This window comes from Bacillus cereus group sp. RP29, from assembly GCF_040459765.1.
Lineage (GTDB): Bacteria > Bacillota > Bacilli > Bacillales > Bacillaceae_G > Bacillus_A > Bacillus_A paranthracis.
In genome coordinates, this window is the sequence record NZ_JARVHN010000001.1 from 580,001 (window position 1) to 637,671 (window position 57,671).

Genomic DNA, 57,671 nt, shown 5'->3' on the forward strand with positions numbered 1-57,671 from the left:
CACCTCGATGTCGGCTCATCGCATCCTGGGGCTGTAGTCGGTCCCAAGGGTTGGGCTGTTCGCCCATTAAAGCGGTACGCGAGCTGGGTTCAGAACGTCGTGAGACAGTTCGGTCCCTATCCGTCGTGGGCGTAGGAAATTTGAGAGGAGCTGTCCTTAGTACGAGAGGACCGGGATGGACGCACCGCTGGTGTACCAGTTGTTCTGCCAAGGGCATAGCTGGGTAGCTATGTGCGGAAGGGATAAGTGCTGAAAGCATCTAAGCATGAAGCCCCCCTCAAGATGAGATTTCCCATAGCGTAAGCTAGTAAGATCCCTGAAAGATGATCAGGTTGATAGGTTCGAGGTGGAAGCATGGTGACATGTGGAGCTGACGAATACTAATAGATCGAGGACTTAACCATATAATATGAAGCAATGTTATCTAGTTTTGAAAGAATATAAAAAAACTTGTTGACTTTCAAAGTTAAATGAGTTACAATAATTCTTGTCTTAAATGAATACAGTCTGGTAATGATGGCAGAGAGGTCACACCCGTTCCCATACCGAACACGGAAGTTAAGCTCTCTAGCGCCGATGGTAGTTGGGGCCTTGTCCCTGTGAGAGTAGGACGTTGCCAGGCAAATGGAGGATTAGCTCAGCTGGGAGAGCACCTGCCTTACAAGCAGGGGGTCGGCGGTTCGATCCCGTCATCCTCCACCATTTAGCCGACTTAGCTCAATTGGTAGAGCAACTGACTTGTAATCAGTAGGTTGGGGGTTCAAGTCCTCTAGTCGGCACCAGAAATCATGGCGGTTGTGGCGAAGTGGTTAACGCACCGGATTGTGGCTCCGGCATTCGTGGGTTCGATTCCCATCAGTCGCCCCATTTTTATTAAATAAATTAATATGCGGGTGTGGCGGAATTGGCAGACGCACCAGACTTAGGATCTGGCGCCTTTGGCGTGGGGGTTCGACTCCCTTCACCCGCACTTTTAATTAAATAACTCATACATGTCTTGCGGAAGTAGTTCAGTGGTAGAATACAACCTTGCCAAGGTTGGGGTCGCGGGTTCGAATCCCGTCTTCCGCTCCAATTTTCAATATGACATGCCGGGGTGGCGGAACAGGCAGACGCACAGGACTTAAAATCCTGCGGTGGGTGACCACCGTGCGGGTTCGACCCCCGCCCTCGGCACCATATGCGCCCGTAGCTCAATTGGATAGAGCGTTTGACTACGGATCAAGAGGTTAGGGGTTCGACTCCTCTCGGGCGCGCTTTTATTAACGGGAAGTGGCTCAGCTTGGTAGAGCACCTGGTTTGGGACCAGGGGGTCGCAGGTTCAAATCCTGTCTTCCCGATATTCCCAAAAAACATGGGGCCTTAGCTCAGCTGGGAGAGCGCCTGCCTTGCACGCAGGAGGTCAGCGGTTCGATCCCGCTAGGCTCCACTTATTTTAATATCATTTATGGCGGTGTAGCTCAGCTGGCTAGAGCGTACGGTTCATACCCGTGAGGTCAGCGGTTCGATCCCGCTAGGCTCCACTTATTTTAATATCATTTATGGCGGTGTAGCTCAGCTGGCTAGAGCGTACGGTTCATACCCGTGAGGTCGGGGGTTCGATCCCCTCCGCCGCTACCATAAAGGACCTTTAGCTCAGCTGGTTAGAGCAGACGGCTCATAACCGTCCGGTCGTAGGTTCGAGTCCTACAAGGTCCACCATTAGAAGTTTATATCTCGGAGGTATACCCAAGTTCGGCTGAAGGGATCGGTCTTGAAAACCGACAGGCGGCGAGAGTCGCGCGGGGGTTCGAATCCCTCTACCTCCTCCATTTTTTCTTAATTAAATATTTTATCGTCGCGGGGTGGAGCAGTCTGGTAGCTCGTCGGGCTCATAACCCGAAGGTCGCAGGTTCAAATCCTGTCCCCGCAACCAAGGTCCCGTGGTGTAGTGGTTAACATGCCTGCCTGTCACGCAGGAGATCGCCGGTTCGACCCCGGTCGGGACCGCCATTTTTACATAAAGGCTCGGTAGCTCAGTCGGTAGAGCAGAGGACTGAAAATCCTCGTGTCGGCGGTTCGATTCCGTCCCGAGCCACCATTTTGAAGTCGCAAGCCGGCTTAGCTCAATTGGTAGAGCAACTGACTTGTAATCAGTAGGTTGGGGGTTCAAGTCCTCTAGCCGGCACCACTTTCAAAATGAGCCATTAGCTCAGTTGGTAGAGCATCTGACTTTTAATCAGAGGGTCGAAGGTTCGAGTCCTTCATGGCTCACCATTTACAATTTAATGCGGGTGTAGTTTAGTGGTAAAACAAGAGCCTTCCAAGCTCTGGTCGAGAGTTCGATTCTCTTCACCCGCTTTTCAATTATGGGCCTATAGCTCAGCTGGTTAGAGCGCACGCCTGATAAGCGTGAGGTCGATGGTTCGAGTCCATTTAGGCCCACCATAATTGTTCCGCAGTAGCTCAGTGGTAGAGCTATCGGCTGTTAACCGATCGGTCGTAGGTTCGAGTCCTACCTGCGGAGCCATATTTATAGAGAAGTACCCAAGTGGCTCAAGGGGCTCCCCTGCTAAGGGAGTAGATCGCGAACGCGGTGCGAGGGTTCGAATCCCTTCTTCTCTGCCAGTAATTGGCCCGTTGGTCAAGTGGTTAAGACACCGCCCTTTCACGGCGGTAACACGGGTTCGAATCCCGTACGGGTCATATTAAAAGAGATAGCATAATCTGCTATCTCTTTTTTGTTGTGTAAAAGTGATACTCAAGGTCATTAACGAAATGGCACTTAGAAATATATCATAGCTGGGAAGATCCTAAGGAATTAGTTGTAGAGTTATTAGATACAGTTGAATAATAAAAATTGAAATATGGGTCGCTCAACTAAAGGATACTTTAATTGAGCTTTTTAATATTGAAATTTCTGTATTAGGCGCTACCACAGAAAACAAATAGTATAAATAGAAGAAGCTGTCTTTCAATAGGTGATCTACTGGAGACAGCTTTTTTATGATGCTAACGTTGTCGAGTTTTGTCGGTAAGTCGATATATTGCAAAAATCGCCGATATAATTTGAGTTACGGTCGATAAATTTCAATAATCGCTGATATATTTGGAGTTACAGTCGATATATTCTAAAAATCGCCGATATAATTTCACTTACCGACAAAAACATAAGAAAATCCCTTTCACAATCTAAAGAAAACGCCTCCATTGAAATGGATTCCACACCTATTCCAATAACTTTACACTCTATGTGAAAAAGTTCACAAATAGGTCATAATTTGTGAAGTAATTCACAATAATACGTGCTACAATATGAGTGTAAAGAAGTTAAACAACATTAAATTAGTATTTTAATTAATTACTTAAACAATCATAAAAAATATATGTGAACAATAGAGAGGGGAAATTACCATGAAAAAAGGTATCAATCGTGTAGTATTAGTAGGAACAGGAGCTGTAGGGTGTAGTTACGCTTACTCAATGATTAACCAAGGTGTAGCTGAAGAATTCGTATTAGTAGATGTTAATGAAGCAAAAGCAGAAGGGGAAGCAATGGACTTAAGCCATGCGGTACCATTCTCTCCATCACCAACAAAAGTTTGGAGCGGTAGCTATGCAGATTGTAAAGATGCAGATTTAGTAGTTATCACTGCTGGATTACCACAAAAGCCAGGTGAAACTCGTTTAGACTTAGTTGAGAAAAATACAAAGATCTTTAAACAAATCGTTCGCGGTATTATGGATAGCGGATTCGATGGAATCTTCTTAATCGCAACTAACCCAGTTGATATTTTAACTTACGTAACTTGGAAAGAATCTGGTCTACCAAAAGAGCGTGTAATTGGTTCTGGTACTACTTTAGACTCTGCTCGTTTCCGTTACATGTTAGGTGACTACTTAGATGTAGATCCACGTAACGTTCATGCTTACATCGTTGGTGAACACGGTGACACTGAACTTCCAGTATGGAGTCACGCTACTATCGGTGTACAAAAACTAGAAACAATCTTAGCTAACAACGAACAGTACAAACAAGAAGACTTAGACAAAATCTTCGAAAACGTACGTGATGCAGCTTACCATATCATCGAGCGTAAAGGTGCAACTTATTACGGAATCGGTATGTCACTACTTCGTGTAACTAAAGCAATCTTAAACAACGAGAACAGCGTATTAACTGTATCTGCATACCTTGAAGGTCAATACGGTGAGAAAGATGCTTACGTAGGTGTTCCAGCTGTAATTAACCGTGAAGGTGTACGTGAAATCGTAGAGCTTGAGTTAAATGAGGATGAAAAAGCGAAATTTGCTCATTCTGTAAAAGTATTAAAAGAAACAATGGCACCAGTACTATAATAATAATTGCTAAATAATCCAGAAGTGGGGAACTACTTCTTACTTCTGGATTTATATATAATTTAATATAAATTCCTTTTCCGGTTTCCCTTGTATATCCCCAATATACCCCTTTTGCTGGATCAGGGTCGTTTATAGAAAAGAGCACTCTACTTTGGGTAGAGTGCTCTTTATTATTATCATTTTTTAGGCGTTAATCCTAATTTCTTTAAAATATCTGCCAGTGTACCGCTTTTTGATTTTTCAACAGGTGTTTGTGATTTAGATGCATCGGGACCTTTTTTCAAGAAGTTCTTTTCAACGAAGCGAATATCTTTTTCGTCAACAATACCATCTTTATTTAGGTCACCGTCTTTCACAGATACTCCTTTTTTACCATAGTTGCTAGCGATAATTTCAGCATCTTTTATATCAATTACTTTATCGCCATTTACATCACCTGCAAGGTTTTCATCAAGGCGTGCATAATAATATTGGCCAATTAGCTTACCGTCTTTTTCAGTACCAAGTTTCGTTGTTAGTCGGCTTGTTAAATGCCCTGGTACTTCTACATATAAGTTATAGTCGCGTTTATTAACAGGAAGTCCATTTAGTTTGAAGTATCCGTATTTGTCTAGTGAGCCTTCAAACTTATGACGGTAAGAATCAGTTGCATATACTTTTACGCCAAGCTTTGTATAATCGAATTTCTCATCTAAATAGCCACGTTCATTTAAGAATGCACCAGGTTTAATATTTCCTTCTACTAGTGAGTTTAAAGACATAACTGAGAATGTTTGATCTTGAAGGACACGCATTCTATTTGGCTCTGATTCACCTTGTTTCCAGTAAGCGAACACTGATAAATCTAATTGAGCATTTGCTTCATAAAATTCATCATTTTCTACCTTAAAAGTTATATCAATGAACGGGAAGTCACCATCTAATCCAGCGAAGTTTTTATCATCAATAGCCCCGCCTACTGTAACAGAACCTTCTTCTAGTTTTGATTCATTTATTTTTGCGGTTACCCCTTTTTCAGAAAGGAGTTTTTCAAAAGCAGGATTCAATTTCGCATTTGCAAATTTGAAGTTCTTCTCTAGGAATTTTACGTTAAATTCTCCAGCAACGAATTGTTTTACGTGTTTCGCGTTTAGGGTTACTGTGAACTCGTCCCCTTTATATACTTCTTTTTTATCGTAACTAGCTTTTGCATATTGAGCTCCTTGCGGGATAAACCAGTAATTATTTACACCGCTTGGATAGTCAGGACCTGCAGTTGCATAATCGAAAATATATACGCCTGTGTTCATTGGACCTTCCACTTTAAAGGATTCAGGAGTAATGCCAACTTTAAAGTCTCCATTTGCATTAATAGGTAAAAACTTATGCAAGTATGGAGAATAGTCATAATACATAACGCCATTCGCTTCTTGCGTAATGTTTAATCCTTTTCCTTTTAAGTAGTCAACGTTTGAATCATACACATTTCCTTTAATCCATAACGCTTTTTTACCATCTTCTACTGTGTAATTTTCTTCATTTAATTCATAAATACCAGGTTTTAATCCAGTTAATTTTACTTCTGGCGGTGTATTATCAATTACGACATAATCACCTTTCACACGTGCTTTCCCAGCTTTATCATAGCCAACAAACTCTATTGTGTAGTCTCCTTCTGGTAAGTTGATTTTCTCATCACCAATTGGTTTGGCAGGGTCATTTGTGAAAGGATACACTTTTCCGTTAAAGAATGAATCTAAGTAGTAATACACATCCGTTTTTAGTCCAGTCGTGTTTAATGTCCCAATGAAGCCGAGTGCTTTATTTGTTTTCGAATCTTTCACGATAAGGTCTAACGTTTCAAGTTCGCTATTTAATTGGAATGCCCCGTGAACATATGATTCACCATATGGATTAAACTTTGATGTATCAGTGGAAATTGCTTTTCTTGATAATATTGCATTTTCAATACCAGGTTCTGATACACGAATAGAGAACGGAATTTGGTACGTTTCTTCTTTATTTTTCGTATTTGTAATATGAATATATCCTTCATATCGGCCTTGTTTTACACCGGCTGGAACATTAATTTTTGCTTCAATTTCACCTGATTTGCCAGCATCAAGTGTAATTGTTTCTGGAACAGAAACTTTTACACCGTTTCCGGTAGCGTCGTTAATAGAAGAAGATGCTGGTGTATAAGAAATTTCTGTTTTAAATTCTTTTTTCTCTTGTTTATTATGGTTTTCCACTTTTATATTTCGTTTTTGTTCAAGAGCTTCACCGTCTTTTTGATAGAACTTCCCGAATGCAATGGATCCAGTTTCTTCAGGGACTTCAATTACTTCATCATTTACAACTGTTTTTGTTGTATCTAGCACTTTAAAACTAGTTTCCGTATGAACGGCGTTGTACGCATCTACTCGTCCAGCTCCAACTTCATATACGGAATACTTTTCTTTTAAATCATCAGCTGTGTTCATAAGAGACGCCTTTACATCGAATGGAGAGTATTCTGGGTGTTCTTGTAAAATAAGAGCAGCAACGCCCGCGATATGAGGAGAAGCCATAGATGTTCCTTGCATACGCTCGTAGGAAACGTCATAGTTTTCGCCCTCTTGTGGGTCGTTAATATATTCAGGTACTGTTGAAAGTACAGCAACACCAGGCGCTGTAATATCTGGTTTAATATCATCATTTGATGTAACAGGGCCGCGTGAGCTAAAGTCTGCAAGATGATCGCCTTCTGTTTGAATATAACTAAGTTCGTCAAAGGTAAAGGATGTATTACCTTGTTCGATCTGAGCTTTTAGTTTTTCACCGTCTTCTTTCGTTAGGCGGAATGCGGGAATGTATTTTGTACTTTCGCCAACATAGAAAGGAATTTCTCCGTCCACATTGTTATAAATAATAACGGCTTTTGCACCAGCTTGTTTTGCATTCGCAATTTTTTCATCAAATGAGAGTGTACCGCGTGCAACGAGAGCGATTTTTCCTTTTACATCTTTTTTACTAAATTCATCAGGCGTACCGATTCCTACCGATTCGATAGATAACGTTTGTCCCTTGAAATCTTCTATTTTATCAGTGAAGTTTTTGCCAAATAAAATTAAGTTAGGGAATTGCACTTGTCCAGCATGACTTGATAGTTTCGGTAAGGAAATAGAGCTATCACTTGCTTCAACCGTAATTGCAAAGGGAGAAGCACCTGGTGATCCGAGTGTTGCTGGATTTGGACCAGAGTTTCCAGCGGCAACGACTGTAACAACACCGGAAAGCATTGCGTTGTTAACAGCGATAGACGTTGGATCAAGCGGATTGTTGCTCTCATCACCTAACGATAAGTTAATGACGTTCATACCGTCAGAAATTGATTTATCGATTGCAGCAATAATACCTGAACTAGCTCCACTTCCGTATGGACCGAGTACACGATAGTTATACAGTTCAATGTCAGGTGCAACACCTTTTACTGCGGAATCTGATTTGTTTTTCTTTTGCGCAGAAACGATACCTGCTACGTGAGTACCGTGGGCTGTGTAGAAGGAAGAGCCACGATCATCAAATTCAGGAGCGCCAGATTGTTGCCACTCTGTATAAGTTGTTTCCATCGGATCTGCATCGTTATTAATAAAGTCCCAACCTTTTACTGAGTTTGGATCTACCTTGCTAGAGTCTTCGCCAGGTTTTGCGCGATAGCCCTTATACACGTCTTTTAGGTCAGGATGATTGTAATCAATACCTGTATCTAATACACCAACTTTAATTCCTTTTCCGGTAATGCCTTCGCTATGTAACTTATCGACCCCAATTTGCGGAATACTATCTGTTAGTTTTTGAGGTGCTTTCTGCTCTGCTTGTTTTGGTAAATTTAGTTTCACTTCATAATCTTTCCAAATACGCTTTACAACGCCAATTCGTAACAATTCTTCTACTGTATTTGCAGGTAACGTCAGCGCAACCCCATTTATCGCATGTTTATAAGAACGTTTAATTTGTACAGACTGGAAATTCCCTGACTTTACTGATGGGCTAAATTGATAAAGGCGTTTTAGTCCTTTTTGAAATTCCTCATGCTCTTGATCAATACGCGCTTTTATATTTTCAGGAGCAGCTTGTAATCCTTTTTCTTTTTGTTTTAATTCATTAATCTTTACTGGAGCTGTTTGAAATTCTACAATGATATTTACTGGTTCCGAACTACTTGTATTAATATCTGGCGAGATAGTAAAACCAGGGTTGGCATCTAACGTTTGTAATGCCTGGCGCTGTTCTTTAGAAAGTTTTGATAGTAAAGACTGGGCGTTTGAAGAGTCAATTTGGTTAATAGGATTTTCAGCAAGTACATTGAACGGAAGGGCAGTTGAAAATAGAACGCCAGCCGTTACAATTCCGGTAACAAAACGATTTTTCTTTTTCATGTATAAGCCTCCGATAATTTATATTTTAAAATTTATTTCTCCGTGCCTGGTGTTTGCTCTGCATGGAATGTCCAGTTTAGCTGTAAGGAATCACCCTGGAATTTATTTTGATCTTGTTCGTTGTCTTCAAAGGAGAAGAGCACGTGTAAATAATCTGTTTCACCAGATTTAATACCGTCTATTAAGTTATGACGTTCTAGAGAAGTAGCCACATCTTCAGGTTTCATAGTTTTTAATTCTGATAGTTTTGTTTCCCACAAAATTTCATGATCATCGTTTGGATTAGATGGCTTTCCATCATTCACTAAAAATTTAACGATGATGTGATCGCCTAAATCTTCACCATCATTATTTTTCTTTGCATCTGTAACTTCATAGGATGTTTCAAGTGCTACTTTTGCAATATCCAATGATCCTTTATTTTTAAGTGTGAAATTTTTTTCAATAAAGTCACCTGGTTTTAAATCTTTCACATTAACAATTACACTTGGATTAATAGAAAGGTCTAGTGTGCCAGCTTGAAATGAGTTACTAGATGTTTCTGAATCACTGAAGTAGGCGAATACACCGCCGAATGTAAGGGATAAGCCAAGCGTTGCTGTGACAACTCCCATTCCAACCTTTTGTTTTAATGACATAAGAAAGCCCCCTAATTAAATTTTTATAGCGACTGTTCGTAACAAGGATAAATAAGTAAACATAGTAGTCCGCTATGAATTATAGTTACGAAAAGTCGGTGTTCTTTATTGAGAACAAGTATATGCTTATAAATTTTCCATTTCAATACAATTGTGACGAAAAATGTTGAGAAACATTTTTTTATGACAGATTATTTTGTTGCGATTTTAAGTGGAAAATAGGATGAAAAAGAGGATGAAGCTAATAAAATAGAGGTTGAGAAATAAATAGTAAGATGAAAGACTAGTGAAAAATGACGCGTTTTCAATGAATATTCGTCAAAATTCGATATTTTATATAGAAATGTGAAAAAAATTCAACATTTTTAAGAAAAAAACGTATATTTTTTATAAATTAACAAGGATATTTCAGTTTTTCGCAGAATTGGTAAAGTATAAAAAATTCTGTCATCTTAGTGAGGTGAGCATATTGAGTGTAATAAATTGTGAAGAAGTGAAACGAGATGAGTTTCATACAGAAAAGTACTATGACAGTTATAACATCTTTGGCGCACATATTGTGACGGAAGATGAGATGCGAGGTGTACGATTTACAGTATGGGCTCCTCATGCGAAAGCAATGAGTGTTGTTGGAGATTTTAATGAATGGGATTATGAGCAACATAAGATGCTGCAAGTGACAGAAGAGGGAATTTGGTCCCTATTTATACCGCATATAGAAGAAAGAGAAATATATAAATATGCGATTGAAACGATGGCTGGTGATGTCATTCTTAAGGCAGATCCGTATGCTGTGTATGCAGAAGTAAGACCGAATACGGCATCTGTAGTTTTTGATATAAAGGGATACGAATGGAATGATAAAAACTGGAGTCGTAAGAAAAAGAAAAAATCGGTTTATAAAGAAGCGATGACAGTTTATGAATTACATTTCGGTTCTTGGAAAAAGAAAGAAGATGGAACACTGTACTCTTACAGGGAAATGGCAGAAGAACTCATTCCTTATGTGGTGGAACATCAATTTACACATATTGAAATTATGCCGCTTGTTGAGCATCCATATGATCGTTCTTGGGGATATCAAGGAACGGGATATTATGCAGCAACGAGTAGATTCGGCACACCACATGATTTGATGCATTTTGTCGATGAATGTCATAAATATGGAATCGGTGTCATTTTAGATTGGGTGCCGGGGCATTTTTGTAAAGATGCTCACGGTTTATATTTGTTTGATGGGACACCGACTTATGAATATAAAGATAAAGATGTGCAAGAAAATCCAGTATGGGGAACTGTCAACTTTGATTTAGGAAAGAGGGAAGTACGTAATTTCTTAATTTCAAATGCGTTATTTTGGATGAGATATTTCCATATTGATGGTTTCAGGGTAGATGCAGTTGCGAACATGCTGTACTGGAATAAAGAAGGACAAGAGCAAAGTAATGAGCACGCTGTTTCATTTTTACGAGAGTTAAATGAAGCTGTGTTTGCAGAGGATGAAGATTTTCTTATGACAGCAGAGGATTCAACAGCTTGGCCACTTGTAACAGCTCCAACGTATGAAGGTGGGCTTGGATTCAATTACAAATGGAATATGGGCTGGATGAATGACGTGCTGAAATATATGGAATGTGCGCCAGAGTATAGAAAATATATTCATGATAAAATGACGTTCTCTTTACTATATGCTTACTCTGAAAATTTCATATTACCGCTTTCTCATGATGAAGTCGTTCATGGGAAAAAGTCGTTATTAAATAAAATGCCAGGAGACTACTGGGATAAGTTTGCTCAACTTCGTTTATTATATGGATATTTCTTTACTCACCCAGGAAAGAAATTACTTTTCATGGGAGGAGAATTCGGGCAGTTTGATGAGTGGAAAGACCTTGAAGATTTAGATTGGAATTTACATGATTTTGAAATGCATCGTTATATGCATGATTACTTTAAAGAGCTCATAGCATTGTATAAGCGCTCCAAACCACTTTGGCAGCTTGATCATTCGCCTGAAGGTTTTCAGTGGATTGATGCTAATAATAATGAGCAAAGTATTTTCTCTTTTATCCGCCAAGGGGATAAACAAGAAGATGCGTTAGTTGTCGTATGTAATTTTACGAAAGCTACATATGAAAACTATAAAGTAGGTGTACCAGATTTTGAGTATTATAACGAGATTTTAAACAGTGATGCTGAGCAATATGGCGGATCAGGGCAAGTAAATAAGAAACGTCTGAAGGCGATTCAAGAACCGTTTCATAATCAAGCAGCACATGTAGAAATTACAATTCCACCATTTGGCGTATCCATATTACGACCAGTGAAGACGAGAAAGGGGAGCAAAAAACAAGATGGCTCAAAAACAAAAGTGCGTAGCAATGTTACTAGCAGGGGGAAAAGGTAGTCGATTAAGTGCATTAACAAAAAATTTAGCCAAGCCAGCTGTTCCATTTGGTGGTAAATATCGCATTATTGATTTTACGCTAAGTAACTGCGCGAATTCTGGTATTGAAACGGTTGGGATTTTAACGCAATATCAACCGCTAGAACTTCATAATTATATCGGAATTGGCAATGCATGGGATTTAGACCGAGTAAGCGGTGGAGTCACAGTATTACCTCCTTATGCGGAGTCTTCGGGTGTGAAGTGGTACACAGGTACGGCAAGTGCCATTTATCAAAACTTAAACTATTTAAGTCAATATGAACCAGAGTATGTTCTCATTTTATCAGGTGACCATATTTATAAAATGGATTACAGTAAAATGCTAGATTACCATATTGAGAAAGAAGCGGACGTTTCCATTTCTGTTATTGAAGTGCCTTGGGATGAAGCGAGTCGCTTTGGCATTATGAATACGAACCAAGAGATGGAGATTGTTGAATTTGAGGAGAAACCGCAATTTCCAAGAAGTAATCTTGCATCAATGGGAATTTATATTTTTAACTGGGCGATTTTGAAAGAGTATTTAGAAATGGATGCAAGAAACCCTGAATCTAGTGATGATTTCGGAAAAGATGTGCTTCCGCTTTTATTAGATGAAGGGAAGAAGCTAATGGCGTATCCGTTTGAAGGATATTGGAAAGATGTTGGTACAGTGAAGAGCTTATGGGAAGCGAATATGGATTTACTGCGCGATGAAACATCACTGAATTTAAACGACCGTGACTGGCGTATTTATTCTGTTAATCCAAACGAACCGCCTCAATATATTGCTGAAAAGGCAAGAGTAGAAGAATCACTTATTAACGAAGGATGCGTCATCGAAGGGGACGTGAAGCATTCTGTATTATTCCAAGGGGTGACGGTGGAAGAAGGTAGTATGGTTATTGATTCTGTCGTTATGCCAGGAGCGAAGATTGGCAAAAATGTTGTGATTGAAAGGGCAATTGTTGGATCGGAAATGGTTATTGAAGATGGAACAATTATTCGTCCGGAAAAAAATGTTGACGATGTAGTACTCATTGCTGAAGGGAAATAGAAAAGGGGGATGAAATGAATGGGAGAAAAAATGTTAGGAATTATTAATGCAACGGGAAGTTTTCCTTCCTTAAAGAAAGTAACAGGGCATCGTTCACTAGCGGCGTTACCGTTTGGGGGCCGTTATCGACTCATTGATTTCATGCTTTCAAATATGGTGAATTCTAATATTCATAGTGTGGCAGTTTTTACAAGCCATAAAAACCGTTCACTAATGGATCACGTTGGTTCAGGCAAACAGTGGGATTTAGATAGAAAACGAGACGGACTGTTTTTATTCCCGCCAAATTGCCAATGTGATCAAGATGAATTTGGATCTTTTGCACATTTTAGAAGACATATTGATTATTTTCTAAGAAGCAGAGAAGAGTACGTCGTGATTACGAATAGCCATCTCGTAACAGCATTAAATTTTCAAGCAGTGTTAGAGCGACATATACATACGGCAGCTGATATTACGGAAGTTTGCCATGAAGGGGTTTCGCTTCAAACATACGTGTTAAAGAAACAATTATTGTTAGATTTATTTGAGTCATATAAAGATGTGGAGCAATATAGCTTATTCGATGTAGTGAGAGAAAAGCGCGGAAAATCACTACATATTGCTACATATGAGCATGCAGGATATGTAGCTATTATTGATTCGATTGAAAGTTACTATAAACATAGCTTAGAAATTTTGCAACCTGCTATTTGGAAGCAACTATTTAAGAAAGAAGCACCGATCTTTACGAAAGTAAAAGATGAACCACCAACTCGTTATGTAAAGGGTGCAGCTGTGAAAAACACAATGATTGCAAACGGCAGTATTATTGAAGGTGAAGTAGAAAATAGCGTTGTCTCCCGTTCTGTTAAAATTGGAAAAGGTTCAATTGTTCGTAATAGCATTATTATGCAAAAGAGCCAAATTGGAGATAATTGTATAATAGACGGTGTTATTATTGATAAAGATGTGAAAATTGGTGACGGTGTTGTCTTAAAAGGAAACGCCGATGAGCCATACGTTGTAGAAAAAGGAAGCGTTCAAAACAGTACGATTAATAGTTATTCTTAAGAAATCAGTGGGGGTTTTTCCTCCACTGATTCAAGTTTTAATTTAAATGAAAACTCGAAGGGAGGAAGCTGCAAGGGAAGTAGTATAAGCTTTTCGTGCAGTGGGACAACAAGTGAATATTTTATTTGCAGTATCAGAATGTGTACCATTTGTTAAATCGGGAGGATTAGCTGATGTAGCAGGTGCGCTCCCAAAAGAGCTAAAAAAATTAGGTGTGGAAGTTCGCATTATACTCCCGAATTATAGTCTTATTCCGCAAAAATTAAGGGACGGATGTACGCTACATAAAGTAATTAACGTCCCGCTTGGCTGGAGAAATCAATATTGCGGAATTTTAAAAGGTGAGCAAGACGGGATTACGTATTACTTAATAGATAATGAATATTATTTTAAGAGGGATTCTCTGTATGGTCATTATGATGACGGAGAGCGTTTTTCTTATTTCTCGAAAGCAGTTTTAGAGTGTATTCCTCATCTTGATTTTGAAGTGGATGTTCTTCATAGCCACGATTGGCATACAGCTATGGTAAATTTCTTACTACGTGAAAAGTATCAAGATAACCCATTATATGAGCATATTAAAACAGTATATACGATTCATAACTTGCAGTTCCAAGGTGTATTTCCTCCTGAAGTGATGTACGACTTGCTAGAACTTGGTGATGAATATTTTCATAGTGAGCAGTTAGAGTTTTATGGAAATGTGAACTTTATGAAGGGCGGTATTATCGCTTCAGATCAAATTACAGCAGTTAGCCCGACATATAAAGAAGAAATTCAATATGAATTTTTCGGTGAGAAGTTAGATGGATTGTTGCGAAAATATAATGATAAGCTTAGCGGCATTGTAAATGGAATTGATACGAGCGTGTACAATCCAGAAACGGATTCGTATATTACTGCGCAGTACGATGCGGATTCATTATATGAAAAGAATGAAAATAAACGCGCGTTACAGCGTTATTTTGGTTTGCCAGAAAAAGAAGATACACCAATTATTTCAATGGTAACGAGATTAACGAAGCAAAAAGGTCTTGATTTAGTACGTACTGTATTCCGAGAAATAATGGAAGAAGATGTACAATGTATTATTTTAGGATCAGGTGATTCGGAATATGAACAATTCTTCGAGTGGATGGCATATGAGTATCCTGAGAAGGTAAAAGTGTACATCGGTTTTAATGAAGAATTAGCTCACCAAGTATATGCGGGAAGTGATTTATTCCTAATGCCATCATTGTTTGAACCGTGTGGACTTGGACAACTTATCGCATTAGCGTACGGTACGATTCCAATTGTAAGAGAGACAGGCGGATTAAATGATACGGTACAATCTTATGACGAAGAAACTGGAGAAGGAAATGGTTTCAGTTTCACGAACTTTAATGCACATGACATGTTACACACTGTTCGTCGTGCAATTGAATTTTATCATGATAAACCGGTATGGGAGCAGCTTGTAAAACAAGCAATGAATGAAGATTATGGCTGGGGAAAATCAGCCCTTGCTTATAAAAAATTGTATAAAAGTCTCATGGAATAACATGTAGGTGGTGAAGAGATGTTTACTCATGTTGAAAGTTTCAAATCAGCTTTTCTAGAAAAGTTAGAGACGATGTATGGTAAAAGTTTCAAAGAATCTACAACTCGTGATCAATACAATACGCTTGGGTACATGGTACGTGAGTATATGAATAGTCAATGGATTGCAACGAATGAAAGTTATCGGTCTGGAGAGCGAAAGCAAATGTATTACTTATCCATTGAGTTTTTACTTGGGCGTTTGCTTGGAAGTAACATATTAAATTTAGGCATCAAGGATGTATGTGAGCAAGGGCTTTCTGAGCTTGGAATTTCGTTGCAACAATTAGAAGAGGTGGAAGCAGATGCAGGTCTTGGAAATGGTGGACTTGGACGGTTAGCAGCCTGTTTCCTTGATTCACTTGCATCTTTAAACTTACCAGGTCATGGGTGCGGAATTCGTTACAAACACGGCTTATTTGATCAAAAAATTGTTGATGGTTATCAAGTTGAATTTCCAGAACAGTGGCTTCTTCATGAAAATGTATGGGAAGTAAGAAGGCATGATCAAGCTGTAGAAGTAAGTTATTTCGGCAATGTTGAACCGCTCTACATTGATGGGCGTTTAGAATTCAGGCATACAAATGCAGAAGTAATTATGGCCGTACCATATGACGTTCCAGTAGTAGGTTATGAGACGAGTACTGTAAATACACTTAGACTTTGGAATGCGGAACCAGTTCCTTTCCCACAAAATTGCAAAGATATTTTGAAATATAAGCGTGAAACAGAGGCGGTATCGGAGTTTTTATATCCAGATGATACGCATGATGAGGGGAAAATACTTCGTTTGAAACAACAGTATTTCCTCGTATCAGCAAGCTTGCAAAATATCGTTCGTATGCATAGAGAAAGATATGGTGACCTTCGTCAATTACATGAGAAAATTGCGATTCATATTAATGATACCCATCCAGTTTTGGCGATTCCAGAACTGATGCGTATTTTATTAGATGAAGAAAAACTAGCATGGGAAGAAGCTTGGCACATAACAACGCAAACGATTTCTTATACGAATCATACGACGTTATCAGAAGCTCTTGAAAAGTGGCCAATTCACATTTTTAAACCGTTATTACCGAGAATTTATATGATTATTGAAGAGATTAATGAACGTTTCTGTCATGAACTTTGGGAACGTTATCCGTATGAATGGCATCGCATTGAAGAGATGGCGATTATTGCGCATGATCTTGTGAAAATGGCTCATTTAGCAATTGTCGGTAGCCATAGTGTAAACGGTGTAGCAAAAATTCATACGGAGATTTTAAAACAGCGTGAAATGCGATTGTTTTATGAGTTTTATCCAGATAAGTTTAATAATAAAACGAATGGAATCGCTCATAGACGCTGGTTAATGAAGGCGAATCCGCAGCTGACGAACCTTATTTCAGAGGCGATTGGAACAGAGTGGAAGAAAGAACCGATTAAGCTTCAAGAGCTACAATTAGTTCAATACGATGCGAGTTTCCAAGAGAAATTTGCAGAGGTAAAACAAGAGCGTAAAGAGATTTTAGCAGCGCGCATTCATCATACAATGGGGATTACAATTGATCCTAATTCTATTTTTGATGTGCAAGTAAAAAGGCTACATGCTTACAAGCGACAATTATTAAATGTTCTTCATATTTTATATTTGTATAACCGTTTGAAAGAGGATGCTAGTTTTACATTTTATCCGCGTACTTTTATTTTTGGAGCGAAAGCATCACCTGGCTATTACTATGCGAAAAAAATTATTAAATTAATAAATGAACTTGCAAGGAAAGTGAATAACGATCCGTACGTAAGCCAATATATGAAAGTTATCTTTCTAGAAAACTATCGAGTGTCTGTAGCGGAAGATATATTCCCAGCGGCCGATGTAAGTGAACAAATTTCAACAGCGAGTAAAGAAGCATCTGGAACAGGCAATATGAAATTTATGATGAATGGTGCGATTACGCTCGGCACGTTAGACGGAGCGAATATTGAAATAAAAGATAGAGTCGGTGATGATAACTGTTTCATTTTCGGCTTAACGGCCGAAGAAGTTCTTCATTACAATCAAAATGGTGGATATCGTGCAAGTGATTATTATCACCACAATGGGCACATTAAAAAGGTAGTAGATCAGCTAACGAATGGTTTCTTTGCACAGTCGGGAGCTGAATTTGAAGCAATTTACGATTCTCTCGTTATTCAAAATGATGAATATTTCGTTCTGCGAGATTTTGGCCCATATGCGGAAAAGCAAGAAGCTGTTGGTAGAGCTTATGAGAACCGAACGAAGTGGCTCGAAATGTCGATTTTAAATATTGCACAATCTGGTCATTTTGCGAGCGATCGAACGATTTTACAGTATAGTAATGAGATTTGGGGTATTGGTAATACAGTTACGCAAATTTAAAGAGATTGCTACGTTGGAAAAGATTATATGAAATTTATATCGGCGATTTTTAAGATATATCAGCGATTCTTAACTTTTATCGGCGGTTTTCACATTTTATCGACCGATACTTAAAATATATCAGCGATTTTTAAGATATATCGATTTACCGACAAAAAATGACACTGATAAATAAACCGAGCTTAAACTTATTAAGCTCGGTTTTCTTTTTTTGCTTAAGAAAGAAATGGGATCGCAGTATATATGATACCTGTTCCATCATATTCTCCTGTCGCAAAGTATGAAAATGTAAAGAAACCTGTAAACGTAAAAATTACAATGAGAAAAAGTGCAAAGATAAATTTTAGCATGTAAGGTCCCCTCATCCAAAAGTAAATTCATATATTATTATAGTATAAGGATATTTAATTTCCAATTGTTTACTGGTTAAAAATGAGAAGTCAGACATGTTTTGTATGTTGTCATGGCATGATTATTTGTAATAGATTTTGTGTTTTTTGTAAAAGTCATGTTGTGATGAACGTGTGCATATTCCCAGTCTTGGTCATTAAAATTTATGTTTCGAGGAGGAAGAAGTGGAACGACATCAAATAAATTGACGAAACGAAAGCTACTAGCTACTTGCAGTTTATAATAATTCCGAAAGGCGATATCTCCCACTTTTGGGGAGGCAAATGTATACAGACCGTACTGTGCGAAGGCAGTGTTTATACGCGCATCGAGTATATGTAGTGTGGCAAGCGCGCCGCCTAAACTATGACCTGTTGCAAGAAGTTTTTTATGGGCTGGTAGTGATACAAGCATATCCATAATAGAATCCCGGCAAGACTCATAAATGGAAAGAAAGCCGTTATGGACATTTCCGCTATTTAAAGCATATGGGTATGGTTTTTGGTTAACGAGTGAATCGATAATCCAGTCTGTATCTGTTTGTGTTCCGCGAAAAGCTACAATAACGGTATCCTCAGATTCTAGTATGAATCCGAACCATTCTGTCGTTTGAATGGTTTTTCCTTGAAAGCCTTGTACATATTGAAAACCATCTGGTATTTCAAAAATCCCATTTTGTTTATATTGTTCATACGTTAACTCACAACAAGAAGCTAACAGTATGGCAGTATCTTTATCAAAGGATAAAGGAGTACGCATTAAGGGAGCCTCCTTAAGAAAAGGTATAGTTCAATATATGCAGTGAGGGACTTGATTCATTCTTTTAGAAAAAAACCTTGAAACTACAGTTACGTGAGGGAGTATGATTTTTGTAAACATACTGTTAGGAGGAGTGTAAGATAAGCAAAAGAGAAGGCTATTCAATTGGTGAGTTTTCAAGGAGAAGAGGCGTGGCTTAACGAAGTGATGGAGTATTATATGATTCGAAGTGGTTTGTATAGTCCACCTAAATAAAAAGAGCCCTATAAGGGCCCTATTTACTCTTTTCCATCTAATAAACGACCAAGTCCACCTAAAACACTACCTTCACCAGTGCTTTGCGCTGCTGGGCTTGTCAGACGTGCTGCTAAGCGGCTAAGTGTTAAGGACTGAATCCAAACTGTTCCAGGGCCTTCTAACGTTGCGAAGAATAAACCTTCGCCGCCAAATAGAGCTGTTTTTACTTTTCCAACGAACTCGACATCGTAGTTAACGTCTTTTGTCATGGCAACGAGACAACCTGTATCAATGCGAAGTTTTTCGCCAGGCTTTAATTCACGTTTGTATACAGTTCCGCCTGCATGCATGAAAGCAAGTCCATCACCTTCAAGTTTTTGCATGATGAAACCTTCACCACCGAAGAAACCAGTTCCTATTTTTTTCGTAAACTCAATGCCGATAGAAACGCCTTTTGCGGCACAAAGAAACGCATCTTTTTGACAAACTACTTTCCCTTGATATTCTGTTAAATCTACAGGAATAATTTTACCCGGATAAGGAGCAGCAAAGGATACGTGACGCTTGCCGTGACCTGTATTTGTAAATACAGTCATGAACATGCTTTCCCCTGTAACGAGACGCTTACCAGCGCCCATTAACTTTCCGAATAAACCTCCAGATGGTCCAGAACCATCACCGAAGATTGTTTCCATTTCGATGTAATCTTCCATCATCATCATTGCGCCAGCTTCTGCAATAACGCTTTCTTCTGGGTCTAACTCAATTTCAACAAACTGCATATCATCGCCGTATAATTTATACTCGATTTCATGTGCTTGCATTTTTTTCACCTCATAAATATGTAGTAATTATATTGTACAGAAATTATTAGAATTAGAACACTATAGTTTTGTTAATTTTCCAATAAAATATGAATATGGAAGTTCAACATTATATTAAAATTATAAAAAAATAATGGAATGAAAGTGTTCTCATTTGACGTTTTGGATATAGCGTGATATAGTGAAGTCACTATTGAGCTACATAATGTGGTACGGAAATAAAGCACGTTGAATTAAAGGCTGTAAGCTTGTTATACATTCATGTCCTTTATATCCACCTTTTCATGTGGATTCATAGTTTCATTTTTATTTAGGAGGTACATGACATGCAAACAGGTAAAGTTAAATGGTTCAACAGCGAAAAAGGTTTCGGTTTCATCGAAGTTGAAGGTGGAGACGATGTATTCGTTCACTTCTCAGCTATCCAAGGTGACGGATTCAAAACTTTAGAAGAAGGTCAAGAAGTTTCTTTCGAAATCGTTGAAGGTAACCGTGGACCACAAGCTGCTAACGTTACAAAAAACTAATTAGCTAGCGATAAAAAGCATTCCGATTTTCGGAATGCTTTTTTTTATTCTTTGGAACTCGACTCATTTGAAGATAATTCGCCCTTAAAGGTACGCTCTTCAAAGTCATCAAGCATTTGCTCATATTCTTCATGTTCTTCCGTAGCGAAAACTTGCGGATTTTTTCCATACATATCTGTACCGATAAAGTTTTCAAAATCCTCTACGTAGCCTACGTTTTCTTCACTATTTACGTACATGCCGTTATAGTTTTTCGAATCTTGTCTTTCTAAATCAGATGGTGTTTCAGATGTTCCGTAATTGGCAACATCTTGCCATGCATCTTCTGCATCATATTCAACAGAACGATCTTCATCATGTTTGTGGAAAGAAGGAGATAACACTTCTTCTTCGACTGGTCGTGTATTCATATTTAACTTATTTGTCGCGTGCTGGATGCATGTTGTAGCAGTCGGCATTGCTTCTAATCTTTCAAATGGAATTTCTTCACCAGATACTTCGCAAATGCCGTACGTACCCGCTTCTATTTTTTGCAGGGCATGTTTCGTATCCTCTAGCTGTTTATGCCAAAGTTCAATAAGCCCGAAGTCTTTTTCACGTTCATATAGCTCTGTTGCCATATCAGCCGGATGGTTATCGTAGCTAGATAATTCTCCAACAGATTCACGTTCAGATGCACGATCTTCATTTTCGTGTGTTTGTATCGTTTGCTCTAGTTCTTGTTTTTGTTTTTCTAAAACGGATTTAAATTGATTTATTTGTTGTGGAGTTAACATAGTCGTCCACCTTCCTACAATTCAGTTTCTTTACATAGTATGAGCGTTGCGAGTAGGAATTATGAGCTGAAATTGGTATATGAAAAAGGAGCCGCATTAGCAGCTCCTTTTAAAGGAAATATCCAAGTAATAATCCGATTCCCATGAGGAGACCGAAGATTGTATTTGTTTTTGCTGTTGCTATCATCGCAGGTACCATTTCCATTGGAATGCTTTTGCCGATAAAGCCTTTCGTCGCTTTAAATGCTTTCGGTGCACTTAAAAATACGATAAGCATCCATGGTGATACAATGCCCACGATAATTAAAGCAATTGTCCAAATGTAGGAAACGATGAACATAGAAGCAAGTACACCGACCGCTCGCTCGCGTCCAACGAGAATGGCTAACGTTTTACGACCGTTTTCTTTATCGCCATCTAAGTCACGGATGTTATTAGCTAGTAAAATGGCACCAATTAAAATGGAGCTTGGAATAGATAGTAAAACGACTTCTGATGTTACAGTTCCAGTTTGAATAAAGAATGAAATCCCGATAATAATGACACCCATAAATAATCCGGCTGTTAACTCTCCAAATGGTGTATAGGCAATTGGAAGTGGACCGCCTGTATAAAGGTAAGCAACGGCCATACAAACAAGACCGATTGCAGCAAGCCACCAGCTAGAATTCATACAAATATAAACACCTAATAGTATTGCGATGCCGAAAAATCCAAATGCTAAGTTAAGCACTGTTTTTGGCTGAATGCCATCGCGAACGATAGCGCCGCCGATACCAACTGAACCTTCGTGATCAAGTCCTCTTTTGTAATCAAAATATTCATTAAACATGTTTGTTGCTGCCTGAATGAGAAGACAAGCAAGAAGCATTATAAGGAAAAGAGGGAGATGTATTTGATTTATACCTCCGACCTGCATTGCATAGGCTGTTCCGATGAAAACAGGAACGAAAGCTGCTGTTAATGTATGGGGACGTAGTAAACTCCACCAAATGCGCCAGCCTGTTTGCTTGCTTGGCTTTGGCGCCGTAGGAGAGGAATTCGTTTCGACGTTCATTTCCATGTTGAATCCTCCTTTGGTCACATATTGTACACAACTAAGTGTAGAAAAAGCATCATTTAGTGTCAACGTTTATTTTCTAGGAAGAGAAGGTGAATTTCTCAGAAATGCTAAACGTTGACAGGCCTTTCGTTTGAGGTGTATCTTAAAATCAAGCGTAATTATGACTATTTTTCGCCCATAGGGGGGAGACAATTGTGATTCAAACGAAACAAAAAGGCTTGCAGGAAGTTCTAAGTGCAGCCATTAAGCATGCAACTGATGAAAAAATATTGGTTAGTTTTGTAAAAAAAATAGACTGGATGGATCCACTTCTGTTTTATGCAGCAGGAAAAAGGATCTCATTCGAAAATAGATGTTATTTTGCAGACCCAGCTCAGCATGTAATATTTGCTGGAATTGGTTCTGTTTTCACTATAGCAACTGCTTCTCACAAACGCTTTCAAACTGCTCGTGACGAGTGGGATAAAGTAAAAGAGAAAGCATTTGTACAAAGAGAAAGATACGAATTTGGAACAGGTCCTCTTTTATTTGGTGGATTTTCATTTGACCAAGAAAAAGAGAAAACAGATTTATGGAAAGAATTTGATGATACGACATTTTCACTACCGGCATTTTTATTAACTGTAAAAAATGAAAAAGCATGGTTAACAATGAATACATTCGTTTCAGCAACAGATTGTGCAGAAACTCTTTATAACGAAATTGTTTCTTTAGAAGAGAAAATTTTTGAGGAGAGTAAATGTGCACTAGAAGGATCGAAATTAACAGTTACTTCTAAAGTAGAAGTGGATCCGAAAGGCTGGATGAAGTCCATTGAGAAAGTGCAAGATGAGATGAAGCAGGGGAACGTGCAGAAGGTTGTATTAGCGAGGGAGCTAAAAGTAGAGATGGATCATCATATTGATTCTGCGCTTGTTTTAGAAGCACTTCGCATTGGGCAACCAGATTGTTACGTATTTTCTTTTGATTATAAAGGAGCATGCTTCTTAGGAGCGACGCCAGAGAGATTAATTCGCAAAGAAGATGAGAAGTTTACTTCAATGTGTCTTGCTGGTTCAACTGGTCATGGTCAATCTATAGAAGAAAGTAAGCGAAATAGTGATGCGCTTCTTCATGATGAAAAGAATTTAGCTGAACACGGTTATGTTGTGAACATGATTCGAGGAGTATTAAATGAGCACTGCGAATCCGTTAATATTCCGGAAAGTCCCGGTCTATTAACAACGAAAAACTTAATTCATTTATATACGCCTGTAGAGGCAAAAGGCGACGCGAGTCTTTTAACGATGGTAGAAGAATTACATCCAACACCAGCTCTTGGCGGGACACCTCGTTTAGAAGCGATGAAACTAATTCGTGATGTTGAATTGTTAGACAGAGGATTATATGGTGCACCGATTGGCTGGATAGATGATGAAGGAAATGGTGAATTTGCGGTTGCACTTCGCTGCGGATTATTAAATGGAGAGAAAGCATCCTTATTTGCCGGTTGCGGGATTGTAATTGATTCAGTACCGCAACTTGAATATGAAGAAACAAGTTTGAAGTTTAGACCGATGCTTGGTGCTTTGGAGGAATTAATGAAATGAACAATCATATAGAAGCATTATCATATTATTTAGGCGCGTTCGTGGATGAACTGACGCGTCTAAATGTATGTGATGTTGTCATTAGTCCAGGCTCACGGTCAACGCCGATTGCTCTACTAATGGAACAACATGAAGGAATGAACACATATTTACATGTAGATGAAAGATCTGCAGGATTTTTTGCGCTCGGTATTGCAAAAGCGAAAAAACGTCCTGTTGCATTATTATGTACGTCAGGAACGGCTGCAGCGAACTACTATCCAGCTGTATGTGAAGCTTTTCATTCGCGAGTGCCGCTTATCGTCTTAACGGCAGATAGACCGCATGAATTAAGAGATGTCGGTGCACCACAAGCGATGAATCAAATTAATTTATACGGCACGTTTGTGAAGCAATTTACAGAGATGGCACTTCCAGAAGCGAATGAGGCGATGTATCATTACGCTCGCATGACAACGCAGCGCACGATAGCAAGCGCGCTTTTAGCACCGCAAGGACCTGTTCATCTTAATTTTCCGGTTCGCGAACCGCTTATCCCGGACTTCTCATTAGAAAGTTTATGGGATAAAGGACGCGGAGAATATACAGGAGTAGTTCAGCGAGGGAACGCGGTGATGCCGAGTGAATATGTAGATTCTCTTGTAGGGCGCCTTTCACATATGGAAAAGGGGCTTATTATTTGTGGAGATGATAGTCATTCAGAAATCGCAACGTTTGCAACGCAACTAGCTGAAAAAACGGGATATCCAATATTAGCGGATCCACTTTCTAACATTCGTAGCGGGCACCACGACAAAACGATGGTAATTGACTGTTACGATACATTTTTACGAAATGAATTGTTAAAAGAAACGTGGAAGCCGGACGTTTTAATTCGCTTCGGTGGTATGCCTGTTTCGAAAGCATTAACGCAATTCATTAAAAAACAGACGAAAGCCGTTCATATCGTTGTTGACGAATCTGGACAATGGAGAGATCCGGCTCTCGTTGCAACAGAAGTTGTCCAAGCGAGTGATATTGCATTTTGCAGTGCACTAATAGAAAAAATGCCAGTTATGAAAAAGAATGATTGGTCCCAAATGTGGCAACATATAAACGAAAAAACGAAGGAAACGCTTCGTGAAATGGAAACATATGATACGGCATTTGAAGGAAGAGTCATTACAGATATTGTCCGCGTATTACCAGAAGGGGCAACGTTATTTGCAAGTAATAGTATGCCAATTCGTGATACAGATTCTTTCTTCTTCACATCGGATAAAGACATTCAAGTAATGGCAAATCGCGGTGTAAATGGGATTGATGGGATCATTTCGACAGCTTTAGGAGCGAGCATGATTTGCGATCCACTTGTATTAGTGATTGGTGATTTATCATTCTATCACGATTTAAATGGACTACTAGCCGCAAAATTACATGAATTAAACATAACGATTGTCGTTGTAAATAATGACGGTGGCGGTATTTTCTCATTCTTACCACAGTATGAGAAAAAGGAACATTTCGAATCGTTATTTGGAACACCGATTGGTCTTGATTATGAGCATGTTGTCAATATGTACGGTGGTTCATTTAGCCGTGTAAATGGCTGGGAGCAATTCCGAGAAGAAGTACAAAAAGGAACAACGACAGAAGGTTTACACGTTGTGGAAATTTGTACGAACCGTGATGAAAACTTAACGTTGCACCGTACGTTATGGGCAAAAACACAGGACGTAATTACTACATCGTTGCAAGGTGAATCAAAATGAACGTAACGCTGCAAGGTGTATCGTATGAATATGAAGTAGTCGGAAGCGGGGAACCACTTCTACTTCTTCATGGTTTTACGGGAAGCATGGAGACGTGGCGTTCCTTCGTTCCTTCTTGGAGTGAGCAATTTCAAGTCATTTTAGTAGATATTGTTGGGCACGGAAAAACGGAAAGTCCTGAAGATGTGACGCATTATGATATTCGAAATGCGGCATTGCAAATGAAAGAACTATTAGATTATCTTCATATTGAAAAGGCGCATATACTTGGCTATTCAATGGGCGGTAGACTGGCGATTACAATGGCGTGTCTATATCCAGAATATGTACGCTCTCTTTTATTAGAAAATTGTACAGCTGGGCTTGAAAGTGAAGATGAGCGAAAAGAACGCTGTGAAAAAGATGAGCGACTTGCTCAAAAAATTGAGCGAGAAGGCATCGAAAGTTTTGTATCGATGTGGGAAAATATTCCGTTGTTTGAAACGCAAAAACGTTTAGCACAAAACGTACAAGAAGCAGTGCGAAAAGAACGACTTGCTAACAATCCAAAAGGGCTCGCAAATAGCTTGCGCGGCATGGGAACAGGGGCTCAGCCTTCATGGTGGAATGAGCTGCAAAACTTAAAAATGCCTGTTCTTTTAATGAATGGAGAGTATGATGAAAAGTTCTTTTGCATATTAAAAAATATCGAAAAATGCGTCTCTGACGCGAAATTTGTCAAAATTGATGGTGCTGGTCATGCAATTCATGTGGAACAACCGGAAAAGTTTGATACAATAGTAAAGGGATTTCTAAAAACTATGCAGTGATGCTTTTTTCAGTTAAGAATGAAGTTACACTTATAGAGGAGATCAGAAATATACAAGGAGGTAGTTGTAATGGCTATTGAATGGGTAAAAGAAGGCAATTACGAAGATATTATTTATTCAACATACAATGGTATCGCAAAGATTTCGATTAACCGCCCTGAAGTACATAACGCATTCCGTCCTAAAACGGTAATGGAGTTAATCGACGCTTTTGCACATGCTCGTGATGATGCAAATGTTGGCGTTATCATTTTAACAGGTGAAGGTGGACGTGCATTCTGTTCAGGCGGTGACCAAAAAGTTCGCGGTCATGGTGGATATGTAGGTGACGACCAAATCCCACGTCTAAACGTATTAGACTTACAACGTCTAATTCGCGCAATTCCTAAACCAGTTATCGCAATGGTAGCAGGTTATGCAATCGGTGGTGGGCACGTACTTCATATCGTATGTGACTTAACAATTGCTGCAGACAACGCTGTATTCGGACAAACAGGTCCTAAAGTAGGAAGCTTTGACGGTGGATACGGAGCTGGTTACTTAGCTCGTATGGTAGGTCACAAGAAAGCTCGCGAAATTTGGTACCTATGCCGTCAATATAGTGCACAAGAAGCGCTTGATATGGGCTTAGTAAATACAGTAGTACCATTAGAACAACTTGAAGCAGAAACAGTACAATGGGCACAAGAAATTTTAGCAAACAGCCCAATGGCACTTCGTTTCCTAAAAGCTGCATTCAACGCAGACACAGACGGTCTAGCTGGTATTCAACAACTAGCTGGAGATGCAACGTTATTGTACTACACAACTGACGAAGCAAAAGAAGGTCGCGACGCGTTCAAAGAAAAACGCCGTCCAGACTTCGGTCAATTCCCTCGTTTCCCGTGATCAAACCAAAAGCGGAAGCAGCTCGTTCAGAATGTGAGGGGGATGGAGCTTCTGACGTAGAGGCGCTTTTTGCCTCGTAGGAAGAAGTGAAGCCACCGAACATTCTAGCTGCTGTAGCTGGATGAGATCAAAAGCGAAAGCGGCTCACTTAGAACACGAGGGCGTTGGAACTCCTGACGTAGAGGCGCTTTTTGCCTCGTAGGAAGGCGTGAAACGACCGACTGTTCTAGCCGCTGTAGCTGGATGTTTTAAAAGCGGAGCCGACTGTTTAGCCCCGTTGGCTAAGGTTCTTTCGCACAGAAAGTGTTTTTTTACTTTCTTGTGCGGAAGGTTCTTAGACGGAAGGGGCTAGGAGGCGCAGCTGGATAAGGTCAAACCGGAAACAAAACAACTAAGAGACTTGATGTCATATCAAGTCTCTTTCTTTCATGAAAGGAGAATGAATGATGGAGACGATGCCAAATTGGTTAAAGCAACGTGCATTTTTAACACCAGATCGAACTGCAATTGAAATAGAGGAAGAGAAAGTTACTTTTATGCAGCTGCATGAAAAAGTAGTATCTGTTTGTGAGCATCTCACGCATGTTGGAGTGAAGCGTGGGCAAAAGGTGGCTGTTCTGATGAAAAATGGTATGGAGATGATTACAGTTATTCACGCCCTATCGTACGTAGGTGCAGTAGCTGTGCTTTTAAATACGCGTCTTTCAAGAGAAGAGCTACTTTGGCAAATGGATGATGCTGAAGTTATTTGTTTAGTGACGGATCAAGATTTTGAGGCTAAAGATGTTCCTGTGTATTCATTCACCGACATAATGAATGGACCAAAAGAGGAAGCCCCTATACAAGAAGAATTCTCTTTAAAAGAAGCGATGACAATTATTTATACGTCAGGGACGACTGGAAAACCGAAAGGCGTTATTTTAACGTACGGCAATCATTGGGCAAGCGCGGTTGGTTCTTCGCTTAATTTAGGACTTCGTGATGATGATTGCTGGTTAGCTTGTATGCCGATGTTCCACGTTGGCGGGCTATCTCTTTTAATGAAAAATATTATGTACGGCATGCGCATTTTACTCGTTCCGAAATATGATGCTGATTTTATTCATAAAGCACTTCAAACGAGAGGTGTAACGATTATTTCTGTCGTTTCTAAAATGTTAACTGATTTATTAGAGCGACTTGGGGCAGAGACATATCCATCTTCTTTACGATGTATGTTACTTGGCGGAGGACCAGCGCCGAAACCGTTATTAGAAACGTGTGTTGATAAAGGGATTCCTGTATATCAAACGTACGGTATGACAGAAACGTCTTCGCAAATTTGTACGTTATCCGCAGATTATATGTTAACGAAAGTAGGGTCAGCTGGAAAACCACTATTTCAGTGCCAACTGCGTATTGAAAAAGATGGCGTAGTAGTGCCGGCGTTTACAGAAGGCGAAATCGTAGTAAAAGGACCGAACGTAACAGGTGGTTACTTTAACCGTGAAGATGCGACGCGTGAGACAATTCAAAACGGATGGCTTCATACTGGCGACCTCGGTTATTTAGACGAAGAAGGATTTTTATACGTATTAGATCGCCGCAGTGATTTAATTATTTCTGGCGGAGAGAATATATATCCAGCTCAAATTGAAGAAGTGTTACTTTCTCATCCGGCGGTAGCGGAAGCTGGTGTTGTCGGTATGACTGATGATAAATGGGGACAAGTACCCGCTGCTTTTGTTGTAAAAAGTGGAGAGGTAACAGAAGAAGAAATTCTTCACTTTTGCGAGGAGAAATTAGCGAAATATAAAGTGCCGAAAAAAGCGTGGTTCTTAGAGGAATTACCACGAAATGCTTCGAAAAAATTGTTAAGACGAGAGTTAAGACAATTAGTGGAGGAGATGTAAGTGGAGATAAAAAAAGCGACACTTCATATAACGGAAATGCCACTCGTCATCCCGTTTGCTGCAAGCTACGGAACGTATGAAAAGCGTGAAAGTATCGTCATTGAATTAGAAGATACGGACGGGTGCATTGGATTTGGCGAAGTCGTTGCATTCTCTGAACCGTGGTATACGGAAGAAACAGTGAAGACGGCGCTACATGTACTGCAAGACTTTTTATTACCGGATTTATTAAAGGCTGAAATTTCTCATCCGAATGAAGTGCCAAGTTTGTTCCAGCATATAAAAAGAAACCGAATGGCAAAGGCAGGAATTGAAGGGGCTGTTTGGAATTTATATGCGAAGCGTCAAAACAAATCGTTAGCGACATTGCTTGGCGGAACGAAGGCTGAAATTGAAGTCGGCGTTGTAATTGGGATCAATACGATTCCAGTTATGTTAAAACAAATCGAGAAGTACGCTGAAGAAGGATACGAGCGTTTTAAAGTGAAAATAAAGCCAGAGCATGATTATGAGTTATTGAAAGAAATTCGTAAAGAGTTTCCACATATCCCGTTAATGGCTGATGCAAATTCAGCGTATACATTAGCGGATACAGAGAGTCTGAAACGACTAGATGAATTCCAATTGATGATGATTGAGCAACCGCTAGCGGATTACGATTTTCTTGATCATGCACAGTTGCAAAAGAAAATAGAAACGCCAATTTGTTTGGACGAAAGTATCCATAGTTTAGAAGACGCGCGCGTTGCGATTACACTTGGCAGTTGTCAAATCGTTAACATTAAACCAGGGCGAGTGGGCGGATTAACAGAATCAATCCAAATCCATAATTATTGTATGGAGCATAACATACCAGTTTGGTGCGGCGGTATGGTAGAGATGGGGATTTCAAGAGCACAAAATGTTGCGCTTGCATCATTGCCGAACTTTACGATTCCAGGCGATATATCCGCTTCTAGCAGACATTGGGAGAAGGATATTATTTCGCCGGAAGTGATGCTTGAGGGCGGAAAAGTGATGGTGCCGCAAAGTGTTGATACTGAGTATGAGGTAGATCGCGGGAGACTGGCGGAAATCACGAAGCAGCGGATTGTGTTTGAGCGGTAGGTTGAGTCTTTAAAATAGTGGGCGAATTTCGTCGTTAATTGTCGGTAAGTCGATATTCCTTGTCGAAACGTCGATATATTAAAAAAATCGTCGATATAATTCAAGTTGTGTTCGATATATTTGGAAAATCGTCGATATAATTTCATTTACTAAGGTTACTCCCGCGAGTAGCCTTTTCTTATTGTACAAATTGGATAGACTAGTTTACAATCGAGCGTATAAAGGGGGAGTAAAATGAAGCGCATTTCCATTTTAATAGCGGATGATGAGGCAGAAATTGCTGATTTAATTGAGATACATTTAGAAAAAGAAGGGTACCACGTCGTGAAAGCAGCTGATGGAGAAGAGGCAATTCATATTATTGAAACGCAGCCAATCGATTTAGTGGTTTTAGATATTATGATGCCGAAAATGGATGGGTATGAAGTGACGCGTCAAATTCGCGCGAAGCATCATATGCCAATCATTTTCTTAAGTGCGAAAACGTCTGATTTTGATAAGGTGACAGGTCTTGTATTAGGTGCAGATGATTATATGACGAAACCTTTTACACCAATTGAATTAGTTGCACGTGTAAATGCACAATTACGTAGGTTTCTTACGTTAAATCAGCCGAAAGTAGCGGAGAATAAATCTGCTTTAGAGGTAGGCGGGGTCGTGATTGATCCTGAGCGAAGAACAGTAAATGTGTACGGAGAACAAGTTGAATTAACACCGAAAGAGTTTGATATTTTATATTTATTAGCGAGTCACCCGAAGAAAGTATACAATGTGGAAAATATTTTTCAGCAAGTATGGGCAGATGATTATTATGAAGGCGGAAATACAGTTATGGTACATATTCGTACGTTGCGGAAAAAACTTGGGGAAGATAAAAGAAAAGATAAGCTAATAAAAACAGTGTGGGGAGTAGGGTATACTTTCAATGGATAACATGATGAAAAGCTTTCGATTTAAAATGATTGCCTTATTTGCGTTAAGTATGGTGCTCGCTGCAACTGTAACTTATATAATTTATAAAGGATTGCAGTTGTATTATAAAACGATGGTTCGCTACGAAGAGCCTTTAGCACAATTTAGGTCAATCGTAAGGGAATTTGGAGACATTAACTTCTTTTTAATTTTCTTTATCCCGTTGTCTATTATCTTTTTCTTCTTTTTGACAAAACCGTATTTAAAGTATTTTAGTGAGATTTCTAACGGGATTCATCATCTTGCGAACGGTAACTTTACGAATAGAGTTCAAGTTTCATCAAATGATGAATTTGGAGACATCGCGCGTGAAATAAATGTTGCGAGTGAAAAGTTAAAAGAAGCGGTGGAAAGAGGAGACTTTGCTGAAAGTAGTAAAGACCAGCTCGTTGTGAACTTAGCTCATGATTTAAGGACACCATTAACATCCGTGTTAGGTTATTTAGATTTAATTCTTAAAGATGAAAATTTAACAAAAGAACAAATTAAACATTTTTCCACGATTGCATATACGAAATCGCAAAGGCTTGAAAGCTTAATTGATGAATTATTTGAAATTACACGTATGAATTATGGCATGTTACAACTAAATAAAAAGCCGATTGATATAAGTGAGCTGCTTATACAGCTAGATGAGGAATTGTATCCGTTATTAGAAAAACATCATTTAGAAGCTAGATTGAATGTTGATCCTCATTTGCCGATTAATGGTGATGGGAAATTGTTAGCTAGAGTATTTGAAAACTTGTTAACAAATGCTGTTCGTTACGGATATGATGGGCAATTTGTTGATTTGAATGGGTATATCGATAATGAAGAAGTTGTCGTACAAGTTATGAATTACGGAGATAGCATTCCAGAAGAAGACTTACCGTATCTTTTTGATATGTTTTATACAGGTGATAAATCGAGGTCAGAGAACCGTGGCGGGACAGGCCTTGGACTGTTTATTGCGAAAAATATTGTTGAACAGCATAACGGTACGATTTCTGCTGAAAGTAATATAGTTAGAACAATGTTTGAAGTGCGATTGCCAAAAGAAGAGCACGTAACAATTTAATAAAAATTTAAACTTTACCCCACTTTTTATTTTAATAGTTTTTTCTATTCTATACGTAAGTTACGTTAAGGAGGAACTAGAAATGAAAAAGTGGGTATTTATTTCTTTTTTTATAGCGTGCACAGTATGTGTAGGCGTTTATATATCACCGTTATTTCAAAAGGAAATCGACGTTAAAATTGTCGAGAAAGATGAGCTAGTAAAGGCAGCAAATACCGAGGAGAAAGAGATTACGAAGGAACAAATTTATAAGGGCGATTTATTATTAGTTAACAGGGATTATCCAGTTAAAAAAGATAGTATTAGGTCTGATATTATAAATGTAAATCATAATAGTGAGTTAGTGAGAGGCTACGTAATATTTGATAGAAACCTTCGTTTATCAAAAAATGTTGTAAAAAAGTTTTTGAACGTTGTCGATGCGGCTGGAAAAGATGGCGTACAACATTTCTTAATGAATAGCGGCTATCGAGATTTCCAAGAGCAAAGACAGCTATATGAAAAAATGGGATCTGATTATGCACTCCCAGCAGGATATAGTGAACATAATTTAGGGTTATCACTGGACGTTGGTTCAACGCAAAAGAAAATGGAAAAAGCGCCTGAAGGAAAATGGATTGAAGAGAACGTATGGAAGCACGGATTTGTTTTACGCTATCCGAAAAATAAAAGTAACATTACAGGCATTCAATATGAGCCATGGCACATCCGTTATGTCGGCCTACCTCATAGTGCAATTATGCAAAAAAAGAAAATTACATTAGAGGAATACTTAGACTTCTTAAAAGAGCAAAAAGAAATCACAACCGATGTGGAAGGTAAGCAATATACGGTTTCTTATTATAAAGTTTCCGGAAACATGAAAGTGAATGTTCCGGTGAATAAGCAGTATGAAATTTCGGGAAACAATATGGATGGGGTTATTGTGACGGTTCAGGAATAGATAATCTTGATTCTCCCATAATAGTGCTCTATCGTGGGAGAATCAAAATAGAGGAACAAGTACATTCCTAAATAATAGAAGAAGTAACCTTTATATGACGAGGATTGTAATTCGTACATTTTCAATGACGTTTATTCAGAGTAAAAAAATCGGAGCTTCATCAACATTTTTCAGCCATATATACTCCTGACTATGGAAGCTATCCTTCATCCAGACATCGCCTTTATATACATTTGTTTTCTTGCGAAGCCAAGTAAGATAAGGTCCAATAACTTGAGGGTCTTCATCACGTTCATTCTGTTTTGGGAATGAGATTTGTCGCTGTTCTTCTGTTTTTATATTGATCATATAAAGTGTTGTAAACATCGTCGGAACAGGACCTTCTTTCCATGCCTTGTTTTCTTTTGCGCGAGCCACAACGACTTTGTTTGGTGAAAGCCATTCTAAATCAAGGTCTACATAACCTATAGGTGTGTATTCCTTTTGTTGTTTTGCTGTTACCATTGCTGCAATTGTGAGTTTTTTATTTTCTACAAAAAACCTTCCTTCTCCTGAAATATAGGCCAGTTGATTGGCTGATGGAGCCCACTTCATCCAGTCTTTGAACCATAGCATGTTACCAAGCGTTCGAAAGTGTGTCCCTTTTGATGAGATAACACATAATGTATTACTATCCATTGCCAAGGAGGCAGTAGGACTGGCCAAAAAACTAAGCCACTTTCTATCAGAACTCCACTTGAAATAGTTAGTATGCACCGCAAATAAATCAGTTTCATTTGTTTGAATCGTATAAAAAGGCTTTATTTTATCTTTAGCAAGATTTGCATCGACTGGAATTTTATAAAGTGGAACCTTGCCCCATCCAGTCGGACGCAAGCAGGATTGTGAGGAAACAATAAATTCCTTTCCATTTGGGAACCATTCGAAATCACTAACCCCAAGTGATACATTTTCAAAACCGTGCGGGCGACCATTTTTTATTTTTGTAACGTTTAATAAACCTTGATCAGTGTAAGCCAATTGATTTTTGTTTGGCGACCACTTAAAGTCAGATGTTACGACTCTTACATAAGGCTGATAGTTTATTTTCTCCTTCGTATCATAGATGAATAGGTTAGATTTTTTACCCGTTTCATCACTATCAATATAACCAATAAACCTACCATCATAAGACCATTTTGGAGAATACACATATCGATTCTTTGTGATTTGTATTTCTTGATTTCCTTTCTTTATCCATAGCTGATGATCCCGGATAAATGCAGCCGTGAGTGATGGAGGGGCTGCGCTAATCGTTGTTGGTACATACAAAGTGACTAAGGTTATAAATAATAAAATTCGAAATCCCAAGAATATCCCTCCTACTTATAGGTTGTCCGAATATGTAATGAAAACTCTCATTTTAAAAGTAGAGAAGAAAGTAATATAAAATTAAACATTATAACGTTATATTTACTTCTCCCTTTTTTTGTGTTACGCTAAACGTGTGAAAGATATATAAAATGAAATTTTAATGTAAGCGTATTCTTATGGCTTCTTATAGAAAAGGGTGGAAGTACAATGACAGAACGATTCGTACTACGTAATGTGAAACGTGTGAACGGGGAAGAGATTGACATTGTAATTGAAAATAATAAAATCGCACAGGTGACGAAAGCAGGTGCTGGAGAGGGTGGAAAGGTTCTTGATTACTCAGGTACTTACGTATCGAGTGGTTGGATTGATTTGCACGTTCATGCTTTTCCAGAGTTTGATCCGTATGGCGATGAGGTGGATGAAATTGGCGTTAAACAAGGGGTAACGACAATTGTTGATGCGGGTAGCTGCGGAGCTGATCGCATTGCAGATTTAGTAAAAAATAGAGAGCAGGCGAAAACGAATTTATTTGCCTTTTTAAATATTTCTCGCATCGGTTTGAAACGAATTGATGAATTATCCAATATGGAATGGATCGATAAAGAGAAAGTAATAGAAGCAGTAGAAAAGTATAAAGATGTAATCGTTGGGTTAAAGGCGAGAATGAGTAAAAGCGTCGTTTGTGATAGTGGAATTGAACCGCTGCATGTAGCGCGCTCTTTATCACGTGAAACATCATTACCGATTATGGTACATATCGGTTCAGCGCCTCCTCGCATTGAGGAAGTTGTACCTCTTTTAGAAAAAGATGATGTTATTACACATTACTTAAACGGGAAAGAAAATAATTTGTTTGATGAAGAAGGTAAACCGCTACCTGTGTTACTAGAAGCAGTGAATCGCGGCGTTCATTTAGATGTTGGGCATGGTAATGCTAGTTTTTCTTTTAAAGTAGCAGAGGCAGCAAAGCGTCACGATATTGCCTTTAATACAATTAGTACAGATATTTACCGGAAGAATCGCGTGCACGGTCCAGTGTATAGTATGGCTCATGTTCTTTCGAAATTCCTTTACTTAGGTTATCCGCTAGAAGAAGTGATTGATGCGGTGACGAAACATGCGGCAGAATGGCTTAAGAAACCTGAGCTTGGCCGTATTCAAGAAGGGGATATTGCAAATTTAACTTTATTTACGGTGAAAGATGAGAAGATTACGTTAATAGATTCAGAAGGGGATCAGCGCATTGCTGAAAGAAGAATTGATACGAAAGGGGTTGTAGTCAATGGGTTATTCATTGAATGCTAAGTACGGATTAAAAAGAGTAATAAATGCGAGCGGTAGAATGAGTATTTTAGGTGTATCCGCTCCGACAGATACAGTTATGGATGCAATGAAACATGGGGGACAAAATTATGTGGAAATTGCTGATTTAGTAGATAAAGCAGGAGATCATATTGCGAGAATTCTAGATGCAGAGGCAGCGGTTGTTGTGAATTCAGCATCGAGCGGAATTGCGCTTTCTATCGCAGCAATTGTGACAGAAGGAAATCGCCGTAAAAGTGAAAGACTTCATCAAGAGGTCATCGCGAAAAATGAAGTGATTATGTTAAAAGGTCATAACGTTCAGTATGGTGCTCCTGTTGAAACGATGATTTACTTAGGCGGAGGAAAACTTGTAGAAGTTGGCTACGCAAATGAAGGGAAAGCAGAACATATTGAAGATGCAATTGGTGAAAATACAGCAGCGATTCTTTATGTAAAATCACATCATGCCGTGCAAAAAAATATGATTTCTGTTGAAGAAGCATGGGAAGTTGCGCAGCGAAATAACGTACCACTTATCGTTGATGCGGCAGCTGAAGAAGACATTCAAAAATATGTGAAGTATTCAGACCTTGCCATTTATAGCGGTTCAAAAGCAATTGAAGGACCTACTTCTGGTATTGTTGGCGGGAAACGAAAATATATTGAGTGGCTGAAAGTGCAATTACATTGTATCGGAAGAAGTATGAAAGTTGGGAAAGAAACAACATTTGGCTTACTTCAAGCGCTTGATGAGTACGGAGTAAAAGAAGATAAGAGTGAGCAAGAAAAAGAGTTGTTACAAGTACTTATGCCGCTAAAAGAATTAAACGGTGTAAATGTAACGATTGTTCAAGATGAAGCGGGAAGAGCAATCTTTAGAGCTCGTATTCAGATTAACGAAAAAGAGTTAAATAAATCGGCAAAAGACGTTGTGACAGCATTACGCGAAGGGGAAATCGCGATTTATACACGTGATTACGGAGTAAGACAAGGATTCTTTGATATTGATCCACGTCCACTTCAAGGTGATGACATACATGTGATTGAAGAAAAATTGAGAGAAATTGTAGGGGGAAACTAAAATGACAAACATTCAAAAACGTTTTTATAAAGGCCGCGTAGCATTAAATGTATTAGCGAACAATATCGAAAATGCGAAAGATATTTTTGAAGCAGCAGAAGGTTATGTAGTAGTAGGTGTATTATCAAAAGATTATCCAACAGTAGAAGAAGCTGTTACAGCGATGAAAGCATATGGAAAAGAAATTGATGACGCTGTATCGATCGGACTAGGAGCAGGAGATAATCGCCAAGCAGCAGTTGTAGCTGAAATTGCGAAGCATTATCCTGGTAGCCATATTAATCAAGTGTTCCCTTCAGTTGGAGCAACACGTGCAAATCTTGGCGGAAAAGATAGTTGGATTAATAGTTTAGTATCGCCAACAGGAAAAGTAGGGTACGTAAATATTTCTACTGGTCCAATTAGTGCAGCTGGAGAAGAAAAAGCAATCGTTCCAATTAAAACAGCGATCGCACTTGTACGTGATATGGGCGGAAATTCATTGAAATACTTCCCAATGAAAGGGCTAGCTCATGAAGAAGAATATCGTGCAGTTGCGAAAGCTTGTGCAGAAGAAGGATTCGCATTAGAGCCAACAGGCGGAATTGATAAAGAAAACTTTGAAACAATTTTACGTATCGCGCTTGAAGCAAATGTAGAGCAAGTTATTCCGCACGTGTACTCTTCTATTATTGATAAGGAAACTGGTAATACGAAAACAGATGATGTACGTGAATTATTAGCAGTCGTGAAGAAGTTAGTTGATCAATATGCGTAAGAAAATTGCAGCATTTGGCGAAGTAATGATGCGCCTGCAAGTACCAGGATATGAATTGTTATCGCAAGCTAATACATTAAAATACTCCTTTTCTGGTACAGGTCTGAACGTTGCGGCAGCACTTTCTCATCTCGGGCATGAAGGGCTTCTTATTTCAACTTTACCGGAAAATTCGGTTGGGGATGCTGCATTATCTTACATTCAAAAGTTAGGTGTGCAAACCTCGTTTGTTTCAAGAGGCGGTAAATATGTCGGTATGTACTTTTTAGAAAATGGATTTGGGGCACGTGCAAGCCGCGTTACATATTCGAATCGATTAGAAAGTAGCTTTAATACGGCATGTGAAGAAATGTATCAATTTGAAGAAATCGCGAAGGAAATTGATATCGTTCATTTTTGCGGGATTACACTTGCGATGAATGATACTGTGCGCCATCATATGAAATCTTTAGCGAAAGCAGTGAAACAAAACGGAGGCACTGTCGTTTTTGATTGCAATTATCGTCCATCGCTTTGGGGAGAAGATGGATATGAACAGGCGAAACCGCATTATGAAGAAATGTTAGGGCTAGCTGATATTGTAATGATGAATGAAAAAGATGCGATGTTCGTTCTTGGAATGAAAACAGAAGAGACAGAGCGAGAAGCTCAACTTGTTGACCTTATTCCACAAGTAGCTGAAACATATCATATCACTACAATTGCTGGTACACATCGCTCTATTAATAGTGATAACACACACTCGCTGCGCGGATTTATATGTAAAGATGGTACGTTCACTTTTGCAAAAACACTTACGTTTTCTGTATATGATAGAATAGGTGCTGGAGATGCTTATACGAGCGGGATTATTCATGGCGAGATAGAAGAGTTTGCACCAGAGAAAGCTGTTTCATTTGCGTCAGCAGCTGGAATGCTTGCACATACAATCGTCGGTGATACGCCAATGTCATCAGAGAAGGATATACTTCGGGCAATGACGGCATCAGTAGGTGATGTAGAAAGGTAGTGGGTGTAACGGTGAACGTAACGAGGAAAAAAGGACCATTATATTTACAAATAAAAAACATTATTCGTGATCGAATATTGCATGGTGTATATGCGATTCATACAAATATTCCTTCCGAACCACAGTTAGAAGAAGAGTTCAAAGTAAGTAAAATTACAGTACGAAATGCGATTAAAGAACTCGCTCAAGAAGGATATTTGGAAAAGAAAAGCGGTAAAGGAACGAAAGTGATCCGTAACACTTCTGCGACAAAACTGTCAAAGGGTAAGAAATTTACTGAAGTGTTAGTGGAAGAAGGATATAAAGTACAGAAAAAATTGCTAAAAGCAGAAATTGTTCAGAATGAAGAAGGAACAGTGCCATTTCGATTATTCGGTAAAGAGAGTTTTCGTATTGAACGTTTATATACGTTAAATGATGCACCGTACATTCATTATACGCACTATTTCTCAGCGAAAATGGCAAGTACAGATTTATCGGACTTTGACTTGCAATCGCTTTATGATTTAGTTGAAGACCGAGGCATTCATTTAGAAAACTTCAGAGATGAATTCGCTGTTGGACTTGCGCCTAGTTTCGTTGCAGAAGCGTTAGGTGAAAAAGAGGGCACAGCGTTATTAAAACGAATGCGCTATTCTTACGATGAAGTTGGCGAAGTAATTGAATATAGCGAAGGCTACTACAATACAGAAATGCAGCATTATGTAGTGAATTATGACGTATAAAAAAAGAGGGGATGTTCCCTCTTTTTTTATAAAGTAAGGGGAATGAGAGATGGATATATACTTATTAATCGTCACGTTACTTGCAATTGCGATTGTTATTTTAGGGGTATCATGGTGGAAATGGCATGCATTTATTAGTTTAACAGTTGCGAGTTTATTTTTAGCTATTATGTCTGGACTGAACTTAACGAAAATAGTGACTGCCTATGAAACTGGTGTTGGTAGTGTACTAGGGCATTTAGTTGGTATTTTAGCTCTCGGAACAATTTTAGGGAAAATGATGTCTGATTCAGGGGCAGGCATGCAAGTGGCAGATTTCTTTATTCGATTTTTCGGCGTAAAAAAATTACCTTGGGCTATGTTATTTGCAGGGTTTGTTATAGGGATTCCCGTCTTTTTTGAAGTAGGGATTGTCATTTTATTACCACTTGTTATTTCAATTCGAAAAACAACGAAGCAAAACATATTATTAATTGCTTTACCTGTTATTGCGGGGTTATCTATTGTTCACGGGCTCGTGCCACCACATCCAGGGGCGATGACAGCAATCGGTATTTATAACGCGAACTTAGGAAAGGTACTTTTATATTCATTACTTATCGCGTTACCAACAGCCATTATCGCAGGACCGATATTTGCAAAGTGGGTACATAAAAGGGTTATACCTGAAAATGAACCAGAGCTTATTCGAGTTACGACTGTCTCAACTGACTTACCGAGTCGTAAAGTTTCATTCTTTATTATTTTATTACCAGTTGTATTGATGATTTTATCGGTCGTTGCACCATATATTTCATTACCGAAAAAGATGACTGAATTTTTTGTATTTATTGGAAGTCCAGTAATTGCTTTACTTATTTCATGTTTCGCAGCATTTTATTTACTTGGAATAAGACAAGGAATTAATAAAAAGATGATTAAAAAATTAACAGACGAAAGTTTATTACCGGTCGGTTCCATTATTTTAATTATCGGTGCAGGCGGTGGATTTAAACAAATATTAATTGAAAGCGGCGTTGGAACGGCGATCGCGCAAATGGCAGAACATATATCGTTATCACCAATCGTATTAGCTTTCATGGTAGCTGGATTAATTCGAATTGCAACAGGTTCAGCGACAGTAGCATTAACGACAGCAGCAGGGATTGTTTCACCAGTTATTCAGCACATGTCTGGTGTGAATTTAGAGTTGCTCGTTATTGCAACCGGAGCAGGTTCATTAATGTTTTCTCACGTAAATGATGCAGGGTTCTGGCTTGTAAAAGAGTATTTAGGTTTGACGGTGAAGGAAACGTTTAAAACGTGGACGGTACTCGAGACATTGTTATCATTTATTGCATTTGGTTTTGCGCTTTTATTGAATATGTTTATTTAGGAGATACCTTAACAGGTATCTTTTTTTTGATAAAGCCCATTTCTAAAAACAAGCCCGTTTTTAAGCAAGCCAAGCTTCCTATTCGCCCTGAAAACATAATATAAATGGAATCCCCTCATTTAGAGCAAGGTGAACTTGTTATGAATGATACTAAAGGAGGAATAGAGTAATGAGCGAAAAGTGTGAACACAGACATGATGATTGTAACCGCAGACATGGGTGCGGAGGCGGTTTTGCGCTTCTAATCGTATTGTTTATTTTATTAATTATCATCGGTGCTAGCTGCTTCGGCGGTGGCAGTTGTGGTTATGGCGGTTACGGCGGCTACGGATATGGTGGCTACGGCGGATATTGCTGCTAGTTAAAAACTATTGAAAATGGCCTTGTGCAATACGCACAAGGCCATTTTATTCATATTTTTATGTGTTGTGATAATTTATTAATGTACAGAGATCGGATTAAGAAGAAGAAAATAATCTCGATAATCCCAAAGAAAGTGAGTACAATTAATAGCTCTTTTAGTAAAGAAAAAGCGAGCATGCTTTGTAAAAACTTAACCGCAAATAATGTATGAACACCAGCAACAATGTAAGGGACGAAAAATAAAATTCCTAATTGAATCGTTGCGGAGCGAAACATTTCTGACTCAGTTAATCCAAGCTTTGTAATCGTAATATATTTTTGTTTTTCATTCGTTAAGTCGTTATACATACGGAAGTATAAAACACTAGCTGCACCGATAAAGAAAATAAAGCTGAGAAATGCCCAAATAAAGAATTGAGCAACTGCATTTCCTTTACTATGAACCAGTTCATCCGTAGCTGTATAAATATGAAATGGTTTAATGAAATCTTCTTCACCCTTATGTGCTTCATACAAAGCTTCTTCATCATGATTTAAGCTTTTTAATATATTTTTTGTTGGGACAATTGCATTTTCCCAATTCTCCACGAAGTAGTTATAAACTGTAATTGTTTCAATATGAGGAACCATATTTTCAATTACTTCATCTCGCATCACTATTAAGTGAGGTAATGCAAAGGGGGGCTCAATTCCTCTATTAATAAAACCTTTAATTTGAAATTCCTTTTTATTAGAGCCAAGTGTAATCGTGCCCTGCTTCGCAAATGGGTTAGATACGAGATTTAATAACGCTGGTGAATAGCGAGAAATATTATAAACTTGTGAAGATTCGAGAGTGATTTCTGGCCTGTTTAATTGCTTTGCTATTGCGTTATAATCACTCATTTTCATAATGGCAATTGATTCTTTTGAAGCTGTATCTTTTAAAACGGTAAATTTATATTTGTCATATTGAAAATTAGCATTTGTAAGTTCAGTTTCAATCGTAGTAATATGCTTTTGTTCAAATACATTAATACCTTCTGATGTATAGGTGAATGGTATAGGATATCGTTCTAGTATGGGTGCTTTCGTATGATTGTTTGCAGCAAATAACCCGATAATAATCGTAAATGCAAGTGCAGATAGCATAGAAACGATAAAGAGTACATTAATATTACTGCGGGTACGAGAAACTAAATCTGAAATCCATAACATATTTATTTGTTTCAAATAAAACTTTCTTCGTTTCTTTAAAATATAGATAAAGAGAAGAAATGTTTGTGAAAAAAATAAATACGTCCCAATTACTACAAGCGGTAAAATAGATAACATAATTAAGAATACAGATCCATTTTGGGCATTTTTTTCTGTTATGTAGCCTTGCGGATAACCGGCAATATAATAACATAGTCCTAGACAAGTTAAAGCAAATAGTGAAATGAGTATAGATGGTCTTTTTTCGCTCTTCTCTTTGTTAACTCCCTTAATAAGCTGCGTTGTTTTTCGAGTACGAATAAACATTGGTGTAAACGTAGATACGATGAAAAATAAAATAATAAAAGTTACGGTTGTAACGATAATAGCTTCTGTTGGCCAATATAAATAGAGGCCTTTTGCACTTGTTAATTTAGAAGTAACGAGTAAGAAAAAGTTAGAGAAAACAAGACCGCCTTGAATACCTGCAAAGATAGCAAGCATTCCAATAATCATATTTTCAGTAAACAAAAGACGTTTTAATTGTTTTTGAGATATACCGATAACAGTTAAAACGCCAAATTGCTGCTTCCGTACATTTAAAAATGTTCCAATTGAATATAAGAGAAAGAAGAACGAGAACATAACGATAACCAACTGCGCTGTACTAGCTAAGTTCATTAGAGGATCACGTTCTTGGAAACTTTGTACACTTTGTAACCGCGGATGATATGCATATACAGTAAATGAAAAGAAAACCATGATAGAAAACGCACTACTTACAAAGTAGGCGAAATATGCTTTTGAATTACGGGAGACATTTTTAAATGCGAATTGCCAAAATGTCATCCACGTCTTCCTCCTAGTAATGCTAAAACATCTAATATTTCTTGATAAAATTTCTCACGGTACAATCCGCGGTGTAGTTCATTGTAAAGTTCGCCATCTTTAATAAAAATGACGCGGTTACAATAACTTGCTGCGAATGGATCGTGCGTAACCATTAAAATTGTTGCATCTTCTTCTTTGTTCAATTTCGTAAATAGTTCCATCACGTCAATTGCCGCTTTTGAATCTAAATTTCCTGTCGGTTCATCGGCAAGTAAAAGTGAAGGATGATGAATAACAGCACGTGCTACTGCGGTACGCTGTGCTTGTCCTCCTGACACTTCAAAGATACGCTTGTCTAAAATATGATCAATTCCAAGTTTCTTTGAAATGTTATCAAGCTTTTCATCCATTTCTTTTAAAGGAACATTATCTAATGTTAAAGGTAGTACGATATTTTCACCGATTGTTAGTGTATCTAGTAGGTTAAAATTTTGGAAAACAAATCCTAGCTCTTGGCGGCGGAAAATAGCTAACTTCTCTCTACGAAATGTGTGCGGTTTTTTTCCATTAATCACGACATCACCAGCAGTCGGAGAATCAATGGTAGAAATAACGTTTAAAAATGTAGATTTACCGCTACCAGATGGTCCCATAATCGCAACGAATTCACCTTTATCTACATGTAAATTTATATTTTTTAAAGCAGTATGAGGGATCTTTCCTTCATACACTTTTGAGACATTTTTAATGTGTAACACTTCTTCCATAATAATCACCTTTCTATCCTTTAAAACTTAATATGGTGTGATAATTTTTGCATATAGAAGGAACGAATTAAAAGGAAAAATAAAATTTCAACTGTTCCAAAAATCATCAGTACGACTGTAATCTCAGCGAAGAACGAGAGATGTAAAACTTCTTGCAGCATCTTTGTCGCAAACATCGTATGAATTGATGCCATAATGTACGGGACAAAGAATAGAATCGCAAGTTGAATTGTAGCAGATCGTTTCATTTCGGCTTCTGTTAAACCAATTTTTGTAATCGTTACATACTTTTCTTGTTCATTTGTTAAATCTGTATGCATCCTGAAGTAAAGAACACTGCCAGCACCAATAAAGAAAATAACACCTAAGAAAGTACCAATTAAGAAGAACGAAGCGACATTTTGTTTTGTTGTGTATAGAGAATCGCTCGCTTCACTTGCATGGAAAGGCGGGTGTTCTGCTTGAATGTTGTTCCCGTCGGTATTAATTTTGTCTATGAATACCGCGCCGATGTTATTAGCTTTTTCCCAGTCCTTAACTTTAAAGCTATATACACTCATCTGTTTTGAAACAGTGGATAATGCTTCTACATTTTCATCAGATAGTATGAGCAATTGGTATATTAAGCGATTTGGGAATGGATTATAACTTTTATATTCTTTCACTTGTAGTTGTAAATTGTTTTGCGTAAGTGTAAGAGTATTTTTCTTGTCTTTATTGTGAAGCGTTCCAATAACTTGATCATCTAAGTCTTTCATAAGAATATAAGATTCATTCTTATTTACCGTGAGTGTCTCCCAATTTAAAGCTTTAGCAAGTACATTATAGTCACTTTGCTTAATGGCATAATAGAGCTGCGTGTTATTTTCAGCTGAAGATACTTCATATATATCCGTTTTAAATTTTGTATAAGTAAAGTGCTCTTCATTAAATTTTTGTTCTAACCAGTTTAAATGTTCATCCGCCAACGTATTTTCAGTATGTGATAAATATGTAAAAGGAAAAGGGTTTTCTCTTACTGTATCGAACTTCATAAATTTACCAAATCCATATAAGAATGTAATCATAGTAAAAGCAAGTGTTGATAGCATCGCTACAATAAAGAGCATGTTAATGTTTGTCCGAATGCGCGCTGCTAAATCAGAAATCCAAAGCATATTAATTCGCTTCATATAAAATGTTCTTCGCGTTTTTAATATACGAATGAGTAAAAAACTAATTTGTGAAAAGAAAAAGTATGTTCCAGCTGTAACAAGTGACGGAATGAGAAATATACTGGTGGTGGCGTACAAAAGCCCAACTACGTCGCCAAGCGACATGAAATATAGCGGATTGGCTGCTAGCACGTATCCAGATATTAAACATATCGCACCAAATAGAGAGATGAGCACAGATGCTTTTCTTTCTTTTTGTTTTGTTCCTTCTTTTAAAAGACGTACAGCCTTTCTCGTCCGAATTAGCATCGGCGTAAACGATGAGACGAGAATGAAGAGTCCTAGAAAAATGATCATAGTTAAAATAATGGCAGCTGTTGGCCAATATAAATATAAACCAGGAACATGTGTAATCTTGGCGGTAACTAATAAAAAGAACTGCGAGAAAACAAGTCCAAGTTGAATGCCGAAAAAGATGGAAAGAACACCAATTAGCATGTTTTCTAGAAATACGAGTCTCTTTAATTGTTTTTGGGATATGCCAAGTACTGTTAAAATCCCAAATTGCTTTTTTCGCACTTTTAAGAAAGTACCGATTGAATATAGTAAAAAGAAAAATGAAAAGAATACGATGACAATTTCTGAAATTGTCATTAATATGTTCAGAGCAGCATTCACGCCTGTCATATGCAATTTAGGATGAAATAAATAAACTGCAAACGAGAAAAAAATTGCAATGGAAAATGCACTGCTTACAAAATAGGCGAAATAAGCTCTGGCGTTCCTTGTGACGTTTTTAAATGCAAACTGCCAAAATGTCATTCACCTAAACCTCCTAATATAATGGGCATGAAAAAGGAGGGAAGAGATCCCACCTTTTTCATGTAATAACCTTTTTAATGTGTATCAGTATATTGTGATAACTTCTGCATATAAAGTGAGCGAATGAATAAGAAAAATACAATTTCAACGAATCCAAAAATAATAAGAACGGCTGAAACTTCTTTGAACAAAGATAAGCCAATTACATCTTGTAGCATTTTCGTTGCGAACATTGTATGAATGGATGCCATAATGTACGGAACGAAAAATAAAATACTAAGTTGTATGGTTGCAGATCGTTTCATCTCTGCACCTGTTACACCGATTTTAGAAATCGTTATATATTTCTCTTGTTCGTTCGTCAAATCTGTATACATTCTAAAGTAAAGAACGCTACCGGCTCCAATGAAGAAAATAACTCCTAAAAATGTTCCAATTAGGAAGTATGCAGCACTACCAGATGTTATTCTGTATAACGATCCTGCTGATTCAAATAGTCGAATAAGAGTCCCTTCATATTGGGAGTTGTTGCGATCTTTTTGCACTTTTTCTATAAAAGTATCAGCAATTTCATATGTCTGTTCCCAATTTTGAATTTTATAATTATATGCCGATATATGCTTTACCGAGTTAGGTAAGTTGTTCACAACAATATCAGGCAAAACGATCGTTTGATATGAAAAGTCAGATGGAATTGCATGGATCTGTTCATAGCCTTTTACTTTTAATTTCGTATTTGTACTAGAGAGTGTAATGTAATCTCTTTTATAGCTTTGCTCAAATTCATTGAATATAGTGATATAAGACGTCCCCGTTAAAACATATGCCTCGTTATCATTTATAAATAGTTGTTTCATTCGTAAAGAATTCGCAAGTTTGTTATAGTCACTTTGCTTAATTGCGTATACGTCATTATAAATAGCTATACCTTTATCTTCTTCTAGCGGTGTTTCATACATATCAGCTGTTATTTTCTCATAAGGAAAATGCTCTTTTTTTAATTGTTGCTCAAGCCAATTTAAATGCTCTGTAACAAAAGGATTCGCATCATAAGAAAAATAAGAAATTGGGAAAGGCGAAGTTCGATTAACGTCTAGCTTAATAAATTTTCCGAACCCATATAGGAACGTAATCATTGTGAAAGCGATAGTAGATAGCATTGCTACAATAAAAAGCATATTAATATTCGTTCGAATACGGTTTGCTAAATCAGAAATCCAAAGCATATTAATCTGTTTCATATAAAACTTTCTTCTTTTCTTTAAAATATGAATAAGTAAGAAACTAATTTGTGAAAAGAAGAAATATGTACCGATTGTAACGAGCGTTGGAATGACGAAAATACTTGAAACCATATATATAACACCTATTTGTGGGCTTACTGATACGAAATATTTAGGATTTCCAGCTAACGCATAGCCACCAAATAAACAAATCGCACCAAATAAAGAAACGAGTATGGATGGTTTTTTTTCTTTTTGTTTTCCGCTCTTTGTTTTTAACAGGTGTACCGCTTTTTTTGTACGAATGAGCATCGGTGTCAATGTAGATACAACGATAAAAAGACTAAGGAAGACGATTGTCGTTAAAATAAACGCGTTAATAGGCAAGTATAAATATATGCCCGGTACATGCGTAATTTTTGCTGTCACTAATAAGAAAAATTGCGAGAAGACAAGTCCAAACTGCATGCCGAAAAAGATAGATAAAATACCGATTAACATATTTTCCATGAAGACGAGACGGTGTAATTGTTTTCTCGATATTCCTAAAACGGTCAAAACGCCGAATTGTTTTTTTCTAACTTTTAAAAAAGTGCCAATGGAATATAGTAAAAAGAAGAAAGAAAAAAATACAATTACTACTTCTGAAAATATCATTAATCCTGAAATTTCAGAGACCGTGCCAAAGTTTTGTAATTTCGGATGGAATAAGTAAACAGCAAATGAAAAGAAAACGGCAATCGAAAAAGAACTACTTACAAAGTAAGCAAAATAAGCTCTCGAGTTGCGCGTGACGTTTTTAAATGCAAATTGCCAAAATGTCATAAATTATACCTCCGATTAGAAGATATAGAAGTAGTTTTATTGCAAAAAATGTATGAGAGTGAGTTCTCATACATTTTGCTTGCATATATCACGATCATGCTTCGGTCACCTTCTCCGTATGTTCTGATTGATTATTTGCAGCGTTGTGGAAGATGATTTTAATCGTCGTTCCTTTCCCAACTTCAGAATCTAGTTTGACAGAGTGACCTAAATAATCACAAATTTTACTTACGATATAAAGTCCCATACCAGTAGATTCTCCGAATGTACGACCATTTTTCCCAGTGTAAAACGGTTCGAATACTCGTCGAATATCTTCTTGCGGAATACCAACACCTTCATCACGAACTTCTAAAATAATATCTTTTCCGTTTCGATAAGCGGATAAGAATACTTTCTTTCCGCGCTCACCAGAGTAACGAACGGCATTTGTCATTAACTGATAGATGATAAATTTTAGCCATTTCGCATCAGAAGCAACCTGTAAATCAGAATGAACTTCTAAAACAGGGAAGACTCCGTTTCGGATAAATAGTTCTTTTAATCCATTAATATTTTTCGTTACCGTATCTTTTAATGAAATCGTCTCAACATGGAAGTCTTCATGGAAGTTATTTAACCTTGCCATGTATAAAGCCATATCAAGCCCTTGGTTTAGACGTTCTAATTCTTTTTTGAATTTCGGAATTAAATGTTCATCTTCCATTTCGAGTACCATAAGTTGCATAACAGAAACGGGCGTTTTCATTTGATGCACCCAGTGGTTAATGAATAATTGATGTTCTTGTTGTTTTACTTCGTACGATTGTAGTTCTTTTTGGAATAGACGATACTGCGTGCGCACGAGTTCATTTACACCGTGAGGCATCGGAGCAGTTGCTCTTTCAATAAATGCATCTTCCATTTTTTCTGGTTGTTCACTTAATCTATGGTACATTCTACGATTACGAACGTAACGGTAAGCGAGGAAACAAATAAATAAGTATAAGCTTAAAACGACGAAGTAAAATTTATTATTTTGAAATCCATCTACTGCATCATACAGAACGAAAATGATACCGAAGTTTAATACGTACAGTAGAAAAAATGCAAAATGATCACGTAAAAATAGCTTCATGCTTATTCACTCCAAGTTGCGTTAAAACGATACCCAAGTCCGCGCACTGTTTCAATAGCATTTTCAATACCAAGCTCATTGAACTTTTTACGAAGACGCGTAATGTTTACGTTTAATGTGTTTTCTTCAACGAAGCTCTCGTCATCCCAAAGAGCGGCTAGTAAATCTTCACGGCTCGCTGTACGAGGGAATTTAGATAATAACATTTCTGCTAAAATAGCTTCTTTCTTCGTTAAAAGAACTTGTTCAGATCCGAAGTGAATTTCAGGACGTTCTGGGAATAGTTTTAAGCCTTCTACTTCAACGATACGTTCAGAAATATTTGGCGCATAATCACCGTAAATACGGCGTAATTGACCTTTAATTTTTGCCATTACAACGTCATAGTGGAACGGTTTTGTAATATAATCATCCGCACCGCTTTCAATCGCCATAATTTGTTCCATCTCACCAGCACGAGCTGAAATGAAAATAATAGGACAAGTAGATTCATGACGAATTTGGCGGCACCAGTAAAATCCATCGAATTTTGGTAAGTTTACATCAAGTAAAACAAGATGTGGCTTTACAGCGTTAAAAGACTCCATAATATCATCGAAGTTCTCTGCAACAACAGCTTCATAGCCATATTTTTGAATGTGAGATTGTAGTAATGATGAAATATTTGGATCGTCTTCAACGATTAAAATTTTATACATATGTATATTCCTCCTAAAAAACAATTGTAGATATAGTGTATCATGTGTTTCAAGTCTTTTCATTATGTTGAAAGATAAGCTAATAAACAGTATAGGTCAAAAGCGGAGAAAGTAAAAAGGGCCTCGTATATAATTGACAATTAACTGAAAACATTTTAACATTTAGATAAATATCTAAATGTCTAATTAGTGAAAGGAAGAAAGACATTGAATCAAGCGTTCAAAGCATTAGCAGATCCAACAAGGCGAAAAATTTTAGACTTATTAAAAGAAGGTGATCTAACCGCTGGTGAGATTGCTGAACATTTCAATATGACAAAACCAAGTATTTCACACCACTTAAACGCACTTAAAAATGCTGAACTTATTCAAGATGAGAAGAAAGGTCAATTCGTTATGTACTCTTTAAACACAACGGTCTTTCAAGATTTATTGACTTGGGTGTTTACATTTACGAATAAGGGGGAAGAGGGGAAATGAGGAAGCATATATTTCCGTTATTGTTAATTGCTTTAACGATTATTGCATGGTGCGTCGCGTGGCCTTATTTACCAGGAGAGGTTCCGAGCCATATAAATGTCTCGGGTGAAGTAGATGGACATATGTCGAAGATGGGCATGATGATTTTGGATGTTGCAGTTATGTTATTTATATATATTTTAGCAATTGTTTTACCTAAATTAGATACGAGATATGCGAATTACGGCAAGTTTTCGAAAGCATATATGATGATGAATGGAGCTATTTTATTATTCTTATTTGCTAATAACATCATGGCACTCGCAAATGCTTTAGGATACAACATTCCTATTGCAATTGTTGTGAACATAATGCTCGGTATACTCTTTATTGTACTCGGCAATTATATGCAGCAATGTAAACCAAATTTCTTCATAGGTATTAAAACGCCGTGGACGTTAAGTAATGAGGAAGTATGGAGAAAAACACATAGGTTAGGGGCAAAGATTATGATGATTGGCGGTATTGTAATTATGATTTCGGCGTTTCTACCGGGAATGTGGAAAGTGATTAGTTTGTTAAGTGTTGTTGCTGTATTGGTTGTTGGTACGATGGTATATTCCTATGTCGCTTATAAAAAAGAACTAAAAATGTAAAACAAAGCTGCTTTTCCTTTTAAGGAAAAGCAGCTTTATTTTTTATTTCCTCAAAACCGGTATCCAGATTTCACTTTTAAAGTTTGGAGAAGATATATCTTTCTGTTCATTCCATAATATTTCCGGTCCTTCCGCTAGTTCATAGTTTGAGGAAGGAAACCATTCGGAATAAATGCGTCCCCATACATTTTGTAGTGCATCCGGAAATGGACCAACAGCTTCAAATATAGCCCACGTTGAAGCTGCAACTTCAAGTTGCGCAAATTGCTCTGGGCAATCTTTCATTGTGGCTACGCCAATATAGTGATCAAGTTCTCCTTTTTCCTCCATTCTTCCTTCAGAAAAGTTAGTAGAAGCACTAATAATTCCAGTAGGTTCCATATTTGAAAGTGACTTTAAAGTTTGAATGACATCTGGATTTAAACTTTTCCACATAGAAGCAATTTCTTCATTTACACCGTTAAATACAATCGGTATGCGTTTTGTAATACCAATAATTCGAAATGGTTCTTTTTCTTCAATTCGATAATTCATTTCATTTCCTCCTTGGATGGATAATTGGAAGGTCATTGGTGAATAGGCTTTTAGGGAATGACTACTATTTCGGGCCTCTGAAGGTGTTATGCCGTGCAAGTTCTGAAAGGCACGCGCAAAAGAATCTGGTGAGTTGTACCCATATTTGATAGCTACATCAATGACTTTTGCATCGCTATTTTTTAGTTCAAAAGCAGCGAGAGTCAGACGTCTACAACGAATATATTCTGATAGTGATATGCCAGCTAGAAAAGAAAACATTCTTTTGAAATGATATTCCGAGCAGTAAGCTAGCTTCGCAACTTCTTTAAAATTAATTTCATTTGTTAGGTTGTTTTCAATATAGTGCATTGCAGCATTCATATTTTTAAGTGAATCCATATGATGACCTCCTCTGTACATAGAATAGCAGGAACGAAATAGCTCCATCCGACATTTCGTGCACAACTTTGTAGGGTACATTTTGTACCTTACAAAATTGTAATGTTCCTGTAAGGAGAATGAATGGATGGCATGATATCCCAATGTTATAGTAACAAAGTACTTTGATTCATTAGGTTAAATTTTGATTTCTTTGCTTACTGGTCTTACATAACTGTCATGTTTGTGTAAGAAACATCGATAGTGGAAAAAGTAGAGAATGTATATAGTGAAAATAGAGAATAGATGAAATGAGGGATGTCGAGATGAAAACAGTGTTAGAAGCAAAAAATATTGAAAAAGTATATGACACGGGTGGTAATAAATTTGCAGCGTTAAAAGGTATTAACTTACAAGTAAAAGAAGGTGAGTTCGTTGGAATTATGGGACCTTCTGGTTCTGGTAAGACGACTTTACTAAACGTTCTTTCTACAATTGATAATGCGACGAACGGTGAAATTTTAATTGATGGAAAAGATATTGTGAAAATGAATGATGATAAGTTAGCGTTATTCCGCCGCGATCATTTAGGTTTCATTTTCCAAGATTATAACTTATTAGATACGTTAACTGTAAAAGAGAACATTGCGTTACCTCTTGCGTTATCAAAGGTGAAAGCGAGTGAGATTGATCGCCGCGTTCTTGAAATCTCAAAGAAATTCGGTATTGATCATATTTTAAGTCAGTTCCCATATCAAGTATCTGGTGGACAGAAGCAAAGATGTGCGGCATCACGTGCAATCGTTACAAATCCAAGTATGATTTTCGGGGACGAGCCAACGGGAGCACTTGATTCGAAATCAGCGACAGATTTACTTGAAAGTATGAAGTCGCTAAATGAATATGATAATTCTACAATTTTAATGGTAACGCACGATGCGTTTGCGGCAAGTTACTGTAAACGAGTTATTTTCATTAAAGATGGTGAGTTATATAAAGAATTGCACCGCGGCGAGTTAACGCGTAAACAGTTCTTCCAACAAGTCGTTGATGTAATGTCTTCTATTTCCGGAGGTATGGCTGATGACCTTATCTAGCATTGCCCTCCGCAACATACAGCGGAACTTTAAAGACTACTTTGTATATTTTGCATCAATGATTTTTAGTATCGTTATTTACTTTACATTTAAAGCACTGCAATATAATTCACAAATGGAAAAAGCAGCGGAAGCTTCTAAAAAAATTAGCGGGGCATTCCAAGTTTCCAGTGTGATGCTTATTATTTTCGTAGCGGTGTTTATTATATATTCGAACGGTTTCTTTACAAGAAAACGTAAAAAAGAAGTTGGACTCTATTCCTTATTAGGTATTCGTAAAAGACAAATTGGTAAAATGCTCTTTTATGAAAATATGTTAATGGGGTTAATGTCTTTAATTATCGGGATTGCGATTGGTAGTGTCCTTTCAAAATTATTCCTTGAGTTATTAGTAAATATGATGGGATTAAATTTAAATGTTCATTTTGAAGTACCGATGGCTGCCATTATTGATACAGCAATTATTTTCTTTGTGATTATTTTATATACATCACTTCAAGGATATCGTTTAATTTATCGATTCAAGCTAATTGAACTTTTCCGTGCAGAACGTGAAGGAGAAGCAATGCCAAAAGGATCTGTTATTATGGCATTCATTTCAGTTTTCTTAATCGGTTCAGGTTATTTCTTAGAGCTAATGTACATGAAAGCAGTTATGTATGCAGACTTTATGGTCGTTGCATTATACATTTTATTAGCGACAGTAGCAGGAACTTATTTATTGTTCATGTTCTTCACAGTATTTATATTGAAACGTGCGAGAAATAATAAATCAGCGTTTTATAACGGTATGAATATGGTAACGACATCACAGTTACTCTATCGCATTAAAGGAAATGCGAAATCACTGGCGACAATCGCTATTTTAAGTGCAGTAACATTAACGGCGGTTGGTACGTCAGTTACGATGTATTACAACACATTTACGCAATCAAAAGTTGCTGCGCCGTATAGTTATTCCTATGAGAAAAAAGATGCAGCATTAGATAAAAAAGTAAATGAAATACTTGCTGGAGAAAAGAATAATCATCCAGTCACATATGAATCAGAAGTTGAAATGATTCCTGTGAAAGGAACATTTAAAGGTGAAAGAGCGGATCAAGTTCTGAACACACACTATAATGTGACGAAGCAGTACCAGCTTATTTCTCAATCAAACTTTAATACAATCGCGAAACATTTAGATATAGAACCTGTAAATTTAAGTGCGAATGAAGCTTTTGTATATGATAGCTTATATATTGAAACACTTGATTTTGGTCCCCTTTACACAGGAAATACAGCTGTATTCCCTGTTGGAAATGAATCGAAAGAGTTAAAGATTAAAGGTGTAAATAGTAGAAGTGTTACAAACTTAAATGAACTATTTGTAATCGTTCCTGATCAAACATATGAGCAGGCGAAACAAGTAAACGAAACGCGCACTGTAAAAAATATTGATGTAAAAGGTGAGCGAAATAGTAAAGAGTTAACAGCGAAATTAGCAAGCATTATGCCAGCTGGTGAATCAGAAATTTTAAAACCATTTAACGATTTCTATACAGGATTCCAAATGGGGCTTGAAACGACAGGCTTAATGATGTTTATTGGGTTATTCTTAGGATTAGTCTTCCTATTAGCGACAGGCTCAATCATTTACTTTAAACAATTAACAGAAGCAAGTGCTGACCGTGATCGTTACATTGTCCTTCATAAAGTTGGTGTAACGAAGCAAGAAATGAAGAAAGCTATCGCAAAACAAGTAAGCTTTATCTTCGCTATTCCGTTAGTAATCGGAATTTTGCACAGCTTGTTTGCACTAAAAGGTTTAGGGAACATATTACCGTATGAAATCATGATCCCACTCCTAATTAGTATTGGAGTATACGGCGCTATTTATATCGGATATTACTTCTTAACAGTTCGTTCTTATTATAAGATTGTGAGTGCGAAATAATAAGTGAAGCTGTGAGGAAGGAAAAAGCCATTTACCTAATTTTTATAGGTGAAGTGACCCCCGAAAGTTAGACAGGTCGTTTCATTAGGCAGCCTCTAGGGTATGAGCCCGGTATTGTACTGGGCTCATACCCTTTAATTTTGCCTTAATTCTTTTATGGTTATAGTATTCTATATACTTTGCTAATTCTTGTTTGAAATGTGTTATATTTTCAAATTCTTTTCGATACAGAAATTCCGATTTCATGATACCGAAGAAATTTTCAATAACGGCATTGTCATAACAGTTTCCTTTGCGAGACATACTTTGAGTTATGCCACAATTCTTAAGAGAATGACGGTATTGTTTCATTTGATAGTGCCAACCTTGATCAGAGTGAATGAGGAGTTTATCCGGATCGGTTACACAATAAAGTGCTTGGTCCAACATCGTTGAAACAAGGGAATAGGTCGGTCTGGGACCAATTGTATACGTGATAATTTCACCATTAAATAAATCCAACATTGGTGATAGGTATAACTTCTCCCCAAATAATTTAAACTCCGTAATATCTGTAACCCACTTTTCATTTGGTTTTTCAGCTTGGAAGTTGCGATTTAAAATATTTGGCGCAATTTTCCCAACTGTCCCTTTGTAAGAGCGATATTTTTTCATACGAACCAGACATTTTAATCCTAATTCTTTCATAAGGCGATACACTTTTTTATGATTTACTTTGTGTCCACGATTCATAAGTTCATCACGAATACGACGATAGCCATAACACCCATCGTGTTCATTATAAATAGCTTGAATCAGTTCTTTTACCTCCGCATTTGGATCAGGACGATTAAAACGTTTCATCCAGTAATAGTACGTACTACGTGGAATGTTTGCGAGTTGAAGTAACTCCTTGATAGGAAATTCATGCCTTAACTCGTAGATTACTTGCGCTTTGTCTTGTTTGGTGATTTTTCTTTGTTTTGAACTAAGGCATTCAACTTTTTTAAATATGCATTTTCCATACGTAAACGCTCATTTTCCGCTTGTAAGGCTTTGATTGATCCTTCATCTACTGGTTTTATTTTTTTATCTTTCATGGTTGGACGCCCCTTTTTCTTTAATTGTAGGGCATCCAATCCTCCTGTTTCATAAGCTATTTTCCATTTCCGAAGTGTTTCATAAGACGGTATATTGAAAAGTGCCGCTGTTTCTCTGATAGATGTCCCGTGTTCATTCATATAATAAAGTACATCTAGTTTATACTGCGCTGGGTAGAATGTATAGCACTTTTCAAAGGCCTTTTCACCTGAAGACTCATATCGTCTAATCCACTCACGAAGTACGCTAGGGTTAACTCCTACAGATTTAGCAATTATTTTTCCACTTTCTGTACCATCTAAATATCGTTTCACCGCTTGGATTTTTTCTTTTGAAGAAAATTTAGCCATAAAAAATGCACCTCCAATTGTTAGACTGTGTCTAACAATTGGGGTGCACTTCAAGGTGAGTGGCTTTTTTGTATAGAAATAATTAACGTGCATCAATTATGTCGATGAAACTAAAGGTATGTTTACGGCCAAAGGTATCTATACATATTAAAGAACGTTTCAAAGGGTTTAATTCAATTACAGTCATATACATTGTAGGGAAATAATTATCTTTATAATAAGTGACCAATATTTGTTTTTCTGAAATGAATGAGCGTAATAAAGTGTCTTCAATTCTTTCTCTATCATCGTATGGTGATACTTTTCCCGATTCTTTCATGTGAGCAGATTGTTTAGACATACTAGTCAATTGAACCGATTTTGATATATTTGTACTACTCATGCTTTCTATTCTCCTAACAATATATTTTCTATATAGGAAGGTTAATCACTATGGAAGTAACTACTGCTGATCATTCCGAAGTACCTGGTGTTAGTTTTATTATGTCTGATTGGGAACCGAATTTGCTTAGTACTAAAAAATTATCAAATTCATTCACTTATTTATAGTAATTTATTTGTCATTTTTGTACTTTTTTGAAGAGGATTAAAACTTTATTTTGGATGAAGGAGAGGAAATCAAATGGAGGAAGGTGAGCAAGTATGACAACTATCTCACCCTCTATTAAGAAAGCGTTTTTATATAACGGTATGATTTTCACGATATTGTCTAGGAGTCATGTTAGTAATTTTTTTGAAAACCCTTGTGAAATAACTTTGGTCATTAAAGTTAAGCCAGGCACAAATATCTGATAATGGGTAGGTCGTTAATGTTAATAACTTTTTGGCTTCTTCTACTCGTTCCCTCTGGATGTATTCACTTAAAGGAATTCCCACTTCTTTTTTAAATAGCTTTGATAAATAAGTAGGGGAAATATGTAAAAGGTTAGCAAGGTCATTAAGAGTTATTTCATCGTAAATATGTTTGTGAATATGATTTAGGCATGTAGTAATGGCATTAGAATATGCTTGATTATTATATTCTTTTACACGTTCTGCAAAAGTACATAATGCATCTTCAATTAATCTATTTACGGAATACATGTTATCTAGTTTTTCGATGGTTTGGATATATAAAGTACCGAGTGAAAAAGCAACATGT

Annotated in this window: 44 protein-coding genes, 23 tRNA genes, 2 rRNA genes and 1 pseudogene (2 of these 70 running past the window's edge); 52 read left to right on the forward strand and 18 right to left on the reverse strand. The window is 37.6% G+C overall.

The genetic code is table 11. The annotated features are described in order from the left end of the window. The 26 genes from QCI47_RS02880 to QCI47_RS03005 all read left to right on the forward strand — a co-directional run. A 23S ribosomal RNA gene (locus tag QCI47_RS02880) occupies positions 1-404 on the forward strand (it extends 2,519 nt beyond the left edge of the window). Positions 405-506: 102 nt separating this feature from the next. After that, positions 507-622 (forward strand): 5S ribosomal RNA (gene rrf, locus QCI47_RS02885). Between the two features lie 4 nt (positions 623-626). Further along, positions 627-702: transfer RNA gene (locus QCI47_RS02890), tRNA-Val, on the forward strand. Between the two features lie 4 nt (positions 703-706). After that, positions 707-782 (forward strand) — tRNA-Thr (locus QCI47_RS02895). 9 nt (positions 783-791) lie between these two features. After that, a tRNA-His gene (locus QCI47_RS02900) sits at positions 792-867 on the forward strand. Positions 868-889: 22 nt separating this feature from the next. Next, a tRNA-Leu gene (locus QCI47_RS02905) sits at positions 890-970 on the forward strand. 29 nt (positions 971-999) lie between these two features. Next, positions 1,000-1,074 (forward strand) — tRNA-Gly (locus QCI47_RS02910). Between the two features lie 16 nt (positions 1,075-1,090). After that, positions 1,091-1,179, forward strand: a tRNA-Leu gene (locus tag QCI47_RS02915). Positions 1,180-1,182: 3 nt separating this feature from the next. Then, positions 1,183-1,256 (forward strand) — tRNA-Arg (locus tag QCI47_RS02920). Between the two features lie 10 nt (positions 1,257-1,266). After that, positions 1,267-1,340, forward strand: a tRNA-Pro gene (locus tag QCI47_RS02925). Between the two features lie 16 nt (positions 1,341-1,356). Further along, positions 1,357-1,429, forward strand: a tRNA-Ala gene (locus QCI47_RS02930). 28 nt (positions 1,430-1,457) lie between these two features. Continuing rightward, a tRNA-Met gene (locus QCI47_RS02935) sits at positions 1,458-1,523 on the forward strand. A gap of 20 nt (positions 1,524-1,543) precedes the next feature. Beyond that, a tRNA-Met gene (locus tag QCI47_RS02940) sits at positions 1,544-1,620 on the forward strand. Positions 1,621-1,624: 4 nt separating this feature from the next. Further along, a tRNA-Ile gene (locus QCI47_RS02945) sits at positions 1,625-1,701 on the forward strand. 17 nt (positions 1,702-1,718) lie between these two features. Continuing rightward, a tRNA-Ser gene (locus QCI47_RS02950) sits at positions 1,719-1,811 on the forward strand. Positions 1,812-1,838: 27 nt separating this feature from the next. Next, positions 1,839-1,915 (forward strand) — tRNA-Met (locus tag QCI47_RS02955). A 1-nt stretch (position 1,916) separates the two neighbouring features. Further along, positions 1,917-1,992: transfer RNA gene (locus QCI47_RS02960), tRNA-Asp, on the forward strand. A gap of 12 nt (positions 1,993-2,004) precedes the next feature. Further along, positions 2,005-2,080: transfer RNA gene (locus QCI47_RS02965), tRNA-Phe, on the forward strand. 14 nt (positions 2,081-2,094) lie between these two features. Further along, positions 2,095-2,170 (forward strand) — tRNA-Thr (locus QCI47_RS02970). 10 nt (positions 2,171-2,180) lie between these two features. Then, positions 2,181-2,256, forward strand: a tRNA-Lys gene (locus tag QCI47_RS02975). Between the two features lie 13 nt (positions 2,257-2,269). After that, positions 2,270-2,340 (forward strand) — tRNA-Gly (locus QCI47_RS02980). A 10-nt stretch (positions 2,341-2,350) separates the two neighbouring features. Then, positions 2,351-2,427: transfer RNA gene (locus QCI47_RS02985), tRNA-Ile, on the forward strand. Between the two features lie 7 nt (positions 2,428-2,434). Continuing rightward, positions 2,435-2,509: transfer RNA gene (locus QCI47_RS02990), tRNA-Asn, on the forward strand. A gap of 7 nt (positions 2,510-2,516) precedes the next feature. Further along, a tRNA-Ser gene (locus QCI47_RS02995) sits at positions 2,517-2,607 on the forward strand. A 6-nt stretch (positions 2,608-2,613) separates the two neighbouring features. After that, a tRNA-Glu gene (locus QCI47_RS03000) sits at positions 2,614-2,685 on the forward strand. Positions 2,686-3,393: 708 nt separating this feature from the next. Further along, entirely contained in the window at positions 3,394-4,338 is a 945-nt protein-coding gene (locus tag QCI47_RS03005; protein WP_000715338.1) for an L-lactate dehydrogenase, read from the forward strand. Positions 4,339-4,517: 179 nt separating this feature from the next. Here QCI47_RS03005 and QCI47_RS03010 read toward each other — a convergent pair whose 3' ends face one another. Continuing rightward, a complete protein-coding gene (locus QCI47_RS03010) occupies positions 4,518-8,741 on the reverse strand; it encodes a S8 family serine peptidase (RefSeq protein ID WP_353811689.1) in 4,224 nt (1,407 codons plus the stop codon). A gap of 32 nt (positions 8,742-8,773) precedes the next feature. After that, complete coding sequence (locus tag QCI47_RS03015) at positions 8,774-9,379, reverse strand: TasA family protein (protein ID WP_309422028.1); 606 nt, start codon at positions 9,377-9,379, stop codon at positions 8,774-8,776. A gap of 469 nt (positions 9,380-9,848) precedes the next feature. Between QCI47_RS03015 and glgB the strand changes: the two genes are divergently transcribed. The 5 genes from glgB to glgP all read left to right on the forward strand — a co-directional run bounded on the left by glgB (position 9,849) and on the right by glgP (position 17,887). Beyond that, positions 9,849-11,786 carry a 1,4-alpha-glucan branching protein GlgB gene (gene glgB, locus QCI47_RS03020; RefSeq protein ID WP_000111372.1) on the forward strand — a complete coding sequence of 646 codons (1,938 nt, stop codon included), beginning with the start codon at positions 9,849-9,851 and terminating at the stop codon, positions 11,784-11,786. Continuing rightward, entirely contained in the window at positions 11,734-12,864 is a 1,131-nt protein-coding gene (gene glgC / locus QCI47_RS03025; protein ID WP_353811690.1) for a glucose-1-phosphate adenylyltransferase, read from the forward strand. The genes glgB and glgC overlap by 53 nt, the downstream gene beginning before the upstream one ends. Positions 12,865-12,882: 18 nt before the next feature. Next, positions 12,883-13,917, forward strand: coding sequence for a glucose-1-phosphate adenylyltransferase subunit GlgD (gene glgD / locus QCI47_RS03030; RefSeq protein ID WP_076873744.1), 1,035 nt, complete (start codon positions 12,883-12,885; stop codon positions 13,915-13,917). A gap of 112 nt (positions 13,918-14,029) precedes the next feature. After that, a complete protein-coding gene (glgA, locus tag QCI47_RS03035; RefSeq protein WP_353812001.1) occupies positions 14,030-15,460 on the forward strand; it encodes a glycogen synthase GlgA in 1,431 nt (476 codons plus the stop codon). Between the two features lie 18 nt (positions 15,461-15,478). Then, positions 15,479-17,887, forward strand: coding sequence for a glycogen phosphorylase (glgP, locus tag QCI47_RS03040; RefSeq protein WP_000494087.1), 2,409 nt, complete (start codon positions 15,479-15,481; stop codon positions 17,885-17,887). A gap of 215 nt (positions 17,888-18,102) precedes the next feature. Here the strand turns inward: glgP and QCI47_RS03045 are convergent, their stop codons facing one another. From QCI47_RS03045 to QCI47_RS03055, 3 genes are all read right to left on the reverse strand, one after another. Further along, complete coding sequence (locus tag QCI47_RS03045; RefSeq protein ID WP_000911070.1) at positions 18,103-18,237, reverse strand: hypothetical protein; 135 nt, start codon at positions 18,235-18,237, stop codon at positions 18,103-18,105. A gap of 76 nt (positions 18,238-18,313) precedes the next feature. Beyond that, complete coding sequence (locus tag QCI47_RS03050; RefSeq protein ID WP_001260123.1) at positions 18,314-19,036, reverse strand: lipase family protein; 723 nt, start codon at positions 19,034-19,036, stop codon at positions 18,314-18,316. A 278-nt stretch (positions 19,037-19,314) separates the two neighbouring features. Continuing rightward, positions 19,315-20,097, reverse strand: a complete 783-nt coding sequence (locus QCI47_RS03055; protein ID WP_001147837.1) for a TIGR00266 family protein — start codon at positions 20,095-20,097, stop codon at positions 19,315-19,317. A gap of 326 nt (positions 20,098-20,423) precedes the next feature. Between QCI47_RS03055 and cspD the strand changes: the two genes are divergently transcribed. Next, the gene (cspD, locus tag QCI47_RS03060) at positions 20,424-20,624 is read left to right on the forward strand and encodes a cold-shock protein CspD (RefSeq protein WP_001193054.1); all 201 of its coding nucleotides are present in this window, start codon (positions 20,424-20,426) and stop codon (positions 20,622-20,624) included. A 44-nt stretch (positions 20,625-20,668) separates the two neighbouring features. Here the strand turns inward: cspD and QCI47_RS03065 are convergent, their stop codons facing one another. Both QCI47_RS03065 and QCI47_RS03070 read right to left on the reverse strand, forming a co-directional pair. After that, the gene (locus tag QCI47_RS03065; RefSeq protein WP_000957376.1) at positions 20,669-21,400 is read right to left on the reverse strand and encodes a yteA family sporulation protein; all 732 of its coding nucleotides are present in this window, start codon (positions 21,398-21,400) and stop codon (positions 20,669-20,671) included. Positions 21,401-21,509: 109 nt separating this feature from the next. Beyond that, entirely contained in the window at positions 21,510-22,463 is a 954-nt protein-coding gene (locus QCI47_RS03070; protein ID WP_000425747.1) for a 1,4-dihydroxy-2-naphthoate polyprenyltransferase, read from the reverse strand. A 194-nt stretch (positions 22,464-22,657) separates the two neighbouring features. On the opposite strand from QCI47_RS03070, the gene QCI47_RS03075 reads away from it, so the two are divergent. The 9 genes from QCI47_RS03075 (at position 22,658) to QCI47_RS03115 (ending at position 33,474) form a co-directional block, all read left to right on the forward strand. Continuing rightward, a complete protein-coding gene (locus QCI47_RS03075) occupies positions 22,658-24,052 on the forward strand; it encodes an isochorismate synthase (RefSeq protein WP_000616745.1) in 1,395 nt (464 codons plus the stop codon). Beyond that, a complete protein-coding gene (menD, locus tag QCI47_RS03080; protein ID WP_086707347.1) occupies positions 24,049-25,803 on the forward strand; it encodes a 2-succinyl-5-enolpyruvyl-6-hydroxy-3-cyclohexene-1-carboxylic-acid synthase in 1,755 nt (584 codons plus the stop codon). The genes QCI47_RS03075 and menD overlap by 4 nt, the downstream gene beginning before the upstream one ends. After that, complete coding sequence (menH, locus tag QCI47_RS03085; RefSeq protein WP_309422030.1) at positions 25,800-26,612, forward strand: 2-succinyl-6-hydroxy-2,4-cyclohexadiene-1-carboxylate synthase; 813 nt, start codon at positions 25,800-25,802, stop codon at positions 26,610-26,612. Before menD ends, menH begins: the two co-directional genes overlap by 4 nt. 69 nt (positions 26,613-26,681) lie before the next feature. Beyond that, a complete protein-coding gene (menB, locus tag QCI47_RS03090) occupies positions 26,682-27,500 on the forward strand; it encodes a 1,4-dihydroxy-2-naphthoyl-CoA synthase (protein WP_074541422.1) in 819 nt (272 codons plus the stop codon). 446 nt (positions 27,501-27,946) lie between these two features. After that, positions 27,947-29,392 (forward strand): o-succinylbenzoate--CoA ligase, encoded by a 1,446-nt coding sequence (locus QCI47_RS03095; RefSeq protein ID WP_309422032.1) that lies wholly within the window; start codon positions 27,947-27,949, stop codon positions 29,390-29,392. Next, positions 29,393-30,499 carry an o-succinylbenzoate synthase gene (menC, locus tag QCI47_RS03100; RefSeq protein ID WP_262717995.1) on the forward strand — a complete coding sequence of 369 codons (1,107 nt, stop codon included), beginning with the start codon at positions 29,393-29,395 and terminating at the stop codon, positions 30,497-30,499. It begins immediately after the preceding gene. Positions 30,500-30,733: 234 nt separating this feature from the next. Continuing rightward, positions 30,734-31,432, forward strand: coding sequence for a response regulator transcription factor (locus tag QCI47_RS03105; protein WP_000822491.1), 699 nt, complete (start codon positions 30,734-30,736; stop codon positions 31,430-31,432). Beyond that, positions 31,425-32,531: a HAMP domain-containing sensor histidine kinase gene (locus QCI47_RS03110; RefSeq protein WP_229132065.1), complete on the forward strand. Its 1,107-nt coding sequence runs from the start codon at positions 31,425-31,427 to the stop codon at positions 32,529-32,531. Before QCI47_RS03105 ends, QCI47_RS03110 begins: the two co-directional genes overlap by 8 nt. 82 nt (positions 32,532-32,613) lie before the next feature. Then, the gene (locus QCI47_RS03115; protein WP_086707338.1) at positions 32,614-33,474 is read left to right on the forward strand and encodes a M15 family metallopeptidase; all 861 of its coding nucleotides are present in this window, start codon (positions 32,614-32,616) and stop codon (positions 33,472-33,474) included. Between the two features lie 135 nt (positions 33,475-33,609). Here QCI47_RS03115 and QCI47_RS03120 read toward each other — a convergent pair whose 3' ends face one another. Then, a complete protein-coding gene (locus tag QCI47_RS03120) occupies positions 33,610-34,824 on the reverse strand; it encodes a translocation protein TolB (RefSeq protein ID WP_309422035.1) in 1,215 nt (404 codons plus the stop codon). 210 nt (positions 34,825-35,034) lie between these two features. On the opposite strand from QCI47_RS03120, the gene QCI47_RS03125 reads away from it, so the two are divergent. The 7 genes from QCI47_RS03125 to QCI47_RS03155 all read left to right on the forward strand — a co-directional run bounded on the left by QCI47_RS03125 (position 35,035) and on the right by QCI47_RS03155 (position 41,443). Then, positions 35,035-36,135, forward strand: a complete 1,101-nt coding sequence (locus QCI47_RS03125) for an amidohydrolase/deacetylase family metallohydrolase (protein ID WP_309422036.1) — start codon at positions 35,035-35,037, stop codon at positions 36,133-36,135. Next, positions 36,113-37,216, forward strand: coding sequence for a DgaE family pyridoxal phosphate-dependent ammonia lyase (locus QCI47_RS03130; protein WP_076867814.1), 1,104 nt, complete (start codon positions 36,113-36,115; stop codon positions 37,214-37,216). Before QCI47_RS03125 ends, QCI47_RS03130 begins: the two co-directional genes overlap by 23 nt. Before the next feature lies 1 nt (position 37,217). Then, positions 37,218-37,973 carry a 2-dehydro-3-deoxy-phosphogluconate aldolase gene (gene dagF, locus QCI47_RS03135; protein ID WP_076874941.1) on the forward strand — a complete coding sequence of 252 codons (756 nt, stop codon included), beginning with the start codon at positions 37,218-37,220 and terminating at the stop codon, positions 37,971-37,973. Further along, on the forward strand, positions 37,966-38,982 hold the full coding sequence (locus QCI47_RS03140) for a sugar kinase (protein ID WP_061401699.1): 1,017 nt from the start codon (positions 37,966-37,968) through the stop codon (positions 38,980-38,982). The genes dagF and QCI47_RS03140 overlap by 8 nt, the downstream gene beginning before the upstream one ends. Then, complete coding sequence (locus tag QCI47_RS03145) at positions 38,982-39,707, forward strand: GntR family transcriptional regulator (RefSeq protein WP_000539282.1); 726 nt, start codon at positions 38,982-38,984, stop codon at positions 39,705-39,707. Before QCI47_RS03140 ends, QCI47_RS03145 begins: the two co-directional genes overlap by 1 nt. 49 nt (positions 39,708-39,756) lie before the next feature. Continuing rightward, on the forward strand, positions 39,757-41,082 hold the full coding sequence (gene gntP, locus QCI47_RS03150; protein WP_000356177.1) for a gluconate permease GntP: 1,326 nt from the start codon (positions 39,757-39,759) through the stop codon (positions 41,080-41,082). A 169-nt stretch (positions 41,083-41,251) separates the two neighbouring features. Continuing rightward, on the forward strand, positions 41,252-41,443 hold the full coding sequence (locus QCI47_RS03155; RefSeq protein WP_353811691.1) for a YjcZ family sporulation protein: 192 nt from the start codon (positions 41,252-41,254) through the stop codon (positions 41,441-41,443). A gap of 50 nt (positions 41,444-41,493) precedes the next feature. Here QCI47_RS03155 and QCI47_RS03160 read toward each other — a convergent pair whose 3' ends face one another. From QCI47_RS03160 to QCI47_RS03185, 6 genes are all read right to left on the reverse strand, one after another. Beyond that, positions 41,494-43,470, reverse strand: coding sequence for an FtsX-like permease family protein (locus QCI47_RS03160; RefSeq protein ID WP_242227774.1), 1,977 nt, complete (start codon positions 43,468-43,470; stop codon positions 41,494-41,496). Further along, positions 43,467-44,219, reverse strand: coding sequence for an ABC transporter ATP-binding protein (locus QCI47_RS03165; protein ID WP_353811692.1), 753 nt, complete (start codon positions 44,217-44,219; stop codon positions 43,467-43,469). Before QCI47_RS03165 ends, QCI47_RS03160 begins: the two co-directional genes overlap by 4 nt. A 20-nt stretch (positions 44,220-44,239) precedes the next feature. Next, the gene (locus tag QCI47_RS03170) at positions 44,240-46,195 is read right to left on the reverse strand and encodes an ABC transporter permease (RefSeq protein WP_061131980.1); all 1,956 of its coding nucleotides are present in this window, start codon (positions 46,193-46,195) and stop codon (positions 44,240-44,242) included. Between the two features lie 74 nt (positions 46,196-46,269). After that, complete coding sequence (locus QCI47_RS03175) at positions 46,270-48,243, reverse strand: FtsX-like permease family protein (protein ID WP_074542770.1); 1,974 nt, start codon at positions 48,241-48,243, stop codon at positions 46,270-46,272. Positions 48,244-48,337: 94 nt separating this feature from the next. Continuing rightward, positions 48,338-49,360 (reverse strand): sensor histidine kinase, encoded by a 1,023-nt coding sequence (locus QCI47_RS03180; RefSeq protein WP_000765352.1) that lies wholly within the window; start codon positions 49,358-49,360, stop codon positions 48,338-48,340. 2 nt (positions 49,361-49,362) lie between these two features. Continuing rightward, positions 49,363-50,058, reverse strand: a complete 696-nt coding sequence (locus QCI47_RS03185; protein WP_000276737.1) for a response regulator transcription factor — start codon at positions 50,056-50,058, stop codon at positions 49,363-49,365. A gap of 207 nt (positions 50,059-50,265) precedes the next feature. Here QCI47_RS03185 and QCI47_RS03190 point away from each other — a divergent pair, with 207 nt between their 5' ends. Continuing rightward, positions 50,266-50,538: an autorepressor SdpR family transcription factor gene (locus tag QCI47_RS03190; protein ID WP_001070523.1), complete on the forward strand. Its 273-nt coding sequence runs from the start codon at positions 50,266-50,268 to the stop codon at positions 50,536-50,538. Beyond that, positions 50,535-51,173, forward strand: coding sequence for an SdpI family protein (locus QCI47_RS03195; RefSeq protein WP_076874931.1), 639 nt, complete (start codon positions 50,535-50,537; stop codon positions 51,171-51,173). Before QCI47_RS03190 ends, QCI47_RS03195 begins: the two co-directional genes overlap by 4 nt. Positions 51,174-51,215: 42 nt before the next feature. Here the strand turns inward: QCI47_RS03195 and QCI47_RS03200 are convergent, their stop codons facing one another. Continuing rightward, positions 51,216-52,088 carry an AraC family transcriptional regulator gene (locus QCI47_RS03200; protein ID WP_240813935.1) on the reverse strand — a complete coding sequence of 291 codons (873 nt, stop codon included), beginning with the start codon at positions 52,086-52,088 and terminating at the stop codon, positions 51,216-51,218. Between the two features lie 305 nt (positions 52,089-52,393). Here QCI47_RS03200 and QCI47_RS03205 point away from each other — a divergent pair, with 305 nt between their 5' ends. Both QCI47_RS03205 and QCI47_RS03210 read left to right on the forward strand, forming a co-directional pair. Further along, positions 52,394-53,164 (forward strand): ABC transporter ATP-binding protein, encoded by a 771-nt coding sequence (locus QCI47_RS03205; protein ID WP_000859654.1) that lies wholly within the window; start codon positions 52,394-52,396, stop codon positions 53,162-53,164. Then, positions 53,151-55,100 (forward strand): ABC transporter permease, encoded by a 1,950-nt coding sequence (locus QCI47_RS03210; protein ID WP_353811693.1) that lies wholly within the window; start codon positions 53,151-53,153, stop codon positions 55,098-55,100. The genes QCI47_RS03205 and QCI47_RS03210 overlap by 14 nt, the downstream gene beginning before the upstream one ends. A gap of 84 nt (positions 55,101-55,184) precedes the next feature. Here QCI47_RS03210 and QCI47_RS03215 read toward each other — a convergent pair. From QCI47_RS03215 to QCI47_RS03225, 3 genes and pseudogenes are all read right to left on the reverse strand, one after another. Then, positions 55,185-56,530, reverse strand: a protein-coding gene (locus QCI47_RS03215) for an IS3-like element ISBth10 family transposase (RefSeq protein WP_152692390.1) whose coding sequence is annotated in 2 segments (ribosomal slippage) — positions 55,185-56,089 and positions 56,089-56,530 — 1,347 coding nt in all. Because the reading frame shifts where the segments join, the coding sequence is not laid out codon by codon here. A gap of 82 nt (positions 56,531-56,612) precedes the next feature. Then, the gene (locus QCI47_RS03220; RefSeq protein ID WP_061184986.1) at positions 56,613-56,912 is read right to left on the reverse strand and encodes a YolD-like family protein; all 300 of its coding nucleotides are present in this window, start codon (positions 56,910-56,912) and stop codon (positions 56,613-56,615) included. A 296-nt stretch (positions 56,913-57,208) separates the two neighbouring features. Beyond that, positions 57,209-57,671, reverse strand: a pseudogene (locus QCI47_RS03225) (helix-turn-helix domain-containing protein) (it continues 762 nt past the right edge of the window).

What these genes read in the sequence shown, in the direction of transcription:
- QCI47_RS03005 (WP_000715338.1), top strand. Translation starts at nt 3,394, where the DNA reads ATGAAAAAAGGTATCAATCGTGTAGTATTAGTAGGAACAGGAGCTGTA.
- QCI47_RS03010 (WP_353811689.1), bottom strand. Translation starts at nt 8,741, where the DNA reads ATGAAAAAGAAAAATCGTTTTGTTACCGGAATTGTAACGGCTGGCGTT.
- QCI47_RS03015 (WP_309422028.1), bottom strand. Translation starts at nt 9,379, where the DNA reads ATGTCATTAAAACAAAAGGTTGGAATGGGAGTTGTCACAGCAACGCTT.
- glgC (WP_353811690.1), top strand. Translation starts at nt 11,734, where the DNA reads ATGGCTCAAAAACAAAAGTGCGTAGCAATGTTACTAGCAGGGGGAAAA.
- glgD (WP_076873744.1), top strand. Translation starts at nt 12,883, where the DNA reads ATGGGAGAAAAAATGTTAGGAATTATTAATGCAACGGGAAGTTTTCCT.
- glgP (WP_000494087.1), top strand. Translation starts at nt 15,479, where the DNA reads ATGTTTACTCATGTTGAAAGTTTCAAATCAGCTTTTCTAGAAAAGTTA.
- QCI47_RS03045 (WP_000911070.1), bottom strand. Translation starts at nt 18,237, where the DNA reads ATGCTAAAATTTATCTTTGCACTTTTTCTCATTGTAATTTTTACGTTT.
- QCI47_RS03050 (WP_001260123.1), bottom strand. Translation starts at nt 19,036, where the DNA reads ATGCGTACTCCTTTATCCTTTGATAAAGATACTGCCATACTGTTAGCT.
- QCI47_RS03055 (WP_001147837.1), bottom strand. Translation starts at nt 20,097, where the DNA reads ATGCAAGCACATGAAATCGAGTATAAATTATACGGCGATGATATGCAG.
- cspD (WP_001193054.1), top strand. Translation starts at nt 20,424, where the DNA reads ATGCAAACAGGTAAAGTTAAATGGTTCAACAGCGAAAAAGGTTTCGGT.
- QCI47_RS03065 (WP_000957376.1), bottom strand. Translation starts at nt 21,400, where the DNA reads ATGTTAACTCCACAACAAATAAATCAATTTAAATCCGTTTTAGAAAAA.
- QCI47_RS03070 (WP_000425747.1), bottom strand. Translation starts at nt 22,463, where the DNA reads ATGGAAATGAACGTCGAAACGAATTCCTCTCCTACGGCGCCAAAGCCA.
- menD (WP_086707347.1), top strand. Translation starts at nt 24,049, where the DNA reads ATGAACAATCATATAGAAGCATTATCATATTATTTAGGCGCGTTCGTG.
- menH (WP_309422030.1), top strand. Translation starts at nt 25,800, where the DNA reads ATGAACGTAACGCTGCAAGGTGTATCGTATGAATATGAAGTAGTCGGA.
- menB (WP_074541422.1), top strand. Translation starts at nt 26,682, where the DNA reads ATGGCTATTGAATGGGTAAAAGAAGGCAATTACGAAGATATTATTTAT.
- QCI47_RS03095 (WP_309422032.1), top strand. Translation starts at nt 27,947, where the DNA reads ATGGAGACGATGCCAAATTGGTTAAAGCAACGTGCATTTTTAACACCA.
- QCI47_RS03105 (WP_000822491.1), top strand. Translation starts at nt 30,734, where the DNA reads ATGAAGCGCATTTCCATTTTAATAGCGGATGATGAGGCAGAAATTGCT.
- QCI47_RS03110 (WP_229132065.1), top strand. Translation starts at nt 31,425, where the DNA reads ATGGATAACATGATGAAAAGCTTTCGATTTAAAATGATTGCCTTATTT.
- QCI47_RS03115 (WP_086707338.1), top strand. Translation starts at nt 32,614, where the DNA reads ATGAAAAAGTGGGTATTTATTTCTTTTTTTATAGCGTGCACAGTATGT.
- QCI47_RS03125 (WP_309422036.1), top strand. Translation starts at nt 35,035, where the DNA reads ATGACAGAACGATTCGTACTACGTAATGTGAAACGTGTGAACGGGGAA.
- QCI47_RS03130 (WP_076867814.1), top strand. Translation starts at nt 36,113, where the DNA reads ATGGGTTATTCATTGAATGCTAAGTACGGATTAAAAAGAGTAATAAAT.
- dagF (WP_076874941.1), top strand. Translation starts at nt 37,218, where the DNA reads ATGACAAACATTCAAAAACGTTTTTATAAAGGCCGCGTAGCATTAAAT.
- QCI47_RS03140 (WP_061401699.1), top strand. Translation starts at nt 37,966, where the DNA reads ATGCGTAAGAAAATTGCAGCATTTGGCGAAGTAATGATGCGCCTGCAA.
- gntP (WP_000356177.1), top strand. Translation starts at nt 39,757, where the DNA reads ATGGATATATACTTATTAATCGTCACGTTACTTGCAATTGCGATTGTT.
- QCI47_RS03155 (WP_353811691.1), top strand. Translation starts at nt 41,252, where the DNA reads ATGAGCGAAAAGTGTGAACACAGACATGATGATTGTAACCGCAGACAT.
- QCI47_RS03160 (WP_242227774.1), bottom strand. Translation starts at nt 43,470, where the DNA reads ATGACATTTTGGCAATTCGCATTTAAAAATGTCTCCCGTAATTCAAAA.
- QCI47_RS03165 (WP_353811692.1), bottom strand. Translation starts at nt 44,219, where the DNA reads ATGGAAGAAGTGTTACACATTAAAAATGTCTCAAAAGTGTATGAAGGA.
- QCI47_RS03170 (WP_061131980.1), bottom strand. Translation starts at nt 46,195, where the DNA reads ATGACATTTTGGCAGTTTGCATTTAAAAACGTCACAAGGAACGCCAGA.
- QCI47_RS03175 (WP_074542770.1), bottom strand. Translation starts at nt 48,243, where the DNA reads ATGACATTTTGGCAATTTGCATTTAAAAACGTCACGCGCAACTCGAGA.
- QCI47_RS03180 (WP_000765352.1), bottom strand. Translation starts at nt 49,360, where the DNA reads ATGAAGCTATTTTTACGTGATCATTTTGCATTTTTTCTACTGTACGTA.
- QCI47_RS03185 (WP_000276737.1), bottom strand. Translation starts at nt 50,058, where the DNA reads ATGTATAAAATTTTAATCGTTGAAGACGATCCAAATATTTCATCATTA.
- QCI47_RS03195 (WP_076874931.1), top strand. Translation starts at nt 50,535, where the DNA reads ATGAGGAAGCATATATTTCCGTTATTGTTAATTGCTTTAACGATTATT.
- QCI47_RS03200 (WP_240813935.1), bottom strand. Translation starts at nt 52,088, where the DNA reads ATGGATTCACTTAAAAATATGAATGCTGCAATGCACTATATTGAAAAC.
- QCI47_RS03205 (WP_000859654.1), top strand. Translation starts at nt 52,394, where the DNA reads ATGAAAACAGTGTTAGAAGCAAAAAATATTGAAAAAGTATATGACACG.
- QCI47_RS03210 (WP_353811693.1), top strand. Translation starts at nt 53,151, where the DNA reads ATGACCTTATCTAGCATTGCCCTCCGCAACATACAGCGGAACTTTAAA.
- QCI47_RS03220 (WP_061184986.1), bottom strand. Translation starts at nt 56,912, where the DNA reads ATGAGTAGTACAAATATATCAAAATCGGTTCAATTGACTAGTATGTCT.